45 protein-coding genes and 1 pseudogene (2 of these 46 cut by a window edge) are annotated in these 57,671 nt (G+C 62.3%); 33 read left to right on the top strand and 13 right to left on the bottom strand.

Annotation, left to right across the window (positions count from 1 at the left end; all coding sequences use genetic code 11):
* The 3 genes in view from KUA23_RS20080 to KUA23_RS20070 are tightly spaced (at most 2 nt apart) and all read right to left on the bottom strand, a layout consistent with a single transcriptional unit that may run on beyond the window.
* Positions 1–751 carry the 5' portion of a sulfonate ABC transporter substrate-binding protein gene (locus tag KUA23_RS20080; protein ID WP_100490203.1) on the bottom strand. It extends 170 nt beyond the left edge of the window, so only the first 751 of its 921 coding nucleotides appear in the window; it begins with the start codon at positions 749–751; its stop codon lies off the left edge, out of view.
* The gene (locus KUA23_RS20075; protein WP_252992727.1) at positions 748–2,079 is read right to left on the bottom strand and encodes an LLM class flavin-dependent oxidoreductase; all 1,332 of its coding nucleotides are present in this window, start codon (positions 2,077–2,079) and stop codon (positions 748–750) included. The genes KUA23_RS20080 and KUA23_RS20075 overlap by 4 nt, the downstream gene beginning before the upstream one ends.
* Positions 2,080–2,081: 2 nt before the next feature.
* Positions 2,082–4,265, bottom strand: a complete 2,184-nt coding sequence (locus KUA23_RS20070; protein ID WP_252992726.1) for a TonB-dependent receptor — start codon at positions 4,263–4,265, stop codon at positions 2,082–2,084.
* Positions 4,266–4,473: 208 nt separating this feature from the next.
* Between KUA23_RS20070 and KUA23_RS20065 the strand changes: the two genes are divergently transcribed.
* The 18 genes from KUA23_RS20065 to KUA23_RS19980 all read left to right on the top strand — a co-directional run bounded on the left by KUA23_RS20065 (position 4,474) and on the right by KUA23_RS19980 (position 23,496).
* Complete coding sequence (locus KUA23_RS20065) at positions 4,474–5,514, top strand: LacI family DNA-binding transcriptional regulator (RefSeq protein ID WP_099491128.1); 1,041 nt, start codon at positions 4,474–4,476, stop codon at positions 5,512–5,514.
* 222 nt (positions 5,515–5,736) lie between these two features.
* Positions 5,737–7,428 (top strand): type II secretion system ATPase GspE, encoded by a 1,692-nt coding sequence (gspE, locus tag KUA23_RS20060; protein WP_487250803.1) that lies wholly within the window; start codon positions 5,737–5,739, stop codon positions 7,426–7,428.
* Positions 7,425–8,621 carry a type II secretion system inner membrane protein GspF gene (gene gspF / locus KUA23_RS20055; RefSeq protein ID WP_100490208.1) on the top strand — a complete coding sequence of 399 codons (1,197 nt, stop codon included), beginning with the start codon at positions 7,425–7,427 and terminating at the stop codon, positions 8,619–8,621. The genes gspE and gspF overlap by 4 nt, the downstream gene beginning before the upstream one ends.
* A gap of 13 nt (positions 8,622–8,634) precedes the next feature.
* Positions 8,635–9,024: a type II secretion system protein GspG gene (locus KUA23_RS20050; RefSeq protein ID WP_078049377.1), complete on the top strand. Its 390-nt coding sequence runs from the start codon at positions 8,635–8,637 to the stop codon at positions 9,022–9,024.
* A 7-nt stretch (positions 9,025–9,031) separates the two neighbouring features.
* Entirely contained in the window at positions 9,032–9,457 is a 426-nt protein-coding gene (locus KUA23_RS20045; protein WP_214497862.1) for a GspH/FimT family pseudopilin, read from the top strand.
* Positions 9,454–9,786, top strand: a complete 333-nt coding sequence (locus KUA23_RS20040) for a type II secretion system protein (RefSeq protein WP_078049375.1) — start codon at positions 9,454–9,456, stop codon at positions 9,784–9,786. Before KUA23_RS20045 ends, KUA23_RS20040 begins: the two co-directional genes overlap by 4 nt.
* Positions 9,783–10,352 (top strand): type II secretion system protein GspJ, encoded by a 570-nt coding sequence (locus tag KUA23_RS20035; RefSeq protein ID WP_099491124.1) that lies wholly within the window; start codon positions 9,783–9,785, stop codon positions 10,350–10,352. The genes KUA23_RS20040 and KUA23_RS20035 overlap by 4 nt, the downstream gene beginning before the upstream one ends.
* The gene (locus KUA23_RS20030; protein ID WP_252992725.1) at positions 10,349–11,050 is read left to right on the top strand and encodes a general secretion pathway protein GspK; all 702 of its coding nucleotides are present in this window, start codon (positions 10,349–10,351) and stop codon (positions 11,048–11,050) included. Before KUA23_RS20035 ends, KUA23_RS20030 begins: the two co-directional genes overlap by 4 nt.
* Entirely contained in the window at positions 11,047–12,039 is a 993-nt protein-coding gene (locus KUA23_RS20025; RefSeq protein ID WP_100490212.1) for a PilN domain-containing protein, read from the top strand. Before KUA23_RS20030 ends, KUA23_RS20025 begins: the two co-directional genes overlap by 4 nt.
* Positions 12,014–12,616 carry a type II secretion system protein GspM gene (gspM, locus tag KUA23_RS20020; RefSeq protein WP_252992724.1) on the top strand — a complete coding sequence of 201 codons (603 nt, stop codon included), beginning with the start codon at positions 12,014–12,016 and terminating at the stop codon, positions 12,614–12,616. Before KUA23_RS20025 ends, gspM begins: the two co-directional genes overlap by 26 nt.
* Positions 12,613–13,131, top strand: coding sequence for a hypothetical protein (locus KUA23_RS20015; RefSeq protein ID WP_346356351.1), 519 nt, complete (start codon positions 12,613–12,615; stop codon positions 13,129–13,131). Before gspM ends, KUA23_RS20015 begins: the two co-directional genes overlap by 4 nt.
* Before the next feature lie 5 nt (positions 13,132–13,136).
* On the top strand, positions 13,137–15,251 hold the full coding sequence (gspD, locus tag KUA23_RS20010) for a type II secretion system secretin GspD (protein ID WP_306428740.1): 2,115 nt from the start codon (positions 13,137–13,139) through the stop codon (positions 15,249–15,251).
* Between the two features lie 1,119 nt (positions 15,252–16,370).
* Positions 16,371–18,764: a TonB-dependent receptor plug domain-containing protein gene (locus tag KUA23_RS20005; protein WP_252992722.1), complete on the top strand. Its 2,394-nt coding sequence runs from the start codon at positions 16,371–16,373 to the stop codon at positions 18,762–18,764.
* A 16-nt stretch (positions 18,765–18,780) separates the two neighbouring features.
* On the top strand, positions 18,781–19,746 hold the full coding sequence (locus tag KUA23_RS20000) for an amino acid ABC transporter permease (RefSeq protein WP_252992721.1): 966 nt from the start codon (positions 18,781–18,783) through the stop codon (positions 19,744–19,746).
* Positions 19,739–20,512, top strand: a complete 774-nt coding sequence (locus KUA23_RS19995) for an amino acid ABC transporter ATP-binding protein (RefSeq protein ID WP_078049366.1) — start codon at positions 19,739–19,741, stop codon at positions 20,510–20,512. The genes KUA23_RS20000 and KUA23_RS19995 overlap by 8 nt, the downstream gene beginning before the upstream one ends.
* Before the next feature lie 18 nt (positions 20,513–20,530).
* On the top strand, positions 20,531–21,454 hold the full coding sequence (locus tag KUA23_RS19990) for an ABC transporter substrate-binding protein (protein WP_078049365.1): 924 nt from the start codon (positions 20,531–20,533) through the stop codon (positions 21,452–21,454).
* A 12-nt stretch (positions 21,455–21,466) separates the two neighbouring features.
* Positions 21,467–23,050: a flavin monoamine oxidase family protein gene (locus KUA23_RS19985; protein ID WP_252992720.1), complete on the top strand. Its 1,584-nt coding sequence runs from the start codon at positions 21,467–21,469 to the stop codon at positions 23,048–23,050.
* Positions 23,051–23,061: 11 nt separating this feature from the next.
* Entirely contained in the window at positions 23,062–23,496 is a 435-nt protein-coding gene (locus KUA23_RS19980) for a RidA family protein (protein ID WP_100490217.1), read from the top strand.
* A gap of 3 nt (positions 23,497–23,499) precedes the next feature.
* Here the strand turns inward: KUA23_RS19980 and KUA23_RS19975 are convergent, their stop codons facing one another.
* Positions 23,500–23,877, bottom strand: coding sequence for a c-type cytochrome (locus tag KUA23_RS19975; protein WP_252994298.1), 378 nt, complete (start codon positions 23,875–23,877; stop codon positions 23,500–23,502).
* Between the two features lie 287 nt (positions 23,878–24,164).
* Between KUA23_RS19975 and KUA23_RS19970 the strand changes: the two genes are divergently transcribed.
* Positions 24,165–25,538 (top strand): LLM class flavin-dependent oxidoreductase, encoded by a 1,374-nt coding sequence (locus tag KUA23_RS19970; RefSeq protein WP_214497854.1) that lies wholly within the window; start codon positions 24,165–24,167, stop codon positions 25,536–25,538.
* On the opposite strand, the gene KUA23_RS19965 is transcribed toward KUA23_RS19970, so the two are convergent.
* Both KUA23_RS19965 and KUA23_RS19960 read right to left on the bottom strand, forming a co-directional pair.
* The gene (locus KUA23_RS19965; RefSeq protein ID WP_252992719.1) at positions 25,507–26,331 is read right to left on the bottom strand and encodes a 5'-nucleotidase, lipoprotein e(P4) family; all 825 of its coding nucleotides are present in this window, start codon (positions 26,329–26,331) and stop codon (positions 25,507–25,509) included. The genes KUA23_RS19970 and KUA23_RS19965 overlap by 32 nt on opposite strands.
* Before the next feature lie 46 nt (positions 26,332–26,377).
* On the bottom strand, positions 26,378–28,306 hold the full coding sequence (locus KUA23_RS19960) for a hypothetical protein (protein ID WP_252992718.1): 1,929 nt from the start codon (positions 28,304–28,306) through the stop codon (positions 26,378–26,380).
* Positions 28,307–28,403: 97 nt separating this feature from the next.
* Between KUA23_RS19960 and KUA23_RS19955 the strand changes: the two genes are divergently transcribed.
* Positions 28,404–28,976, top strand: coding sequence for a hypothetical protein (locus KUA23_RS19955; RefSeq protein WP_252992717.1), 573 nt, complete (start codon positions 28,404–28,406; stop codon positions 28,974–28,976).
* Here the strand turns inward: KUA23_RS19955 and KUA23_RS19950 are convergent.
* Entirely contained in the window at positions 28,955–30,163 is a 1,209-nt protein-coding gene (locus tag KUA23_RS19950; protein WP_252992716.1) for a DUF1835 domain-containing protein, read from the bottom strand. The two genes, KUA23_RS19955 and KUA23_RS19950, sit on opposite strands and share 22 nt — an antisense overlap.
* A gap of 173 nt (positions 30,164–30,336) precedes the next feature.
* On the opposite strand from KUA23_RS19950, the gene KUA23_RS19945 reads away from it, so the two are divergent.
* The 7 genes from KUA23_RS19945 to KUA23_RS19915 all read left to right on the top strand — a co-directional run bounded on the left by KUA23_RS19945 (position 30,337) and on the right by KUA23_RS19915 (position 38,074).
* Positions 30,337–31,020 (top strand): ABC transporter ATP-binding protein, encoded by a 684-nt coding sequence (locus KUA23_RS19945; RefSeq protein ID WP_252992715.1) that lies wholly within the window; start codon positions 30,337–30,339, stop codon positions 31,018–31,020.
* On the top strand, positions 31,017–31,808 hold the full coding sequence (locus KUA23_RS19940; protein ID WP_252992714.1) for an ABC transporter permease: 792 nt from the start codon (positions 31,017–31,019) through the stop codon (positions 31,806–31,808). Before KUA23_RS19945 ends, KUA23_RS19940 begins: the two co-directional genes overlap by 4 nt.
* Before the next feature lie 1,727 nt (positions 31,809–33,535).
* A complete protein-coding gene (locus tag KUA23_RS19935; protein WP_078049357.1) occupies positions 33,536–34,156 on the top strand; it encodes a glutathione S-transferase family protein in 621 nt (206 codons plus the stop codon).
* Positions 34,157–34,174: 18 nt separating this feature from the next.
* Complete coding sequence (locus tag KUA23_RS19930) at positions 34,175–35,095, top strand: LysR family transcriptional regulator (RefSeq protein WP_252992713.1); 921 nt, start codon at positions 34,175–34,177, stop codon at positions 35,093–35,095.
* A complete protein-coding gene (locus tag KUA23_RS19925; protein WP_252992712.1) occupies positions 35,095–35,979 on the top strand; it encodes a LysR family transcriptional regulator in 885 nt (294 codons plus the stop codon). The genes KUA23_RS19930 and KUA23_RS19925 overlap by 1 nt, the downstream gene beginning before the upstream one ends.
* Positions 35,980–36,058: 79 nt before the next feature.
* Positions 36,059–36,991, top strand: a complete 933-nt coding sequence (locus tag KUA23_RS19920; RefSeq protein WP_252992711.1) for a pyridoxamine 5'-phosphate oxidase family protein — start codon at positions 36,059–36,061, stop codon at positions 36,989–36,991.
* Between the two features lie 678 nt (positions 36,992–37,669).
* A complete protein-coding gene (locus KUA23_RS19915; protein WP_099492991.1) occupies positions 37,670–38,074 on the top strand; it encodes a RidA family protein in 405 nt (134 codons plus the stop codon).
* Here the strand turns inward: KUA23_RS19915 and KUA23_RS19910 are convergent.
* Both KUA23_RS19910 and KUA23_RS19905 read right to left on the bottom strand, forming a co-directional pair.
* The gene (locus KUA23_RS19910) at positions 38,007–39,485 is read right to left on the bottom strand and encodes an efflux transporter outer membrane subunit (RefSeq protein WP_252994297.1); all 1,479 of its coding nucleotides are present in this window, start codon (positions 39,483–39,485) and stop codon (positions 38,007–38,009) included. The two genes, KUA23_RS19915 and KUA23_RS19910, sit on opposite strands and share 68 nt — an antisense overlap.
* Positions 39,485–40,279 (bottom strand): helix-turn-helix transcriptional regulator, encoded by a 795-nt coding sequence (locus tag KUA23_RS19905; protein WP_078050964.1) that lies wholly within the window; start codon positions 40,277–40,279, stop codon positions 39,485–39,487. Before KUA23_RS19905 ends, KUA23_RS19910 begins: the two co-directional genes overlap by 1 nt.
* 490 nt (positions 40,280–40,769) lie before the next feature.
* Between KUA23_RS19905 and KUA23_RS19900 the strand changes: the two genes are divergently transcribed.
* Complete coding sequence (locus KUA23_RS19900; protein ID WP_252992710.1) at positions 40,770–46,979, top strand: non-ribosomal peptide synthetase; 6,210 nt, start codon at positions 40,770–40,772, stop codon at positions 46,977–46,979.
* 40 nt (positions 46,980–47,019) lie between these two features.
* Here the strand turns inward: KUA23_RS19900 and KUA23_RS19895 are convergent, their stop codons facing one another.
* Positions 47,020–47,508, bottom strand: coding sequence for a hypothetical protein (locus KUA23_RS19895; protein ID WP_252992709.1), 489 nt, complete (start codon positions 47,506–47,508; stop codon positions 47,020–47,022).
* A 1,026-nt stretch (positions 47,509–48,534) separates the two neighbouring features.
* Here KUA23_RS19895 and KUA23_RS19890 point away from each other — a divergent pair.
* The 3 genes from KUA23_RS19890 (at position 48,535) to KUA23_RS19880 (ending at position 50,381) form a co-directional block, all read left to right on the top strand.
* Positions 48,535–48,756 (top strand): hypothetical protein, encoded by a 222-nt coding sequence (locus KUA23_RS19890; RefSeq protein ID WP_252992708.1) that lies wholly within the window; start codon positions 48,535–48,537, stop codon positions 48,754–48,756.
* A gap of 258 nt (positions 48,757–49,014) precedes the next feature.
* Entirely contained in the window at positions 49,015–49,668 is a 654-nt protein-coding gene (locus KUA23_RS19885; protein WP_252992707.1) for an ABC transporter permease, read from the top strand.
* The gene (locus KUA23_RS19880; protein WP_078049345.1) at positions 49,668–50,381 is read left to right on the top strand and encodes an AAA family ATPase; all 714 of its coding nucleotides are present in this window, start codon (positions 49,668–49,670) and stop codon (positions 50,379–50,381) included. Before KUA23_RS19885 ends, KUA23_RS19880 begins: the two co-directional genes overlap by 1 nt.
* An 8-nt stretch (positions 50,382–50,389) precedes the next feature.
* On the opposite strand, the pseudogene KUA23_RS19875 reads toward KUA23_RS19880, so the two are convergent.
* The 3 genes and pseudogenes from KUA23_RS19875 to pmrG all read right to left on the bottom strand — a co-directional run bounded on the left by KUA23_RS19875 (position 50,390) and on the right by pmrG (position 54,417).
* Positions 50,390–51,910 (bottom strand): annotated as a pseudogene (locus KUA23_RS19875) (ArnT family glycosyltransferase).
* Positions 51,910–53,565 carry a lipid IV(A) 4-amino-4-deoxy-L-arabinosyltransferase gene (gene arnT, locus KUA23_RS19870; protein WP_078049344.1) on the bottom strand — a complete coding sequence of 552 codons (1,656 nt, stop codon included), beginning with the start codon at positions 53,563–53,565 and terminating at the stop codon, positions 51,910–51,912. The pseudogene KUA23_RS19875 and the gene arnT overlap by 1 nt, the downstream one beginning before the upstream one ends.
* Before the next feature lie 177 nt (positions 53,566–53,742).
* Positions 53,743–54,417 (bottom strand): lipopolysaccharide core heptose(II)-phosphate phosphatase PmrG, encoded by a 675-nt coding sequence (pmrG, locus tag KUA23_RS19865; protein WP_078049343.1) that lies wholly within the window; start codon positions 54,415–54,417, stop codon positions 53,743–53,745.
* Positions 54,418–54,691: 274 nt separating this feature from the next.
* Here pmrG and KUA23_RS19860 point away from each other — a divergent pair, with 274 nt between their 5' ends.
* Together KUA23_RS19860 and KUA23_RS19855 are read left to right on the top strand one after the other, a co-directional pair.
* Entirely contained in the window at positions 54,692–55,360 is a 669-nt protein-coding gene (locus KUA23_RS19860; protein ID WP_099492986.1) for an ABC transporter ATP-binding protein, read from the top strand.
* A gap of 1 nt (position 55,361) precedes the next feature.
* Positions 55,362–57,671: the 5' portion of an ABC transporter permease gene (locus tag KUA23_RS19855; protein ID WP_252992706.1), read on the top strand. Its footprint extends 153 nt past the window's final position; 2,310 of the gene's 2,463 nt are visible here — the first part of the coding sequence; the start codon lies at positions 55,362–55,364; the stop codon falls past the right edge of the window.

The raw sequence follows: 57,671 nt of genomic DNA, 5'->3' as shown, positions 1-57,671 counted from the left end.
TGAATTCGGTCAGCACCTTGAGGCTGTCCTCACGCTGGCTGCGGGTGAGGGCTTCGGCCGCGCTGAGTTCATCGAGCACGTCGTGCACAAATGCTCCGTTAGTCTTCGCGTACTCACGCCGGGCGGTATACACCGGTCCTGATAAACCGAGGCCTTCGCCATTGGCCAGCACATGGCTGGGGCTTTGGCTCAGGGCCAGGGACGAGTAAGGCTCCCAGATGGCCCAGGCGTCCACGCTGCCTTGCTCGAATGCTGCGCGTGCGTCTGCGGGCGGCAGGTACACCGGTTGGATATCCTTGTAGCTCAGCCCGGCTTTGTTCAGGGCGCGCAGGATCAGGTTATGGGAACTGGAGCCCTTCTGGAACGCAACCTTCTTGCCCTTCAAATCCGCGACTGAGTGCAGCGGGCTGTCGTTGCGCACCAGGATGGTTTCTGCGCTGGGCTTGGGCGGTTCGGCGCCGATGTAGAGCAGGTCGGCCCCGGCAGCCTGGGCGAACAGGGGCGGGATGTCGCCGGTGGAGCCCACATCCAGTGCGCCCACGTTGAGCGCTTCCAGCATCTGCGGGCCGGCGGGGAATTCGATCCACTTCACGGCGGTCTGTGGGAAGCGCTTTTCCAGCAGGCCATGCTCCTTGGCGAGCACCAGGGCGATGGAGCCTTTCTGGTAGCCGATGCGCAGCGTAGCGGGGTCGGCCGCCAGAGCGGTGTGGGTGACGGCCAGCAGGGTCAGTAACAGTGCCGGAATCTTCATGCCTCCTCCTTTTTGAAGCGATGGTCGGGGCGCGCCAAACCGAGGTTCTCACGCAAGGTCGAGCCGGTGTATTCGGTTCGGAATAGGCCGCGCCGCTGCAGCTCGGGCACCACCCATCGGGCGAAATCCTCCAGCCCGCCCGGCAGGTGCGGCACTAAAATGTTGAAACCATCGGCGGCGCCACCTTCGAACCAGCGCTGCAGCTCATCGGCAATCTGTGCGGGCGTGCCGATCAGGCTGTAATGCCCGCGTCCACCGGCAATCCGCCGGCCCAGTTGGGCGAGTGTCAGTTGCTCGCGGTGGGCCAGGTCACTGAGCAATTGCTGGCGGCTGCGTTGCCCGCTGTCAGTCAACGGCAACGCCGGCAGCGGCCCGTCCAACGGGTAACCAGACAAGTCGAAGTTGCCCAGCATGCGCCCCAGCAAGGCCACGCCGACTTCCGGCTCGACCAGGTCCTGGAACTCGTCGAATTTCGCCTGGGCCTCGGCTTCGGTCTGGCCCACCACCACAAACACCCCCGGCATGATTTTCAGCGAATCCGGCTCACGTCCATGCCGCCCCAGGCGCGCCTTGAGGTCGGCATAAAACCCCTGGGCATTTTCCAGCGATGTCTGCGCGGTAAACACCACCTCGGCGGTTTGCGCCGCCAGTTCACGGCCGGTTTCCGAGGAGCCGGCCTGCACGATCACCGGGTGGCCCTGGGGCGAGCGCGCCACGTTCAGCGGGCCTTTGACGCGAAAATGCTCGCCGACATGCTCCAGCGCGTGCAGCTTTGCCGGGTCGTAGTAATTGCCGCTGGCCTTGTCACGCACGAAGGCATCGTCCTCCCAACTGTCCCACAACCCCGTCACCACCTGATGAAACTCCCTGGCTCGGCTGTAGCGCTCGGCGTGGCCGAGGTGTTCATCACGGCCAAAGTTCTGCGCTTCGGCTGCGGCATCCGAGGTCACCAGATTCCAGCCCGCGCGGCCTCCAGACAGGTGATCCAGCGAGGCGAATTTGCGCGCCACGTGGTAGGGCTCGTTGTAGGTGGTGGTCGCCGTGGCGATCAGGCCGATGTGCTCGGTCACGGCGCTGAGCGCCGACAGCAGGGTCAGCGGTTCGAAATGATCCGAGCGCGCCATGTGACGGGCGATCTCACCCGTAGGCGCGGCGATGCTGTCGGCCACGAACAGCGCATCGAACTTCGCTGCTTCGGCTATGCGTGCCAGGTGTTTGTATTGGGCGAAGTCCAGCCCGGCATGTGCCGGCACGTCCGGGTGGCGCCAGGCGGCGACGTGGTGCCCGGTGGCCATCAGAAAGGCGCCGAGCTTCAATTGACGGCTCATGCTTAGAAATCCTTGCGCAGTTGCACGCCGAAGTAACGTTCATCGTCACGGGGCACGGCGCGGTAGATGTAGTTGCCGCCACTGGCCAGCAATGGCGAGTAAGACTTGTCGGCGAGGTTCTTGGCCAGCAACGCGACGCGCCAGCCATCGCTGTAGTCGGCCAGCGCCACACTGGCGTTCCAGATGCCATAGGCGCCTTGCTGGGTGTCGACGTTCTGGCTGATGTCGTACTGCACTTCGCTCTGCCAGCTGTAGTCGGTACCCAGTTCGATGTCCAGGCCGTTATCCAGCGGGATGCTGTAGTCGGCGCGCACATAGCTTTTCCAGTCCGGGCTGAAGGGCAGCGGCTTGCCGTTCACGTTGCACGTGGCGGCCGCACCCGCCGGGCAGGCGAATTCGTCGATGCGCGCACGGGTGTAGGCCAGGGCGCCGGAGAGCTTGAGTTGCTGGGTGGCCTGCAAGGCATAATCCAGCTCGACGCCTTCGGTGCTGACGCTGCCGGCATTGATCAGGCGGGTGACCACCTGCCCGGCGACGGTGTCGAAAAAGTTGGCCTGGTAGTTGTCGTAGTCGCTGTGGAAGACCGCCAGGTTGGTGGTCAGGCGGTTGTTCCACGCCGTGGCCTTGATCCCGGCTTCCCAGGTATTGGAGGTTTCCGGCTTGAGCGCGTCGGTGTCGCGCGGCTGCATATTGAAGAACACGTTGTACGCCGGGCCTTTGTAGCCACGGGAGTAGGTGAGGTAAGTGGTGATGCTGTCGGTCAGGTCGTATTGCACACCCAGGCGACCGGACCAACCGTCTTCGTCCACCGAGCCCGAACTGGAGGTGGCCGGCTGGATCCCGCTGACTGTAGTGGCTGAGGTAGAGACGCGGCGGTGATCGTATTTCAGGTCATCGTGGGTGTAGCGCAGCCCGGCGATGCCACGAAAGCGTGAGGTGAAGTTCAGCGTGGTTTCGCCGAATACCGCGTAGCTGTCGTTGGTGGTGCTGTAGTCGGCGATGCCACGGTCGGTGCGTGTGGTGGTCGTGAGAGTGCGTTGATAGGTCTCTTCGTCCTTGCCATGCATGTAGAACAGGCCGCCAACGTATTCCACAAATTCACCCTTGGGCGAAGCCAGGCGCAGTTCCTGGGAGTACTGGTTGAAGTCCAGCTCGCCCTTGTCGGCGGTACCGGGGAAGGCCGCCGTAACGGTGCCGAGACGGTCGCCGTCCTGGTATTGGGTGTTGTCCCAGCCGCGCCAGGCGGTGATCGACGTCAGGGTGTAGTCACCGAGGTGCCAGTCCAATTGCGCCGACAAACCCTTGTTGGTGTCTTCCACATGGCTGCGGGTATCGGTGTTGATGTCGCGGTTGTCGCTGGACGCCCGCACCGGGCTCAGCGCGTTGGCGAACGCCGGGGTCAGGGACTTGCTGACCACGCCGTTCGGCGCGTCGTCGTGGGACTGCATGTAGTCGGCGATCAGGGTCAGCTTCACATCGTCATTGGGCGTGAATTCCAGCTTGCCGCGAATGCCTTTGTGGTTGTAACCGTTGACCTCTTGGCCATTGTGCTTGTTGTCCACGTTGCCGTCATAGCTGCCAAACAGCGTGCTGATCGACCCCTTGAGCACCTCCGGCACCAGGCTGCCGCCGATGCCGAAGCGCGTGCGGCTTTCGTTGCCGCTGTAGACGGACTGGTCGACATAGCCGTGGGTCTCGGCGGTGGGCGCCTTGCTGGTGATATTCAGCACGCCGGCCGACGCGTTTTTGCCGAACAAAGTGCCCTGCGGGCCGCGCAGTACTTCGATGCGTTCAAGGTCCAGCAGGTCGAGGGTTGCCTGCCCGGGGCGGGCGTAGACCACGCCGTCGATCACCGTGGCAACCGTGGGCTCGACGCCGGGGGAGGTGGAAATGGTGCCCACGCCGCGCACGAACAACGAGGTGTCTTTGTTGGAGGCCCCGGTGCGGAAGTTCAGCGACGGCACTTGTTGAGCGATACTCGCCACGCCGTTGCGGTTGTCGCGTTCCAACTGCTCGCCATCCAGCACGGAAACCGCCACCGGCACTTTTTGCAGCGATTCTTCGCGGCGGGTCGCGGTAACGGTCACCGCTTTGAGGGTGGCTTGCGGCTCGTCGGCAGCAAAGGTCGTGGCCACGGGAAGGGCGGTCAAACCGGCAAGGAGTAATAAGTGCGCGTGTGTGTGCATGCTGTGTCCGCTCAAAAGAATGCCCTGAACCGCTGCGGTTCTTGCGACCGCCAGCGCCTGTGAAAATGTCTTGGGCATTCGCTCGAGCGAGTAGCAGACAGCGCGCTTTGTTAGCGCTAACATCGGCATTATTGGTAGGTCTGGTTTAGAACGTCAAATACTGAAAAATTAGTCCTATATTCTTTTTGGTTTTTAACAGGATCATCCCGTGAGTGAAGACAAACCGCGCAAGCGCCGTGGCGCCGGGCGCGTCACCCTGGACACCGTGGCCCGCCAGGCCGGGGTGTCGGCCATTACCGTGTCGCGCTACTTCAACCAGCCGGAGCAGGTATCGCCGGAGCGGCGTGAACGGATTGCCGAGGTGGTGGCCGAGCTGGGTTACGTGCCCAACCTGGTGGCTGGCGGGCTGGCCTCGGCGCGCGGGCGCATCGTGGCGATGGTGATCCCGAACATCTCGGGGCCGATCTTTGCCAACACCATCCAGGGCTTCAGCGACACCCTCAGTCGGCACGGGTACCAGCTGTTGTTGGCGTCGAGTTATTTCAGCGCCGAGCAAGAAGAAAGCGCGGTGCGCGCATTCCTCGGTTGGTCGCCGGCGGCGCTGGTGCTGACCAGTCGTTTCCACAGCGTCGGCACCGAGAAGATGATCGCCGACGCGGATATACCGGTGGTGGAAACCTGGGACTACGTGCCCGAGCGTGCGCCGTTGCAGATCGGTTTTTCCCACTACGACGTGGGCGTCACCGCCGCGCGTTACCTGCATGGCCAGGGCTATCGGCGTATCGCTTTCGTGCAGAACAGTGCGACAGGGGACTTCAGCGCGAGGGAGCGGGGCGAAGGGTTCGCCGCCACCCTGGCCGAGTTGGGCGTGCAGCCCTGGGTCTTTGCCCCCGACGCCGACCGCGCGCCTTTCGAAGCGGGCAAACAGGCAATGCAAGTGCTGATGAGCCATGCCACGCCGCCGGATGCGATCTTCTTTGCCAACGACAACCTGGCGGCCGGTGGTCTGTTGGCCGGGCAACGTGCCGGGCTGAAGATCCCGCAGGACTGCGCGGTGCTGGGTTTTGGTGATTATCCGTTTGCCGAAATGCTGTTGCCGAGCCTCAGCACCATCAAACCGCCAGCGTTGGAAATTGGTGTATTGGCCGCGACGCGCGTACTTGAAAGTCTGGGCGTGCTACCCGTTGAACATGAAGTAAGCCGGTTGAATTTATTGGAGTGCCGTTTAATTGCGCGTGAAAGCGCGTAAGTGGCTAATTGCAACTAGTGAAGTGATGGCTATTAGCTGCTAAGGCTCTGTCCCGGCCTTGTTGGTCATTGTGTTTATTTTATTCCCCTATCTCAGGAACTAGCGCTATAACTTCCAGTCGATAACCCCGGCTTACTCTCGCTTGGGTTGTGGCTAACTAATGGCATCTTTCGGTAGTTCCAAATAGCCATACTTTCCCGCAACACTAGATACCTCAAAATTATGTCGTCAGCGCCTATCGATGCCTGCCAGATGCAGATCCCGCACACCGAACAGGTGTGCGCGTGGCTGATGCAGCATGCCGGGTTGAAAACCGTCGACCTGGAGCGCGCCCGCCGCCTGTCCACGGACGACCTGCTGAGCCTGCTGACGCGCCTGGGCCTGGTCTCTGAAGTCGAACTGGCCCGCGCCTGGGCAGCGTTGCTCGGGGCGCCGCTGTTGCTGGCCGACGCTGCGCCGCCGTTGCTTGATCCCTTGCCCGTCTTGACCGAACGCTTCATGCGTCACTACCAAGTAGTGCCCATGGGCTGGACCCAGGGCGGCCTGCGGGTGCTCGCCGCCAACCCGGCGCAGCTCTATCCGTTCCAGGCCCTGGCCTATGCGTGCCAAGTGCCGGTGTGGCTGGCGATCGGCCCGCGCAATGAAGTCGATACGTTGATCGAGCGCTACTACGGGCAGGGCCGCTCGGCCATGGGCACGCTGATCGAAAACCTCGATGAGCAGGGCGGCGCCCAGGAAGATATCGAACACCTCAAGGACATGGCCTCCGAGGCGCCGGTGATCCGGTTGGTCAACCTGATCCTGCAGCGCGCGGTGGAACAGCGTGCCTCGGACATCCATATCGAACCCTTCGAAAACCAGCTCAAGGTGCGCTACCGCATCGACGGTGTGCTGCATGACGCCGAAGCACCGCCCGCCAGCTCTTCGGCGGCGGTGATCTCGCGGGTGAAGATCATGGCGCGGCTGGACATCGCCGAGCGTCGGCTGCCCCAGGATGGGCGCATCATGCTGCGTATCCAGGGCAAGGAGCTCGACCTGCGGGTGTCCACGGTGCCGACCAGTTTCGGCGAGTCGGTGGTGATGCGCCTGCTCGACCGGCAAACCGTGCAGTTCGACTTTCCCAGCCTGGGCTTCGATGGCCAGCGCCTGGCCGCCTTTCTCGATTTACTGGAGCGGCCCCACGGCATCCTGCTGGTCACCGGCCCCACCGGTTCCGGCAAGACCACCACGCTCTACACCGCGCTGTCGCGGCTCAACACTGCCGAGCGCAAGATCATCACCGTGGAAGACCCGGTGGAGTACCAGCTCGAAGGCATCAACCAGATCCAGGTCAAGCCCACCATCGGCCTGGACTTCGCCGGGGCGCTGCGCTCCATCGTGCGCCAGGACCCGGACGTGATCATGATCGGCGAGATCCGCGACCTGGAAACCTGCCGCATTGCCATCCAATCGTCCCTCACCGGCCACCTCGTGCTCTCCACCCTGCACACCAACAGCGCCGCTGCCAGTATCACGCGGCTGCTGGACATGGGCGTGGAAAGCTACCTGATCGCCTCGACCGTCAGTGGCATCCTCGCCCAGCGCCTGGTACGGCGCCTGGACCCGGCCACCCGCGTGGCTTTTGAAGCACCGCCCGAACTGATCGCCGAACATGGCCTGGATCGCCTGACCGAACAACGCCCGATCCTGCTCTACCGCGGGGACTACCAGGGCCGCAGCGCCATCACTGAACTGCTGGTAATGAACGACGAACTGCGCGGCCTGCTGATGCGCCACGCCGACGCCGCCACCCTTGAGCAGGCCGCCCGCCGTGCCGGTTTGCGCACCCTGCATGAAGAAGGGTTGCGCCAGGCGCTGGCGGGGGTGACTTCGCTGGAAGAAGTGCTGCGCGTGACCCGTGGAGAGGGCGCGTGAGTCTCTTCAAGTTCCGCGCCCTGGACAGCCAGGGGGGGCCGCAGAACGGTACCCTGGAAGCTCCGGATCAAGCCGCTGCGGTGGCGATCCTGCACAAACGCGGCCTGTTGCTGTTGCAGATTGAAGCGGCCGGCAGCCCTCTGCTGCGCACTGCACGTGGGCAAATGAAGGGCCAGGCCTTGGTGAGTTTTACCCAGCAATTGGCAACGTTGCTGGGGGCTGGCCAGCCCCTTGAACGCGCGTTGAACCTGTTGCTCAAGCAACCCGGCCCAGCTCCGGTGCGCGCGTTGATCGAACGCATCCGCGATCACGTCAAGGCGGGCAAGCCCTTATCGACAGCGCTGGAACAAGAGGGCGGCAGTTTCTCGCCGTTGTACCTGAGCATGGTGCGCGCCGGGGAGGCCGGTGGCGCGTTGGAAAACACCCTGCGCCAACTCAGCGACTACTTGGAGCGCAGTCAGCGGCTGCGCGGCGAAGTGGTCAACGCGCTGATCTACCCGGCCTTCCTGGTGGTGGGCGTGCTCGGTTCCCTGGCGCTGTTGCTGGCCTATGTAGTGCCGCAGTTCGTGCCGATCTTCCAGGACCTGGGCGTGCCGATTCCGTTGATCACCGAGGTGATCCTCGCCCTCGGAGCGTTCCTCGGCACCTATGGCTTGGCGCTGTTGGCCGGGTTGATCCTGATCGGTTGGCTATGGGCCGCCCGCCTGCGCGACCCAGCGTTTCGGGAGCAATACGACCGGCGCCTGCTGGGCATCCGGGTGATTGGCCCGTTGTTGCAACGCGTCGAAGCGGCGCGCCTGACCCGCACCCTTGGCACGCTGCTGAGCAATGGCGTGGCCTTGCTGCAGGCCTTAGTGATTGCGCGGCAAGTCTGCACCAACCGCGCGCTGCAGGCCCAAGTGGGGCATGCGGCGGAATCGGTAAAGGGCGGTGGCACCCTCGCCAGCGCATTTGGCAGCCAGCCGCTGCTGCCCGAACTGGCCCTGCAAATGATTGAAGTCGGCGAACAGGCCGGCGAACTCGACAGCATGCTGCTCAAGGTCGCCGACGTTTTCGACGTCGACGCCAAGCGCGGCATCGACCGCCTGCTCGCTGCACTGGTGCCGTCCCTGACCGTGGTCATGGCGGTGCTGGTGGCGGTGATCATGTTGGCGATCATGCTGCCGCTGATGAGCCTGACCAGCAATATATGAAGGAGCTGAACCCATGAGAACACCACGCCGCCAAAGCGGTTTCACCCTGTTGGAAATGCTTGCGGTGATCGTACTGCTGGGCATCGTTGCCACCATCGTCGTGCGCCAGGTCGGCGGCAATGTGGACAAGGGCAAGTACGGTGCGGGCAAGGCCCAACTGGCCAGCCTGAGCATGAAGATCGACAGCTACGCCCTCGACGTCGGCGCACCGCCCACCAGCCTGCAACAGCTGGTAGACAGGCCCGGCGGCTATGCCAAGCCTTCGGACCTCAAGGATCCGTTCGGGCATGCCTTTGGCTATCGCTTCCCTGGCGAACACGGTGCGTTCGACCTGATTTTTTACGGCCAGGATGGCCAGCCGGGCGGCGAAGGCTACAGCGCTGACCTGGGCAATTGGGAGTAACGCTGCCATGTTCCAGCGCGGCTTTACCCTGCTGGAAATGCTGGTGGTGATCCTGTTGATCAGCCTGGCTGCCAGCGTGCTGGGGCTGGGTGTGCGCCAGGGTCTGCAGGCGGCGAAAGAGCGGCGGGCGGTGGGGCAGATGGTGGAGGCGCTGCGCACTACGCGGGCGGGCGCGATTGTGAGCGGGCAGGCCGCGCGTACCACGTTTGATTTGCGCGAGCGCACCTTCCAGGCGCCGGGGAGGGCACTGCAACGGTGGCCGGCGCAGCTGCGCGTCACGCTGCACACCGCCGAACAGGTCGGCCCTGCCGTCGAGTTTTACCCTGACGGCAGCTCCACCGGCGGCAACCTTCTCGTGGCCAACGGTACCCGACGTTGGCGTATCGACATCGGCTGGCTCACCGGCAGCGTGCAGTCCAAGGCGCTGCCATGAAGCGCCAGGCCGGGTTCACGTTGCTGGAGATGCTCGCCGCCCTGACGCTGATGGCGGTGTGCAGCACGGTGCTATTGGTTGCGTTTGGCCAGAGCGCGCGCTCGTTGTCCCAGGTTGCCCACAGTGACCGACTCACCCACGCGGCGCTGACGATTTTCGACCAGGAGGCCGCAGGGCGGTTGGGCATTGGCGTCAGCCAGGGCGAACTGGACGGCATCCACTGGCAACTGACCACCACCCGGCCGCAACCGCGTCTTTTTCGTCTCGACCTGGTCCTCAGCGAGGGCCCGCACCAGGCCCGTTTCAGCACCTTGAAGGCACGCCTGTGAAGCGCCGCGAGCAGGGCTTCACCTTGCTGGAAATCCTCGTGGTGCTCAGCTTGCTTGGCGTTTTGCTGGTGCTGGTGGGTGGGGCATTACTGGGGGCCAATCGGGCTGTGTCCAAGGCGCAGTCCTATACGGTGAGCCTGGACGAAGTACGCGCCGCGCAACAGTTTTTGCGCACGGCAATCAGCGAGGCGTTGCCGCTGGCGGTGGGCGAGGGTGATGGTTTTTTTGTCGGCACGGCGCAGCGTCTGGAGTTTGTCTCGACCTTGCCCGGTGTGCTCGGCGGGGGGATCCACCGGTTCAGCCTGCAACGGGTCGAGCAGGATCTGCAGGTCGGGTTTTCTCAGCGTGAACCCCAGGTGCTGCTGAACAACATCGAGGCTGTGCAATTCAGTTATCGCGGCGTGTCACCGCTGGGTCAACCCACTGGGTGGGTCAGTGAATGGCCATGGCCCAGGCGCCTGCCTTCTGCGGTGCGCATCGCAGCCAGCGTCGAGGGGCCGGTGCCCTGGGTCACCCAGGTGATTGCGCTGCGGCTCAACCTGGCCGGCGGGAGTGTCGAAGAATGAAGCGCCAGCGCGGTGCGGCCTTGCTGCTGGTGTTGTGGGTGCTGGCGTTGCTCAGCGTGTTGCTCGGCGGCCTGGCGGGGTGGGTGCAACTGGAAAGCCGCCAAGCCCTGTGGCTGCGCCAGCATACCCAGACCGTCCTGGCTGCCGAAGCGGGTATCGCGCAGGTCATGGCCGATCGACGCTGGGTTGCCGATGGTCGCGATATACCCCTGGCCTTTGACGATGCTCAACTGCACGTGAGCCTGCGCAGCGAGCGCGGCAAGCTCTACCTGATCAACGCCGAGCTGCAGGACTTTACCCGTCTTGCCCTGGCCTGCGGCGCCACTGCAGCCCAGGCGACGCAACTGGCCAAGGCCCTCGAAGCCCGCCGTCACCAGGGCCTGGCACCGTTTCGGGTATTGGAAGAAGTGCGCCAACTGCCCGGCATGACCCAAACCCTCTACAGCCAATTGCTCCCCGAGATCACCCTGTGGAGCGACCTGGATCGCCCCGATCCCGCCTTTGCCAGCCCACTGATGCGCAAGGCGCTGAACCTGCCGCGCCAGAACGCCGAAGGGGGCGACCCTGGCGAAGTGCTGGTGGTCGACAGCCGCGCCGAACGTCCCGGCGGTTATCAGGCGCGGCTGCAAGTCACCGTTTTATTGAGCCCATCGGAGGACAGCGCACAACCCTACCGGGTGTTGCGTTGGCAAGAATGAATCGACTGGAACCCATCGCCCGCTATTGGCGTGGCAGCCTGCTGCAGCAGGGCTGGCGTGTGTGGCTGAGCGAGTTGCGCGCCTGCGTGCCGAGTTGGCTGGCACGGCAAGAGCCGCCCGAGCAGGTCCACCACTGGCCGCTGGCGGCGCCGGTCGCGGCGAGCAGCACGCGCCAGGTGCTGATGCTCGCCGCTGACGCTGTGCTGGTGCAACGCGTGCAACTGCCGCTGGCCGCCGGGCGCAATCTGAGTGCCGTGGTCGGGTATGAACTGGACCGTTACACCCCGTACGAGGCCGACCAGCTTTACTTTGTCGCGCGTCAGGAACGCCGCACGCCCACCCATCTTGAGGTGACGCTGGTGGCGATCCTGCGCGAGCGCCTGGACCAGATCCTCGTCGACTGCGCCGGCCTTGGCCTGCATCCCCATCGCGTGGACGCGGCCCACCTGGGTATCGACCTATTGCCTGCTCCGTTGCGCCCACGTCAGCGCCCGGCCGGCATGGGCCTGCAACGCAGCCTGCCGTGGCTGTGCGGTGCCTTGCTGATCGCGGCAATGCTGCTGTGGCTCAACGACCGCCAGCGTGTCATCGACGCCATGCACGCCAGTGTCCAGCAGCAAAAAGCCCAGGTCGCCGAGGTGCACGCCCTGCGCCAGCAACTGCTCAACACCCGGGGCGCGGCGCAGTACCTCACCCGGCGCAAACTGGCGCAACCGCCATTGGCGGCGCTGCTCAACGACCTGACGACTTGCCTGCCCGCCGACACCTGGCTGGATCAATTGGATGTGAAGGACGGCGAGATTTCCCTCTCCGGCCAGAGTGCCAAGGCCAGTGCGTTGATCACCCGTATCAAAGGCTGCCGCAGCCTGGAAAACGCCCAGTTCGAAGGGGTGATCCAGCCCGATGCGCGCACCGGCAAGGACCAGTTTGCCTTGCGCGCCCACCTACGCCAGGAGGCCGCCGATGCGCCGACCCCTCACACCCCGTGAACGCCGCGGCGCCGCCTTGCTGGTGCTGGCCGTGGTGGTCGGCACGGCCTACTGGCTGCTGGTCGACAGCTGGTTCGCCGGCCCGTTGCGCGACATGGGCGAGCAGGCCGAGCAACTGCGCGAACAGCAGCAACGGTACGCCGGTGTACTGCGCCAACGCGACGCGCTGCGCCAACAGCTTGAGCAGGCGCAGCAGGACCCGGCCAGCAGCACCAGCCTGCTACCGGGGGATGACCCCGATGTGGTGGCCGCCGACCTGATGCAACGCCTCGCCGACCTGGTCAACAGCCACGCCAACCTGGGGGGCGGTTGCAGCCTGACCCAGCGCAAGCCCATCACCCCGGAGCAGGACGACGGTGAACCCTATCGTCAGGTCAAGGTCAGCCTGACCCTCAACTGCGCCATCGAACCCCTGGAAGCGCTGCTGCATGAGCTGGAGTACCAGCCGCCGTTCCTGTTTGTGGATGAACTGCGCATCCGCCGCAGCCAACAGGCGCCGGCCAGTGGCGGTGCGGGCAAGCTGGTGGTGCACCTGCTGGTGCGCGGTTACCTGCAACCGGCGCGGGTGACGCCATGATCGGCAGATTGCGCCCCGTGGAGTGGGGCTTGCTCTGCTTGGCCGGGCTGCTGGGCCTGTTGATGGCGGTGATCCTCAGCAGCATCGGTGATGAGCCGCAGTGGTTGCCCGAACCGCCTACTCGCGCCCACCCTTCGACCAGGGTGCAAGTAGCGCCCACGGTGGCCCTCGAGAACCTTGCGGCCACTTGGCAAGCCCCGTTGTTCAGTCCGGATCGCAGCCCGGATCGCGTTGTGGGCAAGGCACAGGTCACCAGCCTGGCCAATCTCACCCTCAGCGGCATCATGATCACCGGCAACCTGCAGATGGCCATGCTCAAACAGGTCGATGGCCCACTGCTGACCGTTCGCCTGGGCCAGGCCCTGCCCAATGGCTGGCGCCTGGACCACCTCACCCCGCAATACGCCCGATTCAGCCTGGATGGCCGCACCCAGACCTTGAGCCTCTACGCCAAGCGCCTGCCGCCACCGTCCAACCGGCCCCCCCTTACTTTGCCCCGCGAGCCCCTCCCTTGATCGACATGCGCACCTCAACGTTTTGCCTGGCCACTGCTCTCGCCTTGGGCGGCTGTGGCACCTTCCCCGACCGTCTCGAACCCGACGACGACCTGCTGCACGAAGCCATGCAGGGCACCGGCGTGCAACGCCCACCGGCTGAGCAGCCCGTGCCTGAAACAGCGGCGCAGCCCTTGGCGAAATCCCCGCCGCAGCGCCAGCTGATTCGCGGCAACCAGCAGTTCGTGCGTGCGCCCGCAACGCAGCCGGTGGCGAAGGAGGAGGGCGGCGATATTGTGTTCAACTTTGCCGACCAGCCCATCGAAGCCGTGATCAACAGCGTGATGGGCGACCTGCTGCACGAAAACTACAGCATCGCCCAAGGCGTGAAGGGCAACGTGAGTTTTTCCACCTCCAAACCGGTGGACAAGCAACAGGCGCTGTCGATCCTCGAAACCTTGCTGTCCTGGACCGATAACGCGATGATCAAGCAGGGCAATCGCTACGTGATCCTGCCCGCCAACCAGGCGGTGGCGGGCAAACTGGTGCCGCAGATGAGCGTGGCCGCACCGTCCAGTGGCCTGTCGGCGCGGCTGTTTGCGCTGCGCTATATCTCCGCCACCGAGATGCAGAAACTGCTCAAGCCGTTCGCCCGCGAGAATGCATTCTTGCTGGTCGACCCGACGCGCAACGTGCTGAGCCTGGCCGGTACGCCCGATGAACTGGCCAACTACCAAGACACCATCGACACCTTCGACGTGGACTGGCTCAAAGGCATGTCGGTGGGCGTTTTCGGTCTGCAACGGGCTTCAGTGGCGGAGTTGATGCCCCAGTTGCAAAGCATGTTCGGCCCTGACAGCGGCATGCCCCTGGCCGGCATGCTGCGCTTTTTGCCGATCGAACGGACCAACTCGGTGGTGGCGATTTCTTCCCAGCCGCAGTACCTCAGTGAAGTGGGCGACTGGATCCGCACCATCGACGAGGGCGGTGGCAACGAGCCGCAGATGTACGTCTACGACGTGCGCAACATGAAGGCTGCCGACTTGGCCAAGTACCTGCGTCAGATCTACGGCACCGGCGCGATCAAGGACGATACGCCGGCCAAGGTTGCGCCAGGGTTGCGCACCACCACCTTATCCTCACCCACCAACGGCGGCTTGCAGAACACCCCGCCGGCGGCTGAAGAGCCGGAGCCGGAAGAGAAAGAAGTCGCGCCTGCCAGCGGCCTCGAAGCCGGCACCCGCATCACCGCGCAAAAGAGCAGCAACCAACTGTTGGTGCGCACCCGGCCCGCGCAGTGGAAAGAGATCGAAGCGGCGATCAAGCGCCTCGACAACCCGCCCCTGCAAGTGCAGATCGAGACCCGCATCCTTGAAGTCAAATTGACCGGTGAACTGGACCTCGGGGTGCAGTGGTACCTGGGGCGCCTGGCGGGTAATTCCTCCAGCAACACCGTCGCCAATGCCTCCGGCAGCCAGGGCGCACTGGGGGGTGGTGGGGCAGGGCTGGGGGCGACGGACTCGTTGTTCTATTCGTTCGTCAGCTCGAATTTGCAGGTGGCGTTGCACGCCCTGGAAACCAACGGCCGTACCCAGGTGCTGTCGGCGCCTTCGCTGGTGGTGATGAACAACCAGCCGGCGCAGATTCAGGTAGGGGACAACATTCCCATCAGCCAGACCACCGTCAACACCGGGGATGCGGATACCACCTTGAGCAGCGTCGAGTATGTGCAGACCGGGGTGATCCTCGACGTGGTGCCGCGGATCAATCCGGGGGGCTTGGTGTATATGGATATCCAGCAGCAGGTCAGTGATGCCGAGAACCAGAGTGGTGACAGCGACACGCCGGTGAACCCGCGTATCTCGACGCGTTCGGTGTCGACGCAGGTGGCGGTGCAGAGTGGGCAGACGGTGTTGCTGGGGGGGTTGATCAAGCAGGACAACGGGGAGAGCGTGAGTGCTGTGCCGTATCTTGGGAAGATTCCGGGGTTGCGGTGGTTGTTTGGGAGTACGAGTAAGTCGAAGGATCGGACGGAGTTGATTGTGTTGATTACGCCTAAGGTGATTACCAGCAGTGGGCAGGCGCGGCAGGTGACGGATGATTATCGGCAGCAGATGCAGTTGTTGCGGCCTGGTCAGTAGGTGTACATATCCGTTTCTTAGGTAACGGCTACTTAAGGTTCCGCTCTTACAGCGGGTCACTTTTGGAAGGACCCAAAAGTAACCAAAAGGTCCTCGCCCCAACACTCGGCACCTCGCCTAGGCTCGGTGTGCCCTCACTCCGGCTTGAATCCGTGGGCCGCCGCGATGGGCCATCCGTGGCCCAGCGCGGCTAACCCGGCGTCCTGCCGGGTTACCCACGGATTCAAGCCTGCGTTCGGCCAGCGTGTTTGACGGGGCGCCGAAGATCAAAAGCCAAAGCGCGGCGGCCTGGTAGCCGACCGGCTTCTGGAAGCTGGTCTCGGTCCAAATGTGGGAGCGGGCTTGCTCGCGAAAGCGGTGCGTCAGCAATTACATCTCTAACTGATCCACCGCTTTCGCGAGCAAGCCCGCTCCCACAATTTAGATCTCCTACATCAGGCAGATATCAAACGGCTCTGGCTCTGGCTCTGGCTTTGGCTTTGGCTTTGGCTCTGTTTTTGATTTTGATCTTAGGCGCCCCGTCAAACACGCTGGCCGGAATTCGACAGGGATTTGGGGGGTAAACCGGCAGGGATGCCGGTTTAGCCGCCCCGCGCCATGGATGGCGCGGGGCGGCGGCCCCCCAAATACCTGTCGGATTACGGGCACACCGAGCCTAGGCGAGGTGCCGAGTGTTGGGGCAAGAGCCTTTTGCTTACTTTTGGGCTTTTCAAAAGTGAGCCGCTGTAAGAGCGGAACCCTAAGTGGCCGTTACCGCAGCAACGGATATGTACTCATGACCAATTGCAAAAAAACATTACCAATAAGAATAAAGCATCAATCAAATAATGAAATCCAAGAATATTAGCTTATACCCAAATAGCATTATATTTTTAAAATCCATTCCGTTATGTTTGAACTCAACAGCCTACCCCTGACCTCGGATGGTACCAATCTAGATTCGGATTCTGCGCTGCCACCCCGCAGCAGAATCGTTGGAAGGGAGTTCAACGTATGTTGCCAATTCAAACCTCGCTCCACACCTAGCCCCAAATCGCCCTGACACCCCAGAAAAAAACCGAGCACCGCGCCCACCCGCGTGACTGCCCGACTTCGCGATTTGGAAACGCAGGAATGCATATGAAGCGAGCCTTACACCCAACCGCCACTCTGGCACTGGCCATCCTGGCCAACACCGCCCAAGCCCAGGACGACAGCACCCTGTCCACCGTAGTGGTCACCGGCAACCGCGGCGCCGAGCAGCGCACGGTCACCAGCAGCCCGGTGCCGATCGACGTGGTCAGCGCCAAGCAATTACAGAACACCGGCAAGCCCGGCCTCATGGAAGCCCTGAGCGCCGTTATCCCGTCCCTGACCCTGCCGGAAAAAACCGGTTGGGACGCCAGCGGCATCGCCCGGGCCCCCAACCTGCGCGGCCTGAGCGCCGCCGAAGTGCTGGTGCTGGTCAACGGCAAGCGCCGTCATACCGCTGCCACCCTGAACATCAACGGCATCAACACCGGCGCAGCCCCGGCCGACCTTGACCTGATCCCCATCAGTGCCATCGACCACGTGGAAGTCCTGCGCGACGGCGCCGCCGCCCAATACGGTTCCGACGCCATCGCCGGGGTGATTAACGTGATCCTCAAGGCCGACACCAGCGGCACCTCGGTGACCAATGTCGGCCAGGGTTACGACGGCAAGAAACAGACCGTGCAGCAAAGCCTCAACAAGGGTTTCGAGATCGGCAACGGCGGCATTGTCCAACTGGCCCTGGACGCCCGCAGCCAGAATGACGACAACAAGGCCAGCGCCAACGGCTACACCTACGCGCAAGCCTACGAGCAAGCCGGGCGGTCGACTTATGGTGGCTACGGCACACCCAAGACCAACCTGCTGACCCTGGGCTACAACGCCGAGCTGCCGATCGATGACAGCTTCAGCCTGTACTCCTTCACCACCTATTCACGTCGTAAGGCCGAGCAGGGGCAGAACTTCCGCCTGCCGACCATCACCAACACCATCACCACCGGCCCGAACGGTTACCCAGGCGGCTACACGCCTACGTGGTTTATCGACGAGGACGATTTCCAGGCCGCATTCGGTGGCAAGGGCACCGTTGGCGAGTGGGATTGGGACTTCTCCACCACCTACGGGCGCAACGACGCGGAGCAGGGCACCACCCATAACCAGAACCCGTCGTTGGGCGAGGCCACGCCGAATCACTTTACTTCCGGTACGTGGATTTCCACCGAACTGACCACCAACCTCGATTTCAAGCGCGGCTTCGATATCGGTCTGCAAAAACCCTTGGACCTGAGCGTCGGCTTCGAGCATCGGCGCGACACTTATGAGGTGCAGGCCGGTGACTATGAGTCCTATGCCAACGGCGGCTACTGCGTGGCACCGGGGAATTGCGCGTCGTCGGGCGCGCAGGTCACCAACGGCATTTCGCCGGATGAAGAAAGCAGCGCCTCGCGCAACAGCCTGGCCAGTTACGTCGACGTGGGCTTCAACCCGGTGCCCGACTGGTACGTCGGCACTGCGTTTCGCTACGAGCACTACAACCAGGGCGTCGGCGCCACGCGCAGCGGCAAGCTGACCACCCGCTATGACTTCACCCCGCAGTTCGCCGTGCGCGCCACTGTCAGCAACGGTTTCCGCGCGCCGTCCCTGGCCAATAGCCTGTTCAGCGCACGCTCCACCACCTATGGCGTGGTGGACGGCGTGTACCAGTCGATCAACTACGGCGTGTTGCCCGTGGGGTCCGCCGCGGCCCAAGCCCTGGGTGCCCAGCAGTTGAAGCCGGAGCGCTCGACCAACTTCAGCCTCGGTTTCACCCTCACGCCCACCGACCGCCTGAGCTTCACCGCCGACGCCTACGTGATCAACCTGCGCGACCGCATCACCCTCACGGGCACTTTGCTCGGTCCCGAGATCACCCAGGTATTGCAGAACAACGGCATCAACTCCACCTCCGGCGGCCAGTACTTCATCAACGGCGCCGACACCCGCACCAAGGGCCTCGACCTGGTCAGCAACTACAACCAGGACCTCGGCCAGTACGGCTCGCTGAAGTGGACCGCCGCGTTCAACTGGAACCAGACCAAAATCCTCAATTACAAGGAGTCGACCAACATCCTCGGCACCTCCTACGAGCTGATGAACCGCGAGGCGCGCAACCTGATCACCGGCGTGCAGCCCAACACCAAGCTGATCCTGGGCGGCGACTGGAGCATCGATCGCTTCAACCTCAACCTGGCCCTGACGCGCTACGGCTCCTACAAGGAGGTGAACTCATCGGCCAATCGCGACCTGGACCGCATCTACAGCGCCAAGTGGATCACCGATCTCGACCTTGGCTACAACCTCACCAAAGACCTGAACATCGCCGTCGGCGCCAAGAACCTGTTCGACATCTACCCCAAGAAACAAGGGGTGCCGAGCAGCACCATGGTCAGCAGCTACGGCGTCTATTCGCCCTACGGTTTTACCGGCGGGTACTACTACACCCGCTTGACCTATGCCTTCTGAGGCCGAGGAATACACCATGCCCATTGTCGCCAAATCCTATGACCTGATTGAACAGCCCGCCCCGGTGCGCCAGGCCCGTGTCTCCACGCCGATCAAGGCCCTGCAGGTGGTGCCCGCGCGGCATCCCTGGCGCTGGGCCGGGTCGATTTTCGCCGCGCTGGTGCTGCTTGGCATCGTGCATTCCCTGGCCACCAACCCGCGCTGGGAGTGGGGGGTATTCGGCCAGTGGTTCTTCTCGCCGTCGGTGTTGCGCGGCCTGGGGCAGACACTGTTGCTGACCCTGCTGAGCACGGTGTTCAGCATCATCCTTGGCACCGCGCTGGCGTTGGCGCGACTGTCAGGCTCGCCGCTGCTGGCGGCGTTGGCCTGGGGCTATATCTGGTTTTTCCGCTCGATGCCGGCGTTGCTGGTATTGATCATCCTCTACAACTTTGCCTACCTGTATGACCACATTGTGCTCGGCGTGCCGTTCACCTCAGTGGTGTTTGCCGAGTGGTCCACCGTGGATGTGCTCAGCCAGTTCACCGTGGCCGTGCTGGGCTTGAGCCTGATGCAGGCGGCGTACGCGGCGGAGATCATTCGCGGCGGCCTGATCGGTGTCGACGCCGGCCAGCATGAAGCGGCGGCGGCCCTCGGTCTGCCGGCCTCGCGACGCATCTTTCGGATCATCCTGCCGCAAGCGCTGCGTTCGATCCTGCCATCGGGGTTCAACGAAATCATCGGCCTGGTCAAGGGTACGTCCATCGTCTACGTGCTGGCCCTGCCCGAGCTGTTCTACACCGTGCAGGTCATCTACAACCGCACCCAGGCGGTGATCCCGCTGCTGATCGTCGCCACGGTCTGGTACCTGATCATCACCACTGTGCTCACCAGCGCGCAGTATTACGTCGAACGCCACTTTGCGCGTGGCGCCGCGCGGGTGCTGCCGCCCACGCCGTTGCAACGCCTACGCGGTTGGTTGAAGGAGAAAACCCATGGCTGAAGCACGCGCCGGGCGCATTCAGATCCAGGGCGTGGGCAAGCGCTTTGGCAACCAGCAGGTGCTCAAGGACATTGATCTGACGATCGATCCGGGCAAGGTCACGGTGATCCTCGGGCCTTCCGGCTCGGGCAAGTCCACCTTGCTGCGCACCATCAATCACCTGGAGAAAATCGACAGCGGGCATATCACCATCGACGGTGAATACGTCGGCTACCGCCGCAAGGGCGACCTGCTCTACGAACTGAAAGAGCGCGAGATTCTCAAGCGCCGTATCGACGTGGGCTTTGTGTTCCAGAACTTCAACCTGTTCCCGCACCTGACTGCCTGGGAAAACGTCGCCGAAGCACCCCTGGCCCATAAACGCTGGAGCAAGGCTGACGCCCAAGCCAAGGCGGCCGAGCTGCTGGACAAGGTCGGCCTGGCGGACAAGGTCGATGCCTACCCGCGCCAGCTCTCCGGCGGCCAGCAACAGCGCGTCGCCATTGCCCGCGCCCTGGCGCTGGACCCCAAAGTGCTGCTCTTCGATGAGCCCACCTCGGCCCTAGACCCGGAGCTGGTGGGTGAAGTGCTCGACGTGATCAAGGGCCTGACCCAACTGGGCGTGACCCTGGTGATCGTCACCCATGAGATCGGCTTTGCCCGTGAGGTGGCCGACCACGTGGTGTTCCTCTGCGACGGTCAGTTGATCGAAGAAGGCCCGCCCGAACAGATTTTCCGCCAACCCCGACATCCCCGCGCCAAAGCCTTTCTCGGCAAGGTGCTTTAGTTCAAGGAGTGACTGCCCATGTTTATCGCGACTACCCGCGCGGCCTTGCTGGCGCTTGCCGTCAGCACCGCGCAAACCGCGTTTGCCGTGCAACAGGTCGATCTCAGCCCCGACCGCGTGCGCATCCATGTACCGCGCAACGAGGCGGCCATCGCGCAGATCCCGCCAGGCTTCAAGTTCGCCCAGCCGGGGAAATTCACCGTGGCCGTGTCCGGCGTGGCCGGGCCACCCTTGGCGCTGCTGGCCAACGACGACAAGACCACCATCGGCAGCGAGGCCGACACGGCGCAGCTTGTTGCTGATAGTTTGGGCCTGCAACTCAACGTGGTGCAGACCAGCTGGGAAGACTGGCCCCTGGGCGTCAGTTCGGGCAAGTACGACGCGGTGATCAGTAACGTCACCGTGACCGAGGCGCGCAAGAAGCGTTTCGACTTCGCGACTTATCGCCAGGACGTGCTCGGGTTCTATGTGAAGAGCACCAGCAAGATCAGCGCGATCAAGGAGGCGGCGGACATCGCCGGGCTGAAGATCATCGTCGGTTCCGGCACCAACCAGGAAAAAGTCCTGCTGGCCTGGAATGACGCCAACGAAAAAGCCGGCCTCAAGCCCGCGCTGTTGCAGTACTTCGACGACCAGGCGGCCGCCCAGTTGGCCGTGCAATCCGGGCGCAGCGACGCCCTGTTCGGGCCCAACTCGGTGTACGCCTATTCGGCGGCAATCACCGGCGGTATCAAGCGCGTCGGCACGGTGAATGGGGGCTGGCCTTTAAAAGCCGACATCGCGGTGACCACGCGCAAGGACAATGGCCTGGTCAAGCCGATCCACACCGCCCTGGAAGGCGCGATTGCCGGCGGCCAATACGAACAGGTGCTGCAACGCTGGGGCCTGGATATCGAGCGCGTCGACCAGTCGTTGATCAACCCACCGGGCCTACCGGATTAAGGAGCATCGAACATGGGACTGACACGACGTGAAGCGCTGTCGAGCATCGCTGCGGTGGGCGGTGAGCAGGCAGTCAAGGATGCGCTGGCGGCATTGGGCCTGGGGCCGTCGTCCCACCGGCGCCCGCAACCGCTGAAACTCAAGAGCGGCCTGGGGCAGGGCACTCGCGTGCTGGTCCTGGGGGCTGGGATCGCGGGGTTGGTCACTGCGCTGGAGCTGACCCGCGCCGGGTTCGACGTGCAAGTGCTGGAAGCCCGTGAACGGGCGGGCGGTCGTACCTGGACAATCCGCAACGGCGACCGCGTGGACTACAAGGATGGCCGCACACAAACCGCCGCGTTCGACCCCGGGCATTACTTCAATGCCGGGCCGGCGCGGATTCCCAGCCAGCATCGCACCATTCTCGACTATTGCAGCGAGTTGGGCGTGCCACTGGAGGTGCTGGTCAACAGCAGCCATGGCGCCCAGGTGCGGCCGGATGTGAGCAAGCCGGCGTTCACCGTCGGCCAGGCGATCAACGATGCGCGTGGACACCTCTCCGGCTTGCTGGCCAAAGCCGTGCAGCGCGATGCCCTCGATGATGTGTTGAGCGCTGAAGAACGCACACGGCTGCTGGCGTTCCTGCAGGTGTATGGCGATTTGTCCCAAGCATTGGCCTTCGAGGGCACGCTGCGTTCGGGGCACCTGGAGTCGCCTGCCCATCCCGGCGCATTGCCCGCCAGCCGCCGTCCGTTGGCGCTGGACCAATTGCTGCACCCGGAACTGTGGGGCGCGCTGCTGCACACCGAATTCCCCGAGTTCTCCGCGACCATGTTCCAGCCGGTCGGCGGCATGGACCGCATCACCGATGCTTTCTACCAGCGCGTCAGGGGCCATGTGCAACTGGGTGCCCAGGTGCGGCAGATCCGCCAGTTGGAAGACGGCGTGGCGGTGACCTATCACGACACACTCAGCGGCCGCGAGCAGGTGGTACGCGCCGATTATCTGATCTCGACATTGCCGCTACCGCTGCTGGCCCAACTCGACACCGATTTCAGCGACCCGATCAAAGCCGCCCTGCTCAGCACCCGCAGCGACCAGGCCACCAAAGTCGCGTGGCAGTCGCCGCGGTTCTGGGAAACCGACTACCGCACCTACGGCGGCCTGTCGTGGATCGAGCACCCGGCGCGCCTGCTGTGGTACCCGAGCAACGACCTCAACACCCGCGAAGGCTTGCTGGTGGCGGGTTACGTGACGGGGGAGGGCGCTGACGTCTTTGGCGCGCAACCGTTCGACAAGCAGTACGCCACCTCCAAGGAGGCGGTTGAGCTGTTGCATCCGGGCTATTCCAAACACCTGCGCAACCCGCTGGCGGTGTCCTGGGAACAGATCCCCTACAGCGAAGGCCCGTGGCTGCAACGTGAACACTTCCCGGCCGACGCCAGCGCCTTGCTCGAAGCCGGGCATGGCCGGGTGTACTTCGCCGGCGACGGCCTGGTGCAAAGCGGCGTGGGCATCTGGCAGGAATCGGCGGCCAACTCGGCGCGCCATGTGGTCGGGCAACTGGCCGAACGGGTAACCCAACAACGACACAGCGCGGCACTGGCCGCCTCCTAAGGAGCATCATCATGAGCGACAGCATTCAACGCACCAGCGTCGGCGATTTCCCGATTTCGCAGACCGTGACCGTGCCGGCGTCTGCCAGCCTGATCTTCGTCAGCGGCACCTTGCCCGACCTGCACGATGCCAATGCCCCGGCGGGGACGCCGGCGGCCTATGGCAATACGGAAATCCAGACGGTGTCGGTGTTCAACAAGATCCGCAAGATCCTGCGCCAGCAGGACCTGGACCTTGGGGATATCGTGCAGTTGCGCGTATTCCTGGTGGGCGCCGAAGAGACCGCTGGCAAGCTGGATTTCGCCGGCTTGCAGGCGGGCTACACGCAGTTTTTTGGCACGCCGGAGCAGCCGAACAAACCGGCACGTACCGCGCTGCAGGTGGTGGCGTTGCCATTGCCCGGCGCGTTGGTTGAAGTGGAGGCGATCGCTGCAAGAGCAGTGTGAGGCTCATCGGCTCTTTGCAATCACACCGCTCATGTATTGGTTCAAATCGCGGAAGTCGTTAACCCTCCAAGCGAACGGCGCCAGCTTTACGCCGTTCTCTCGCAAGGTCCTCGGGATCAAGTCGCCATTGGGGCGAAGGATGATCGACGAAACAATAACGCCTGGATAATCACTCAGGCGTTTTTTGAACGCAGCGGTGGTCAGGTCGGGGGTGGGGGGATTGCTCTTGTTGGCCAAGGGGCCTGTGCCTTTGATATCGGCGCCGTGGCACATCGCACACCGTTGGTTAAAGAGGGTTTTCCCGTTGAGGTTATCCGCAACGGACAGTGAGGGCTGGGCCAGCGATAACAGGCCGAGCCCAGCGATAAGTACCCGTTTCATATCCATATGACCTTGTGGCTTGAATCAGATTGGGATCGAGGGAAGAACCTGATGTCAGCGCGTTGAGTTTGAAAGGCCGCCATTCTCCTTTTTTTGCCGTGACCGTGTCCAAGGCTGCTTCGACGGCCTGTGCGCGGTTATGTCAGTTACGGATGTTTTATCCTTATGTAAATCAGTATTTTTAATAATTAGCATAGATCTACAAAGCCTTTCACAAGCCCCGCTCGCGGGCATTAAGGTCGATCTCCACAGGCCAGCACCGCTGCCATCCACGGAGGAATACCTTGATGCCCGCCTCATCCCGACAACTCAAGTTCGGCGCCATTCTTACCGGTGTCGGCACCGCACAAAACGAATGGCTGCACCCGCAGATCCCCGGCGATGCGAGTGTGGATATCGACTGGTACCGCGCCCAGGCCCGGCAGGCGGAAGCGGCCAAGTTCGACCTGGTGTTCATCGTCGACAGCCCCTACATCACACCGGACTCCGCGCCCCACTTCCTTAACCGCCTAGAGCCGTTGACGCTGCTCTCGGCCATCGCCGGCGCCACCTCGAAAATCGGCCTGGTGGCAACGCTGACCACGTCCTACACCGAACCCTTCAACGTCGCGCGGCAGTTTGCGTCCCTGGACCACATCAGCGGCGGCCGCGCCGGGTGGAACGTGGTGACCACCGGCCTGGAAGGCGCTGCCGGCAATTTTGGCCGTGAACAGCACATCGACCACACCGAGCGCTATCGCCGGGCGGCCGAGCACCTGGAAGTGGTGCAGGGGCTGTGGGATTCCTATGAGGACGATGCCTTTGTGCGCGACAAGCAAAACAAGGTGTTCCTCGACCCGCAGCGCCAACACCGTCTCGACCATCACGGCGAGTTTTTCTCCGTCACCGGGCCGCTGAATATTTCACGTTCGGCCCAGGGCCAACCGGTGATTTTCCAGGCGGGGATTTCCGAGTCCGGGCGCAACCTGGCGGCGAACTATGCCGAGGGGATTTTTGCCGGCGTGGGTAATTTCGAAGACGCCCAGGCGTACTACCGCGACATCAAGCAACGCACGGCCGCCGCCGGGCGCAACCCCGATCACGTGACCATCCTGCCCGGCATCTCGCCGATCATTGCCGACACCGACGAGCAGGCCCAGGCCATCGACCGCGAGCGCAATGGCGAGCTGGACCTGGACAAGGCGCTGGTGCAATTGGGGCGGCCGTTCAACTACCACGACTTCAGCCAGTACGCGCTGGATGAGCCATTTCCTGAGTTGGGCGACCTGGGTAGCAATGGCTATCGCGGGCATGCGGAGAACATCAAGCACGTCGCCCGTGAGCAGGGGTTGACCTTGCGTCAGGCGGCGTTGCGCTTTGCCAAGCCGTTTTCCAGCTTTGTCGGCTCGCCCAAGACCGTGGCGGATGAGATTGAGCGCTGGTTTGTGGAGGGCGCGGTGGATGGGTTCAACATCCATGTGGGCGCGCCGGAGGATTTTGCGCGGTTTACTGACCAGGTGTTGCCGCTATTGCGGGCGCGGGGCTTGTTTCGCAGTGAGTACAGCCACAGTACGTTGCGCGGGCACCTGGGGCTGCCGGTGCCGGTGAATCGGTATACGGCGGCATCCCAGGCCCGTTCAGCCGCGCGGGCTACTCTTGCAACTGCAACGCCTGCTGCTTGAGCTGACGCTTTTGCTCAAACGGCAACGTCTCATCATCCCCATACGGCGCGCTGTACCAGTTTCCGTACGTCGGGTTGGGCAGCAAGAACCAGCGCTGCCCGAGCCAATTCATATAAGGCTGCACCGCCTTGCGTTGATCCGCGAGGGTGTTGTGTTCGGCCTGCACGAAGTCCCCCAGGGAGTCCCCGGCCATCAGCAATACACGGGCATGGCTGGCGACCCATTGGCGGCGGCAGTTCTTGCCGTAGCCGGTACTTTCGCAGTGGCCGGTGGGGGTACTGGCGGCGAGCACTTGTTCTGCGCTTTCAACCGGGAAACCCCGCAGGCGCAAGTTCTTCACGGTGGCCGCGACCTGGTTGTGTTCGCGGTTGGTGAGGTAGTAAACCTTGATACCTTTTTGCTGCGCCGCTTGCAGGAAGGCAACCGCACCGGGCAAAGCCTCGGCCCTGGCCTGGTCGACCCAGGTGTTCCAGCGATCGTAGGAATAGACCTGGTTGTTGACCACATCGCGGGCGTTGAGCGGCACGTTGTCCAGCAGGGTTTCGTCGATATCGACCACGACCGCCGGTGGCAAGCCGTTCAGGTTGCGTGGCGCAAAGGGCAGGGCGTCCCAGGTGGGATCGGCCAATGCCACGTCCAGTTGACGGGTGGCATTGGCGAAGAGCTGACGGTAGATCAACTCATGCTCGATGGAGGTTTGGGTCCAGAGCACGGCGTCGAGTTGGTCGTTGGCCGGCGGCGTATGTTGGCAGCCCGCCAGCAGAAGCAGGCTGGCGAAGATCAGGTTGCGCATTGAACAATGAGCCTCGAAAAGCAGACGTAGGTGGTGCGACGAGCGGTCAATAGGGCTCGCCGACATGAGTGCAAGCGATCAGCCTCGGTATCGCTCGTCGGAGAAGACTTTCGTAGAGCGTATTGAACCGTAGCTCCAGGGAGCCGTCCGGTTGCAGGATGATGACACCCGCCAGTTTGTCATGATAGTTGCGCTCTTCATGAAAACCACTGTTGTCGGTAAACAGCATCAACAGGCCGCGCTCTGTTCGGGTGATGTCGTAGATTCCCTTGGTTCCATTGACGGTTTTTTCGAACAGCGCCAGCATGGCATCGTGTGTAGGCTGGCCGGGGCTCACGGATGTGGGGTAGTGCTGGTTCAGTATCAACCCCATGCCTGAGTTCGCGATGTGCCCGGCAAGTATCGGCCAGTTGCCTTGCGCATTAGCATTCAGCACATGCCCCATGGAGCTAGACATGTCGATAATCAGGCGGGGCAGTGGTAACGCGTATTCAGTGACTGCACGGCGAAAATGCAGGCGCAACTGATGCGTCGAGATTGCATTAGTGGGTGTGACCCCGGCGAATGCTTCGCAGCGCTCACTGACGTTTTTATCGCCGTTGCGTGTGCACAGTTCGGCGAGTTTCTTCGGCTGGCAGGCGGGCACTGGCCCGTAGTTGGCGAGGGCCACGAGTGCCTGGGTGTTGACTCTGGCGTAGTCGTACAGTGCTTCATTGAAGTTTCGGGTATTGGCGCGGGCGTACTGCTTGGCTTCCAGTACATACACAATCCGTTGTGTCCCATCGGCCAGGTGCTGAACGAGCGAATAGTCAGGTTGAATGTTCTGGCTGCGACCGTCGCCGGCCAGTTTGACACCGGGGTTGGCGACGCGAAGCTCCGCCATCAGGTCGAGCACATTGTTGCTCACATGCAGCTTGGCAATGAGCGTGGGTCTGAAGGCAAATGTGAGGCCGTTGTCCTGGGCCATCAGTTGAAAACGTTCGTCCGATTGCTTGAGCTCACGTCGCAACAGCGTGATGAGCCACACAGAGTAGAGCTGTGAGCGTTGTTTCCAGATGGGCAGGTCGAGCAGGTCTTCCAGTTCACGTGACACAGGTCGGGGTGGGACGATCTGTGAGTGGGTGTTGATGATGGCCTCGATTCTTCTCGCCAGTCCGTCTCTCTGTGACAGAGGCACACGCTGTTGGCAATACCAGAGCAGCGGCAAGAGGTGAAACCGCGCAATGTGATCGTCCTGCGCGTGCGCTAGTCGGGATTCACTCCATTGATTGATCGGGGCTCTTTCTGGCCTGGAGGGGTCATCGTTGCGTCGAGCGCTGCGCAGATCATCCTGGCTGGTGTAGCGGCCGGTGCGTTGGCACAACTGTTCAATCAGGCTGGCCAGTGGCGCAAGTACCTGGGTAAGTGAGTCGGATAGCCTAGGCTCGGGCAGCGGCACAGGTCTTGTATAGGGCCATTGCGGGTCATCCATCCAGCTTTTCGCGGGTGTATCTATCCGGGGCGCGAACCCCGTATTGTCCATTCCAGGCGTTTCCCTTAGCGCTTGGAACACACCATTACTGATGAGCCTCAAGTCGTCAAAGTCATAGGCCCGTTGCGGGATCATGTTGTCGAGGTTCTTCAATATCTCCCGTGCCCGACGAAACGCATCGACGTTGAAGGGTACTTTGCCAGCCTGACCAAAATCGAACTCGATCAGCAGTCGCTCATTGCTGTGGGAGACGCCGCCTTCAGCGAACAGTTCATAGATGTCATTGAGCATCATGCCGAAAGGCTGTAAGGCGTTCAGAACTGCGACCAGGAAAGACGTGGTATCGACTGCGTGCTGTTTCAGATAGTCGCCAATGCCTTCGGACGGTGGAATATGCAACGCCGCGCGCAGGTCTGCGACGAATTGTTTGTCGTGGCTCTTGGGTGCCAGGCGTCCTGCTGAGTTCAGGCTGTCCCACAGGTCAGCAGCTGTTTTAATCGTCACGGATCTTCCTTGATTGGGGTTGCTGGCTATTAGCCATAATTCGACAAATGTGGGATGGTACCCCACTCAAGGAAATCATGCGCCTGACAGGATCATCATGAACGCACAACAAGGTCTTTACGAAAACATCACGCTTATTGACGTCCAGCTGGCGTCTGTCTATTACCCGATTCTGGTTGATCTGGCCCAACACAAGCACTGCTTGACGTATTCCGAACTGGTCGATCGCGCCAAGAGCGAGAACCCGGATCATCCTGTGGTTAAAAATGCTATTCCCGTCTCTACCGGACGGCGACTCGATGTGGTCAGGCTGTTCACCAATGAGCGGGAACTGCCAGACCTGACATCGTTGGTAATCAGCAAAGGTTCGGGAGAGTGTGGCAGCTTTTTTACTCGACACTTCGATCCGGTGGCTGCGCGTAAGCAGGTCTTTGAATTTGACTGGAGCACCGCGACAGCCGATTTCGATGGTTTCGTCAGTGTGACCGAACAAACGGTGAAACCTCGCAAAAAGGTCAAGAAGCCCCAAGCCCTGCAGCGGATGGCGGCTTATTATCAAGCGAACAAAGCCACCCTGCCGGTGAAGGTCAGTGAGTATAGAGAGGCCATTATCGACCTCATCATGGAGGGCTTCTCGGATGAAGAAGCCTACGCGATGGCTCTTCGCTGAAAAACAGGTTGGTTAGCCTCATCAATTGTCCAGTGAGGCCGGCCGGGTCGAATGCGTGTCCCTCCGACCCAGCGTTCATGTGTGCAGTGGTCGAGCCAATAGGCTTGGCCTTCAAGCACTTCAACCCCCAATGCCGTCAGCGTCAACACGCGTTGCGGCCACACGTTTTGTGCTTCTGCCTCCATGAGCAAAGGGCTGTCACCGTCAATTAACGGCCGCAACAGTGCATGAAACATCATGTCTCCCAGGAACGGCAGCGGTTCGCGCTTGCCCATTAACTCAGCAAACACCCGGCCAAACGGCACCGGTCCTGCTTCGGCGATGTAGCTCAGTGACAGGCGCTCGGTGAGCGACAAGCCATCGCGCACGCCCGGTAATTCCTGCAATTGGCGCAACAGCGCAGGTGCCAGCAAGGGCAATACCGAATGGGTGCCGTGGGCCAGTTCCGCCAGGCGTTCGGGAGAGGGGGAGCAGTACGCGGCCCAGGCGCGTTTGGCCAAATGCACCGCGTCGTCACCGAGCCGTCGTCGCTGCGGCCAGAGCCAGGCCAGTACATCGGGTGCCAATTGGCCGATCCCGATAAAGCGCTCGACACCGGGTACGCGGTCCACCTCGATCAGCTCCAGTTTGCGCGGCGCCTGCTCAAGACTGGCGAGTGCACGAATCAGGAACAGTTGGTCGTAGGCATCCGCTTCGCACCACAGCACGCTATGATCGGCGTTGGCCAAGGCGTCGAGCTGGTCATATTCATCAGCGACGCGGCGCGCTGCTTGGGTTTTGTCCAGGGCGAAAGCCTGGCTGATAAACGTACTGCGCATGGCGCGGAATGCTTCGCTGGGCACATCACGAACCGGCCCCATGCACAGTGGGTCGGTGAGCATCTTGAAGTCGCCCTTGAACCCGGCGATCTGCAGGCTGTGGGCAATGTCATTGCCGCAACGCCAATGGGTGGTGCGGGGTTCGTCGCTGGCGGCGAAGTCGGGGTGGTGGGCGGCGAAGTCGATGGCATCGACATGGGCCTTGAGCCTCGGCCAACTGCGGAAACCCAACTGCTTGGCGATCGCCCATTGCGCCTGGGACAGGGTCGCATTCGGGTCTTGGCTTTTCAGGTGTGGCAGCAATTCCTTGGCGCGCTTGCGCTGCTGCGTGAGGTTGAGGCGGCCATCGGTGTTGACGTGTCGGGACATACGATCTCCTTGCACAAACCTTTTCCGCTTTAAGGTTGGGAGTCGTAGAGAATGAGGGTGTTGCAGTGTCTTGGGCGCAGCCCTTTCCGCGGAAGGTGGCGTAGAGAGCGCCAGGCAAGGAATATAGGCAGTGAAGTTTTTGATTGCAAGCCGTTCAAGCGAGTAATGAGTTCATGACCGACACCGCATTAATCGAAGCCCGCGCCCTCACGCGCATGGACGAGCGCCGCCACGTGGCCTTACTCCAGCCCACCGATTTCACTTTGCAACCAGGCGACCGCGTTTCGATCACCGGTGCGTCCGGCTCCGGCAAAAGTGTGTTCCTGCGCGCGCTGGCGCTGCTGGATGCACCCACGTCCGGGCAGATCCTGTGGAACAACCAGCCGATCGGCAACGCACAGATTCCCCACTACCGCTGCCACATCAGCTACCTGTCGCAACGCCCGGCGCTGCTCGAAGGCTCGGTGGAAGACAACCTGCGCTTTCCCTTCAGCCTCAAGACCTCACGCAAGCGCCGCTTCGACCTGGTGACCGTCACCACATTGCTGGGGCACGCCGGCAAGGCACCGGACTTTCTGGCCAAGCGCGCCGCCGACCTGTCGGGCGGCGAATCCCAGGTGGTCTCGTTGATCCGCACCCTGCAACTCAACTCCGAAGTGCTGCTGCTGGACGAGCCCACCGCCGCCCTCGACCCCACCTCATCCCGCGAAGTGGAAGCGCTGATCGACGCCTGGTTTGCCGGGGATCCGTCCCGCGCCTGTATCTGGGTCTCCCATGACCTGGACCAGGCGCGACGCATGAGTGACATCCATTTGCAGATGAGTGCCGGTGTGTTGAGCGGAGTGCCCCAGCCATGAATTATCAGAACCTCACCGCGCTCGACATGGGCATCGCCGCGTCGCTGATCCTTATCAATGGTGCACTCTCGCTGCTGCTGCGCCTGGGTTTGGGCCGCCAGTTGCTGTGGGCGGCGGTGCGCACCGTGGTGCAACTGTTGGCCATCGGTTACCTGCTGGGCTGGGTGTTCGAGTTCGCCTACTGGTACGTGGTGCTGCCGCTGATGTGTGCGATGACCCTGATCGCCGGCCTGTCGGCAGCGGGGCGTGGGCGACGGACTTATCGCGGGCAGCGCGCTGACAGCGTCCTGTCGGTGTGGGGCAGTTCATGGCTGGTCACGGCTGTGGGTTTGTTTGCGGTGATCCGAATCCACCCGTGGTACGAGCCGCAGTACGCGATTCCGATCCTGGGGATGATCCTCGGCAACACCCTGACCGGCGTGTCCCTGGGGATCGAGCGCATGACCCAGGAACTGACCTCGGGGCGCAACACCATCGAGATGATCCTGGCCCTCGGCGGCTCCCGTTGGGAAGCGGCGCAGGAAGCCATCCGCCAGGCAGTGCGCGCGGGCATGATCCCGACGCTGAACCAAATGACTGTGGTGGGCATCGTCAGCCTGCCCGGCATGATGACCGGGCAAGTGCTGGCGGGGGAAAGCCCGGAGGATGCGGTGCGGTATCAGATCGTGATCATGTTTCTGATTGCCGCGTCGTCGGCGCTGGGCACGGTAGGGGCGGTGTTGCTGACCTATCGGCGGTTGTTTTCCAGTAGCCATCGATTCCTGCGGGATCGCCTCGTAGAGCGTTGAGGCGCCACGACGACGATCAACTGTGGGAGCTGTCGAGCCCTGGCGAGGCTGCGAAGGCGGCGGCATTGGTGGCATTTTTTTCGCCTGAGATACCGCTATCGCAGGCAAGCCAGCTCCCACAGGTGATCGGCTGTGTGGGCGGGATTTGAGCCATGACGACGATCAACTGTGGGAGCTGTCGAGCCCTGGCGAGGCTGCGAAGGCGGCGGGACTGCTGGCATTTTTTTCGCCTGAGATACCGCTATCGCAGGCAAGCCAGCTCCCACAGGTGATCGGCTGTGTGGGCGGGATTTGAGCCACGACGACGATCAACTGTGGGAGCTGTCGAGCCCAGGCGAGGCTGCGAAGGCGGCGGGACTGCTGGCATTTTTTTCGCCTGAGATACCGCTATCGCAGGCAAGCCAGCTCCCACAGGGGATCGGCTGTGTGGGCGGGATTTGAGCCGTGACGAGGGTCAACTGTGGGAGCTGTCGAGCCCTGGCGAGGCTGCGAAGGCGGCGGGACTGCAGGCATTTTTTTCGCCTGAGATACCGCTATCACAGGCAAGCCAGCTCCCACAGGGGATCGGCTGTGTGGGCGGGATTTGAGCCGTGACGAGGGTCAACTGTGGGAGCTGTCGAGCCCTGGCGAGGCTGCGAAGGCGGCGGCATTGGTGGCATTTTTTCCGCCTGAGATACCGTTATCGCCGGCAAGCCAGCTCCCACAGGGGATCGGCTGTGGGGGCGGGATTTGAGCCGTGACGAGGGTCAACTGTGGGAGCTGTCGAGCCCAGGCGAGGCTGCGAAGGCGGCGGGACTGCTGGCATTTTTTTCGCCTGAGATACCGCTATCGCAGGCAAGCCAGCTCCCACAGGGGATCGGCTGTGTGGGCGGGATTTTGCCATGACGACGGTCAACTGTGGGAGCTGTCGAGCCCCGGCGAGGCTGCGAAGGCGGTGTGGCTGCTGGCATTTTTTTCGCCTGAGATACCGCTCTCGCAGGCAAGCCAGCTCCCACAGGGGGGCGGCTGTGTGGGCGGGATTTGAGCCATGACGACGGTCAACTGTGGGAGCTGTCGAGCCCTGGCGAGGCTGCGAAGGCGGCGGGACTGCTGGCATTTTTTTCGCCTGAGATACCGCTATCGCAGGCAAGCCAGCTCCCACAGGGGATCGGCTGGGCGGGATTTGAGCCATGACGACGATCAACTGTGGGAGCTGTCGAGCCCTGGCGAGGCTGCGAAGGCGGCGGGACTGCTGGCATTTTTTTCGCCTGAGATACCGCTATCGCAGGCAAGCCAGCTCCCACAGGTGATCGGCTGTGTGGGCGGGATTTGAGCCACGACGAAGATTAACTGTGGGAGCTGTCGAGCCCCGGCGAGGCTGCGAAGGCGGCGGGACTGCAGGCATTTTTTTCGCCTGAGATACCGCTATCGCAGGCAAGCCAGCTCCTACAGGGGATCGGCTGTGGGGGCGGGATTTGAGCCACGACGAGGATCAACTGTGGGAGCTGTCGAGCCCCGGCGAGGCTGCGAAGGCGGCGGGACTGCTGGCATTTTTTTCGCCTGAGACCGCTATCACAGGCAAGCCAGCTCCCACAGGGAACAAGCTCAGATGGCGAGATTTTTGATTGTGTCCCAGTGAGTGATTGTTTCGCCAGATGAAATGCTGGATTGTAAATCCTGGTGATTCCAACGGTCGCGGCAGCGGTGGAACATGCGGGGGGTCGATAACCCCTTTTTTGGAGCCTTTCATGATCAAACTCTATGGTTTCCCGTTGTCCGGCCACTCCCATCGGGTCGAGCTGATGCTGTCCCTGCTGGGCCTGCCTACGGACGTTGTGCTGGTGGACCTCAAGCAAGGCGCGCACAAGGCCCCTGAATTTATTGCCACGGTCAACCCTTTCGGCCAGGTGCCAGCCATTGATGACAACGGTGTGGTACTGGCGGACTCCAATGCGATCCTGGTCTACCTGGCGAACACCTACGGCAAAGGCCAGTGGCTGCCGAGCGACCCGGTGGGCCAGGCCCGTGTGCAGCGTTGGCTCTCGGCCGCCGCCGGGCAACTCCACGCAGGGCCCGCGACTGCACGCCTTGCCCTGGTGTTTGGTGCCCAGGTGGACACCGCCGCCGCAATCAGCCGGTCCCACGCGTTGCTGAAATTGATGGAAACGCAGCTGGGCCAAAGCCGCTTCCTGGCCAGTGAGCAGCCGACCATCGCCGACGTGGCCTTCTACACCTACATCGCCCATGCGCCAGAAGGCAATGTGTCGCTGGCCGACTACCCTCAGGTGCGCGCCTGGCTCGCCAGCATCGAGGCGTTGCCGGGGTTCGTGGGCATGCCGCGCACGGCGGTGGGCTTGCAGTCGCAATAACTTTCTAGAGGCGTGCCGATGGACCGATTTCATGAAATGCAGGTGTTCCTGGCGGTGGCCGAGGAGGAGGGCTTCGCCGCCGCCGCGCGTCGCCTGAAAACCTCGCCACCCAGTGTGACGCGGGCCATCGCCGCCATGGAGGAACGCATCGGCACTCAGCTGCTGGCGCGCACCACCCGCAGCCTGCACTTGACCGAAGCCGGCCAGCGTTACCTGGAAGATTGTCGGCGCATCCTGGCCGAGCTCGATGAGGCCGAGGAAGCGGCGGCAGGCAGTTATTCCATTCCTTGTGGTCACCTGACCGTGACTGCGCCGGTACTGTTCGGCGAGCTGTATGTGGCGCCGGTGCTGGGGGAATACCTGGACCGGTTCCCGTTGGTGAACATCAACGCCTTGCTGGTCGACCGCGTGGTCAACATGACCGACGAGGGGGTGGATGTGGCGGTGCGAATCGGCCATCTGCACGAGCCGGGGCAGCAGGCGATCAAGGTCGGTGAGGTGCGCCGGGTGGTGTGTGCGTCGCCGGCCTATCTCGACCAACATGGCCGGCCTGGGCATCCGTCGCAATTGCGCGAGGCCAAGATTGCCACGTCGTCGTCCAGCCAGTTGGTGAGTGGCTGGGAGTTCGTCGACGGCGGCCAAACGTTGACCGTGTCCATCGAGCCGCGCCTGGTCGTCACGGCAAACAACGCCGCCATCAACCTGGCGCGCTTGGGCTGGGGCATGACGCGGGTGTTGTCCTATCAGGTCGCCACAGCGGTGGCGGCGGGGGAGCTGGAGATTGTCCTTGAAGACTATGAGGCGGCGCCGCTGCCGATCCAGGTGGTGTTTCAGAAAAGCAGCCGGGTGCCGGCCAAGATCAACACCTTTGTCGACTTCCTTACCCATCGCCTGGGCCAGGACGCTGCCCTGAACCCGGCGATGAAACGGCGCAGCTGATGGAGCGTTATCGCGATATGCAGTTGTTCGCCGCGCTGGCCGGGCAGCCGAGCCTGGCGTCGGCGGCGCGTGACGCACAGGTCTCCGGCCCGACCCTGGTACGCGCGATCGCCCGCCTGGAGGCGCGTTTGCGCGTGCCGTTGCTGGCGCGCAGCACGCGTGGCGTGAGCCTTACCGACGCCGGCAGCGCCTACCTGGCGGACTGCGTGCGCCTGCTCGCTGCGGTGGACGCCGCTGAAGCCTCGGCCAAGGGGCTGCATGTGCAGGCCCAGGGCAATCTGCGGGTGTTTTTGCCGTTCCTGTTCTGCCGTTATGTGATGGCGCCGGTCCTGGCCGACTACTTGGACCGCTATCCCGAGGTGAACCTGGTCGTCAGCTACCACGACTATTACCCAAACCTGCACGAAGAAGGGCTCGACGTCGCTATCCTCGTCGGTGAACTGCCCGACTCGTCATTGATCGCCCGGCCGCTGGGGCAGGTGCGGCATATCGTCTGTGCCAGCCCTGCCTATCTGGCTGTTCACGGCGAGCCCCAACACCCGAACGATCTCAAGCAGCACCGGCTGATCGCCAGCGCCGATCAGGTGCATTGGGATTTCCAGGGCTATCAACTCAAGGCCCGTGCCCGTCTGGGCTGCGCCACGGTACAGGGTGCGATCAATGCGGCGGTGCAGGGCGCGGGGTTGATTCGCTGCTTGAGTTATCCGGTGCACGAACACCTGCTGAGCGGGCAACTGCATCGCGTATTGCCCGATTTTGAGCTGCCGCCACTGCCAGTGCAGGTGGTGTACCGCGAAGGTCGCAACGCACCGATGCGCGTGCGCAGCTTTGTCGACCACTGCGTAGTGGCGCTGCGCGAACACCCGGCATTTCAGCTGGCGTAATAGTGGATTGCCTGGCGTGGTGATTCTCACGCCGACTGGCAGGGCGCAGCATCGACACATCCAACCTGAGGTGCTTGCCATGAACCTGAACGAACAATCTCCCTGGCATGCCGGCGAACGGCACATACAAGAGGCGGTGGGCGTGGCCGACCGCATGGCCGTGGTCGGGCCGAAGGTAATACGCGATCACCTGCCGGAACAGCACCGGGATTTCTACCCCTTGTTGCCTTACCTGATACTGGGTGCGGTGGACGAGCGTGGCATCCCTTGGGCGACTATGATCGAAGGCGCCCCCGGTTTCGCCCACTCGCCGGACCCACAGACCCTGCAGATCGACAGCCTGCCGTCCGCGACCGACCCGGCCCGCAACGCCTTGCAAGAGGGGGCAGCTGTCGGCCTGTTGGGCATCGACCTCAACACCCGGCGTCGCAATCGCATGAACGGCCGTGTGGGTGCACTCGATCACGATGGCTTTTCGGTCGACGTGGTACACACCTTCGGCAATTGCCCCAAGTACATCCAACTGCGCCCGGTCGATGGCATTGCTCGTAAACCTGGCACGGCGGTCGAGCGCTTCAACGACCTGGACGCTGCCGCCCAGACCCTGATCCGCAACGCCGATACGCTGTTCGTCGCCAGCTACGTCGAGGTGGACGCTCAACGCTCGGTGGACGTTTCTCATAGAGGTGGCAACACGGGTTTTGTGCGGGTCGAGGGCAACGTACTGACCATCCCCGACTTTGCCGGTAACCTGTTTTTTGCCACCCTGGGCAACCTGCAAGCCAACCCGGTGGCCGGGCTGTTGTTCATCGACTTTGAATCGGGGGATGTGCTGCAAGTGGCCGGGCGTACCACGTTGATCCTCGACGGCCCGGAGGTGGCGCTGTTCGAGGGGGCGCAACGGCTGTGGACGGTGACGGTGGAACAGGTGGTGCGCCGCCCGGCGGCGTTGGCGTTGCGGTGGCAGTTCGCGGAGTTTTCGCCGTTTAGTCTGGCGATGGGGAGTTGGTAAGCGACGACGCCCAAGTGTGGGAGCTGGCTTGCCTGCGATAGCGGAGTGTCAGGTGGCGTTGCTGTGACTGATACGTTGGCGTTGCGGTGGCAGTTCGCGGAGTTTTCGCCGTTTAGTCTGGCGATGGGGAGTTGGTAAGCGATGACGCCCAAGTGTGGGAGCTGGCTTGCCTGCGATAGCATAGTGTCAGGTGGCGTTGCTGTGACTGATACACCGCTATCGCGGGCAAGCCCGGCTCCCACAGGGGAATGCGTTGTCTGATGGAGTTACGTGTTTGATCAGGCCACCGGGCATTCCCGGTTCAGCGCCTCATCGACCAACAACTTCGCTACCACACGAAGTAAGGAGGCGACTGTACACGGGGTGGTAGACCGCTCATAGAAGCCCGGCAGGCCGAAGCCTCCCATGCACAGCCGCCACAAAGCAGCCCGCACAAAAAAACGCCCTTGAGCGTTTTGGGGTCTATGAAAGAACTGGGCTACCACACCCATTCGCTGAATTTGCAGCGACCCGCGAAGGTTAGGGGCGAGGTTCATCGGACGCAACCCGAAAGTTATGTAAGAACAGTCCGGTGATTGCTGAGCATGCATGGGTTGAAATGTTGCCAGATATTGAATCACCGGATTGCCCCCACCCAATGGGTTAGCCTTGTTTTCCTACAGACAACAAGGAAGCGTCATGCAGCGAAAAGTCATCAATCCCGCAACGGTATTCAACTCCCTGCAATACGGCTTCAGCCAGGCCCTTGAAGTCCCGCAAGGCCGGCGCATCCTGCTCTCCGGCCAGGTGGGCGTGGATGCAGACGAGCGCACCGTCGGCCCTGGCATTGCCGAGCAAACCGCCACTGCGTTGGACAATATCGAAAAGGTCCTGGCCGAGGTCGAGGGCGATCTCTCCCATGTGATCATGCTGCGGCTGTATATCGTCGAGTCCGCCCGTGACCAGCAGGAGCCGATCGCGCAGGCGCTGCGCGAGCGCTTCCCGCACAACCCGCCGCCGTCTTCGTGGATTATCGTCAGCGGGTTGTCGTTGCCGCAGTGGTTGATCGAGATCGAGGCGGAGGCGGTGATTCCTCAGGGTTAAACGCGACAACCCCGCCCGCGTCCGCAAGGGCTTCTCTCCACGCGCCGCCCAGCGCGGTATACAACTTCACCTCGGCCACCAACTGCGCCAGGCGGTCGACGATCAGCGCCTGCTGCGAGCTGAACAGTGCACGCTGGGCATCCAGGAACGTGAGGTTGCTGTCGACGCCGCTGCGGTAGCGGTGTTCGGCCAGGTTGTAGTACTGCTGGTTGGCCGCGACAAAATCCCGTTGCGCTTGCAGCTGGTCGACAAAGGTCTGCCGTGCCGCCAGGCCGTCGGCGACTTCCTGGAAGGCGGTCTGGATGGATTTTTCGTACTGCGCCACGCTGATGTCTTTTTGCAGCTTGGCGTAGTCGAGGCTCGCGCGCAGGCTGCCGGCATTGAAGATCGGCAGGTTGATCTGCGGCTGGAAGGTCCAACTGCCCGAACCGCCCTTGAACAGCCCCGACAGTTCGGTGCTGGCGCTGCCGGCGTTGGCGGTGAGGCTCACGGACGGGAAAAACGCCGCACGCGCTGCGCCGATGTTGGCGTTGGCGGCGCGCAGTTGGTATTCGGCCTGGAGGATGTCCGGGCGCCGTTGCAGCAAGTCCGAGGGCAGGCCGGCGGGCACGCGTGCCACCAGGTCGTCAGCCAGTGGCCGCGACGGCAAGTGTTCATCCACCGCGCCGCCCACCAGCAGGGCGAGGTTGTTGAGGTCCTGGGCCACTTGGCGCTCATAGCGGGCCACGCTGGCGCGGGTGCTTTCGACGCTCGTACGGGCTTGCACCACATCCAGCGCCGAGGCTTTGCCAGCGGTTTTGCTGCGACTGGTAAGGCGCAGGCTATGCTCGTTGGCGTCCAGGGTCTGGTGGGCCAGGGCCAGCAGTTCCTGGTCGGCGCGCCAGGTCAGGTAGGCATTGGCAACGTTCGCCACCAGGCTCAGCTGTGCGCTGCGCCGCGCCTCTTCGGTGCCCAGGTAGGTGAGCATGGCCTGTTCGCTGAGGCTGCGGATGCGGCCGAACAAATCCAGTTCGTAGGCACTGAGCCCCAGGGTCGCCGAGTAGCTGGAGGTAATCGCCGGCTTGCCCGTGCCGGTCACATCCCCCGGCAAACGCCGACGTTGGCCGGCCCCGGTGGCGGACACCGCCGGGAACAGGTCCGCCCGCTGGATACGGTACTGCGCCTGGAACGCCTCGACGTTCAGCGCCGCCACCCGTAGGTCTCGGTTATTGACCAGGGCATCGCCAATCAAGCGTTGCAGCGCCGGGTCACGGAACAGGTGTTGCCAGTCCGACGTACCGGACTGCGCCAATGCGTACACACCTGCCTGGGGATACTGCGTCGGCACGGGGGCCGGGGGTCTTTGATAGTCCGGGATCAGCGAGCAACCGCCGAGCATCCATGCCATCGCGAATGTGCTCAATTTATGCATCAGGCGCCAATCATCCATTTGGCCAAGCCATGCCGACCACTGACGCCTAACTTGGCGGCGGCGCGCTTGAGGTAGGTTTCGATGGAGCTGTTTTTCACGCTGAGCTTTTCGGCCATTTGCGGCACGGTGCCGCCGGTCAGCAGGCCAAGGCACACCTCTTGCTCGCGTGCCGACAGGGTGATGTCGCCCAGGGACAGGCGCTTGTAGAACTCACGCTGCAATTGGGATTGCTCCAGCAAGGTGTGGGCCGGTTCGACCTCGGTGTGCGGCGCCTGGCGCAGGCCCTGGGCGTGGCACTCGATCAGCGGCAGCAGGGTGTCCGACAGGCACTTGAGAAACGACAGCTCGGCCAGTGAAAACCCGCGATGGTTGGGCGGCCGATAAAACGAAATCACGCACCGCCGGTTGCCCTGGCGCGACACCAGGTTGCACTGGTGCGAGGTGCCGCGCGGGTACAGGCTCTTGGCCTTGGCCTTGAGCTGGATCAGCAGCGGGTCCTGCATGCCGAGCATGTCCCGCAGCAGCGGATGGTCTTCCATGGAGTTCAGGGGCAGGGGCGGCGGCAGGTCCTGCTTCTCGCCGGCACTGCCCAACAGCTTGATATCGAGCACGCGGTTGCGCAGCTCGTCGAGGGTCCATTCGCTCAGGTCCACCAGGTGGATCGGCACCCACTTGTCCACCAGGTGCAGCATGTGGGCGGCGAAGTCCGATTGGCCACTGCTGGCAATCAACTCGCCCATTTCGGCATAGAAATTCGGGCTTTGCGGGTCGGCATTATTGCGGGTCACACTCATAGCCATCTCATCCTTGATGTCGAACACCGTCAACAGTCTCTCTGGGCTCTCTGCGGGGGGCGATCCGTGCTCACGCACCCGAGGCGGTAGTCGAGCGTTTATTTAGCCAGCGGATTCGTCCTACGTATGTAGCGGAAACGAGGGACACAACGTGCCATAAAAACCACGTCATTAATTCGACGTTTCTGAAAGACATTTCCGACCAATTAAATCCTTGAGAAGTTTCCGTATTTGCTTAACCTGATGATAAATAACGAAAAAATTTTATCTAAAGAGAAGGCAATGCACCTTGGCATCGGCAAGATATAGCCAATGTCCTACACCGCTTTAATCGTTTCAGCAATGAACCCTCAGCCAAGCCTGATCCTACCCTTTGGATGTCCGGGTTTCGGGTGACAGACAGCCCCCCACCCCCATGCTCCAATCCGGCACATTCGTCGTAATGGGCGCCCCTGCGCGGCCAGTGCCTGACCTCCATGAGAAGGATCTTATGAAGCATTCCTCCAGCTTCCCCCTCACCGCCGCCCAACAGGACATCTGGCTCGACCAACTGCGTGTGGGCGACTCGCCGCTGTACAACATCGGCGGCTATGTGGATTTCGCCGGCGCCATCGATGCCGACCTGATGCAGCGCGCCCTTGAAGGACTGGTGGCCAAGCACGACGCCTTGCGCACGCAACTGCACAGCGATGCCGACGGTTTGCCCCGGCAGACCTTTGCCGCCACGTTGGCCGTGGAGCTGGCGCTGCATGATGTGTCCGCAGCACCCGACCCTCAGGCCGCGAGCCAGGCGCTGATGCAAACGCAAATGGCCTTGCCCTTTGTGATGAGGGGCGCGCCGCTGTTCCGCTTCTTCCTGGTCAAGCTCGGTGCCCATCACTACCGCCTCGGCACCCAGGCCCACCACTTGATTCTCGATGGCTGGGGCTTCGGCCAGATGCTGCAGTCGCTGGCCCGGCTGTACACCGACCTGGGACACGGCCGCCAATCGGAGCCATTGGCGCCGTCCTACATCGACTTCATCGACGCGGATGCTCACTACCACGCCTCGGCCCGCTATGCCCGCGACCGCGCCTATTGGCTGGACAAATACCAGCAACTGCCGGAACCACTGCTGACGCCACGGCACGCCGCCAAGGCCTCGAGCAATACCCTGCTACAAGCGTTCCCGGTCGCGCTGCTCAATCGCATGGAACACGTGGCCAACCGTTACCAGGCATCGGCGTTTCATGTGCTGCTGGCGGCGATGCATGTGTATTTCACCCGCACCGCCCAGCGCCAGGAATGGGTCGTGGGGCTGCCGATTCTCAACCGTTCCAACGCGCGCTTTCGTTCCACCGTCGGGCTGTTTACCCAGGTCAGCGCGGTGCGCCTGCAGTTCGATGAGCAGTTGCCGTTCAGCGCCTTGGTGCGCGGGGTGCGCGACCAGCTCAAGCAGGATTTCCGCCACCAGCGGTTCCCCCTGAGTGAGATGAACCGGGCGCTGGGCCTGCGCCGCAGCGATCGCGGCCAGCTGTTCGACCTGTCGGTGTCCTACGAGCAGGACTACCATGAACTGCGCTACGGCACGACCGAGGCCCGTGCGATCAAGGTGTCCAACCACCATGAGCCGTTGCCGCTGGCCATCCACCTGCGCAGCAACCGCTATCAGGACACCGCGTACCTGCATTGCGTCTACAACGAAGCCTACTTCCAGCACGACGAAGTGCTTGCGCTGACGCAGCGCTTCACCTGGCTGCTGGAGCAGGGGCTGGAAGACACCACGCTGAAAATCCGCGACTTTTCGTTGGTAACGCCCGCCGAACAAGCCCAGTTGCACCAATGGAATGCCACCGCCCAACCCAACGCGCACCCGCAAACCCTGCACGCGCGCATCGAAGCCCAGGCCGAGCGCACGCCAGACGCGGTGGCGGCGGTGTACCAGGGCCGGCAATTGACTTACGCGCAACTCAACCAGCAAGCCAACGCCCTGGCGCATCAACTGCTGGAGCGTGGTGTACAGCCGGACGACCGCGTGGTGATCCTGGCGCGGCGCGGGCTGGACACGCTGGTGGGCTTGCTGGCGATTCTCAAGTCCGGCGCCTGCTACGTGCCCGTGGACCCGGCCCATCCCGCCGAACGCCTCAACTACTTGCTGCAGGACAGCGAGCCGGTGGTGTTGCTGACCCAGCACGACCTGTTGCAGCGCCTGCCGCCGCTGAATGTGCCGGTGATCCAGCTCGACCGTCCGACCTTCCACCTGGGCACCAACCCCCGTGTCGCGGTGAGCCCCTCCAACCTCGCCTACGTGATCTACACCTCCGGCTCCACCGGCTTGCCCAAGGGGGTGATGGTCGAGCATCACAGCGTGTCGAACCTGGTGGACTGGCATTGCCAGGCCTTCGACCTGCGCGCCGGCAGCCACACGGCCAGTGTCGCCGGTTTTGGGTTTGACGCGATGGCCTGGGAAGTCTGGCCGGCGCTGTGCGTGGGCGCCACGCTGCACCTGCCGCCCGCCCATGACGGCGCTGAAGACATCGACGCGCTGCTCGGTTGGTGGCAGGCGCAGCCGTTGGACCTGTGCTTCCTGCCCACGCCGGTGGCCGAATACGCGTTTAGCCAGGGCCTGCAACACCCGACCCTGCGCACGCTGCTGATCGGCGGCGACCGCCTGCGTTCGTTCCCCCAGGCGCAGTCCTTTGCGGTGATCAATAACTATGGCCCCACCGAAGCCACGGTGGTCGCCACCTCTGGCCGCATGCACGTGGGCGAGCCGCTGCATATCGGCGCGCCCATCGCCAATGCCTGTGTGCACGTCCTGGACGCGCAGCAACGGCCGGTGCCCATCGGGGTGGCGGGGGAGTTGTACGTGGGTGGCCAAGGCGTGGCGCGCGGCTATCTGAATCGCCCCGACCTCAGTGCCGAGCGTTTTCTGGACGACCCCTTCAGCGATGGCCGTCTGTACCGCACCGGCGACCTGGTGCGCTGGCTGCCGCAAGGTCACCTTGAATACCTGGGCCGCAATGACGACCAGGTCAAAATCCGTGGCGTGCGCATCGAGCTCGGTGAAATCGAATCCGCCCTGGCCACCCACCCGCAGATCCAGGAAGCCGTGGTGCAGGCACGCGAGGGGCAATTGCTGGCCTGGTTTGTCCCGCGCGAAGCCGTGCAGATCGAGACCCTGCGCAGCCACCTGCAAGCCTCGTTGCCCGACTACATGCTGCCGGCCGCCTACATGCAACTCGACGCCTTGCCCCTGACCGCCAACGGCAAACTCGACCGCAGGGCGCTGCCGGCACCGACCCAGGACGCCTTCGTCACTCGCGTTTTTGAAGCGCCGCACGCCGGGGTGGAAACCTTATTGGCATCGATATGGACCGAGCTGTTGCACGTGCAGCAGGTGGGGCGACACGACCACTTCTTCGAACTCGGCGGGCATTCGCTCCTGGCGGTGCAACTGGTGCAGCGCATGCGCCAGGTCGGGCTGCGCGCCGATGTGCAGGTACTGTTTGGCCAGCCGACCCTGGCGGCCTTGGCGGCGGCGAGTGAATACACTGAGGCCGACGAGACGAACCTGGCCGAACCGGACCCCGCCATCCGTGACCTCATCGCTACCAGCATCCCGGGTGGCGCGGCCAATGTGCAGGACATCTACCCGCTGGCGCCGTTGCAGGAAGGCTTGCTCTACCACCACCTCACCGACGAGCACGATCCCTACCAGCAACAGGCGCAGTTCAGTTTTGCCCGGCGCGAGCAGTTGGACGCGTTTGCCCAGGCCCTGCAACAGGTGATCGATCGCCACGACATCCTGCGCACCAGCCTGGTGTGGGAGGGCTTGGAGCAACCGATGCAGGTGGTGTGGCGCCAGGCGCCGTTGCGCGTCGAACCGCTGCGCGAAGGCCCTGCGCCGCTGGATTTGCGCCGGGCGCCGCTGATGGCCCTGGACTATGCCGAAGAGCCTTCACACCCGCGCTGGGTCGCCCGGTTGCGCTTTCATCACTTGGTCAACGACGCCACGTCGACCACGATCCTGATGCAGGAAATCCGCGCCCACCTGCTCGGCCAACAGGCGCAACTGCCTGCGCCGGTGCCGTATCGCAATGTGGTGGTGCAAGCCCGTTCGCCAGCGCGACAGGCCGGGCATGAGGCGTTTTTCCGTGAGCAGTTGGGGGATGTGGATGAGCCGACCCTGGCGTTCGGCCTGCAGGAGCGCCAGGCGGATCGCGCCCACACCGACGAAGCCGAACGTGTATTGAGCGACAGCCTCAACCAGCGTCTGCGTGCGCAGGCTCGTGGGGCCGGCGTGAGCGCCGCCAGCCTGTTCCACCTGGCCTGGGCCCATGTGCTTGGCCGTGTCGCGGGGCGCGATGATGTGGTGTTCGGCACCGTGCTGCTCGGCCGTTTGCAAGCGGGCGAGGGCGCCGACCGGGCCTTGGGCATGTTCATCAACACCCTGCCGCTGCGGGTGCGGCTGGCGGGGCGAACGGTGGCCGATGCGCTCGTTGACACCCACACCCGGCTCAGCGCCTTGCTCGCCCATGAACAAGCTTCCCTTGCGCTGGCCCAACGCTGCAGCAGCGCGTCGCCTTTGTTCAACAGCCTGCTCAACTACCGGCACACCGACGCCGAGCGCGACCTGACCCTGGTACCGGGCATTGCCTTGCTCAGCAGCGAAGACATCCTCAGCTACCCGCTGATGCTGACCGTGGACGACATCGCCAGCGGTTTTCGCCTCAAGGCCAAGGCCCCGCGCCAGGTCGGCGCCGAGCGTCTGCTGGACTACCTCGAAACCGCGTTGGTGAACTTGGCGGACGCGCTGGAACACAGGCCGCAAAGCCCCTTGCGTGACGTGCAGGTACTGCCCGCCAGCGAACTGAACACCCTGCTGGTGGACTATAACGCCACGGCCACGGACTACCCCGAGCACCTCACCGTGCAGGCGTTGTTCGAAGCCCACGCGCGGCAAATCCCGCATGCCGTGGCCGTGCAGGCCGGCGAGCGGCAACTGACTTACCGCGAACTCAACGAACGCGCCAACCAACTGGCCTTCCACCTGCGTGAACGCGGTGTGCAACCGGACACCCGCGTCGCGCTGTGCGTCGAACGCGGGCTGGACCTGGTGGTGGGCCTGCTGGCCATCCTCAAGGCGGGCGGCGCCTATGTGCCGCTCGACCCTGGCTACCCGCGCGAGCGCCTGGCCTACATGCTTCAGGACAGCCAACCGGTCGCGTTGCTGGTGCACGCCGCCACCCGCGACGTGCCGGGTGAGGTGTCGATCCCGGTGATCGACTTCGACCACTGCGCCTGGAGCCAGGCACCCAGCGGCAACCCGCTTGTGCCCGGTTTGAGCGTCGCCAACCTGGCCTACGTTATGTACACCTCGGGCTCCACCGGTACGCCCAAAGGCGTGATGATCGAGCATCGCGGGCTCGGCAACCTGATGCACTGGGGTTCCCGGCTTTGCCCCAATGCCGAAGGCGGCGCGCTGTTGCAGCGGGCGCCGTTCAGCTTCGATGGGTCGGTGTGGGAGCTGTTCTGGCCGCTCACCCATGGCATGCGCTTGGTCCTGGCGCGGCCCGATGGTCATCGCGAGCCTGCCTACCTGGCGCAGGTGATTCGCGAGCAGCAGATCACGGTGATCAAGTTTGTGCCGGCGATGTTGCAGCAATTCCTTGAGCTGGAGGCGTCGGCGCTGTGCACCAGCCTCACCGATGTGTTGTGTGGCGGCGGCGAACTCACCGAAGCCCTGGCCCGTGGCGTGCAAGCGCGCTTGCCCAAGGTGCGCTTGCATAATGTCTATGGCCCCACCGAAGCCACGGTGGACAGCAGCGCCTGGACCCTGGAGCCTGGCGCGCCGGTGCCGGCCCTGCAATTGCCGATTGGCCGGGCGATCAACAACACGCGCTTGTATGTGTTGGATGAACAGGATGCGCCGGTGCCGATGGGCGTGAGCGGTCAGTTGCACATCGGTGGGGTCGGCGTGGCGCGGGGTTACCTGGGGCTGCAGCAGATGACCGCCGAGCGTTTTATCGACAGCCCGTTCGTGGCCGGAGATCGCCTGTATCGCACTGGCGACCTGGTGCGTTACCTGCCTGACGGCAATCTGGAGTTCCTCGGGCGTAACGACTTCCAGGTCAAACTGCGCGGTGTGCGCCTGGAACTGGGGGAGATCGAGTCAAGGCTGCTGATGCATCCGGCGTTGCGTGAAGTGGCGGTGTTGATTCGCGATGAACGCCTGGTGGCGTACTTCACCGCGCGTGCCGAGGCGCCGAGCCCGGATGCGTTGCGCGCCCATGTGCTGGAGCAATTGCCGGAATACATGGTGCCGGCGGCGTTTGTGCAACTCGACGAATTACCGCTCAACCCAGCGGGCAAACTCGACCGCAAGGCCTTGCCGGAGCCGGGGTTGGGGGCGGTGGTGAGCCGAGCCTATGCCGCGCCGGTCGGAGCCGTGGAGAGCTTGATGGCCGGGATCTGGGCTGAGGTGCTGAAGTTGGAGCGGGTGGGGCGACACGATCATTTCTTTGAGCTGGGGGGGCATTCGTTGTTGGCGGTGAACCTGGTGGCGCGGATGCGCAAGGCGGGGGTGGAGGTGGATGCGCGGGCGTTGTTCAGTCATCCGACGGTGGCGCAACTGGCTGGGTGTGTGTTGACGCAGGTGCAGCGGGTGGAGGTGCCTCAGGCGGCTATTCCGCAGTTGGGGCGGCGGCGGCGGATTTGAAGTGAGAGGGGCGGCTGCAATTGGCACCGCCCCCCTTTTTTCAAGGGATGATGTGAACATCCTTCAGGTCATAAGTGCCCGACATCCGGAACTCATTTTGCGGCGCCCCATCCTGAACCATTCGGCAATTGGTGAAAGTGCCATAAATATGCTCCTGCCCAGATGTGCGATCAGAGGTGAGGGTGAGTTCTCCTTCCCTTGCATAATAACTGACGATGAGACCGTTTTTAACAAGAGCGTAAGTCACCGTTACGTCTCCAAAGTATGTAACTTGATGAGTGCCATCGGGGACCGAATCTGAAATGGCCAATACAACGGCTTGATAGTTGGCGTCAGGCTGCTCACCTACTCTCCTGCCAATCCATCTGGTTTCGAAAAGCTCGTCGCCGAGATGTTTCTCGAAATCCAAGCGTTTTTCTGGTGGCAGTGGGAATGGAGCACCATCCAGACTTACGGTGAATGTACCCGTTGCTTTGCTGTTGCCGGGCTCGTTGTGATGAATGAGGTCGTTCAAGTGTGCCTGAGACATGATGAGCGCTTCCTTTGGGTGGGTGTGCTCCAATTATTTCAAGTTTCAGACGTGTGTAAACTGTGAATGTTGACAGGTATAAAAAACAAGTATCCATGTGTTTGGGTTATATGGAGCTGTTGGTTTTGATGAGCCCAACTATCTTGCAGGTGATTAAGACGATTGTTCTTCCCTGCGGCGCATGACTGTTTGTTCGACTCGTTTTCGGGCTATTGCCGCTCGCGCCACGCAGTCCAAGGCTACCTATACGCTCACCAAACACACTGCCAACACGCCCGCTGCATAGTCATCCTTTGCATTTCTCAGCGCTTGTCCGACCTGCAACGGGTGACCAACCGCGCCATCGTCCTGTACACGGGCAGACGGAACAGCGACCTCAACAGCCGGAACTTGGCGAGTGCGCAGCGCAAAAGCCGGATCAATCCGGATACTTGATTGCGGGCGTATGGCGCAGCGAGCGATGCCCACTGCGAAGAGCCCCAAGGGCACATCGCATTCATTCGCGAGGCAGAAAAACTCAAGGAGGTACTCTGCACCATACACACCACCTGCGGGTGTGCTGAAAGCACTACGCGAGTTTGGCCGTCTCTGTACACACATCCTCGGTGATGTAGTCATTACACGGGTGAGCGACGCCGGTATTAGCGTAGCGCGGACGACAAACATTAAGAACTAACCAGTGCCGTTTGTCGTTTTTTTTTTTTTTGTTCGCGTCTGTAGGGCTAAGTTCTGTTTTGCAAAAGACACCTGCGTGGGTATTAGTTGATTCTATTAGTTCGATAATTTGTAAGTTATTAAATTCACAGGGTTTGATTTTTTGAAGTGTGATGGGTGATAGCTTTGACGTTTTTGGCAATTGTTGATCTTCTGAATTGTGTGAGTGAACTTTCCTAAAGTTGATAGTTATATTTCCTGTATGAAGATTTTATTGTTGTTGCGATATTCTCCTGCTGGACTAGATTTGGTGTTGTTGCTTGACGGTGAGCAACCTAATTTAATGCGCGCATGAGGCTAATGAATATAACCATGCCTAACTATGAAATCCTGAACTTTGAGGCGGAGAGTCTTTTAATTTCCGACGTCGGGGTTTCGAAAATTCATTCACAGTCGTTGATAAGAGCCCTTCGGCAACTAAAACTGTCGAAGCTGATGAAGAAAGTCGAGCTGGATGAGGTGTTGGCGGAAAACGGATTAAATCATAATGATGCTTTTGCATTTTTAGAAAGAGCAATTCCCCTGAGATCTTGAGCATTTCTCACCTTTCTCCTTAGAGTTTTCAGATGTAGAGAAATTGATGCGCTCATTACTATCAAGGAATCTGGACTCTTGCAAAAGGGGATACCCGAGCGGTGGCGCACTGTACCCGGTTGAAAGCTCTAGGCTAGAAGTTATGGTCCCGTTTCCGTGAGGTGAATGATGGGTTTTTATTTCGTGTCAAGGCCGGCTTTGCTAGCGGCGCTATTTATAAAATAACAACTCAGAGAACCTGTTGCATTATTTTGGACAGTGGTATCTCCAGTGGTTACCTATTATTTGCTTACCTACGCGCGTGCGCCATTGAGTAGTGAGGCCGTGGATTACCTTTCGAAGACTTCATGGTTTTACGCCTTTGTTTCCTCAAATGTTGCACTGTTCGGGTTTGCCTTTTACATAGTTGGTCGAAGGGAAAGTGGTTTTCTTCGGTATTTTGTTTACACGAAACGTACGATGGTTGTTTTTTTGATTGGGCAGTTTTATGCATATTCAGTTGTTTCAATATTGTATTGCTCCGTATTTTATATACTCACTCGAATTTTTTCAGGGGAGTTTGATGTCGCGGAGTATCTTGTGATCGTAGGGCGATTTTATGTTTGCTTTCTTCTTTTTTCTATACCCGCGCTGTTGCTGACGCTTGTCCCATTAGGCTTTCAAAATACGAACACCTTCTTTTCAATTTTGTCCCTTACGATGTTGGCTCTCGAGATCATCAGTAGGGGGCCAGTCAGTCCCGCCTTAGCTATTGTCGGTTTTTTTAACCCGATGTGGTGGGCGAATAAGATTATGTTGGACGGTGTGGTTGAATGCGGTTTGGTTTTCTGGGTTGTTGCCATTTCGCTTGTGTTTTTGTTTTTAGTGATGTGTCGTTATTTATTAATTAATCCTGTTTGGAGTCGTTATTGATGGCAAGGCTTCTCGTAGACTCTCTTGACGTCAGATATGGAACTCATATCGTGTTTCATAAGGCTTCTCTGACAGTCACCGCCGGCTCCATATCAGGCCTTCTTGGCCCAAACGGCTCCGGCAAAACCACCTTTTTTGATGTGCTGTGCGGCCTGAAGAAAAGAGAGGGTGGTGAAATAAACAGCGCCTTTTCCAAGCTGCTGTACCTGTCACAGATCATCAGCACACCCCCTGTATTTCGCATGTTCGACATCTTCAAAATGACCATGCTGTTTTGCTCCGACACCAGGGTCACCCAACAACATGCACTCGACAAAATCGAAAAATGGAGCCCCGGCATCGCAGAGCGTTACTGCGAGATCTGGAACAAAAAATCCGCACTCTGCAGCTATGGGGAAAAGCGTTGGTTTTTTACGTTGTCCCTGCTCTGCGCCAACGCGGACCTGGTGATACTGGATGAACCCACGGCGGGTGTGGATCCAGAGTTTCGTTATCACATCTGGCGTTGTCTGGAGGGGGCGGCGGCAGAGGGTGTCGCGGTGTTGGTTTCATCACACAACGTCGATGAAATCGTCGCGCATTGCGATGACTTTTACATGCTGAGCCAAAGGCGATTCAACCGTTTCACTGATGCGCAAGGCTTCATGGGCGCCTACGACGCCCAAAGCCTGGATGAGGCATTTATCCATGCCGCCAGCCTGCCAAAAGGATAAGACCGCTTCTATTCAGGCAAGGGAACGAACGCCACGTTGCCGTCCTGCCGTTTTTGAAACAAACGCTCGCCATTGTCCGGCTGGGTGGTGATGACCTGGTGATCCGCGCCCAGGTACGCCAACGGCGTCGGATCATCCTTGGAATACTGCGCGACGATGATCGTGCGCTGCGGGTCGAAGGCCTTGACGCTGGTTTTCTGCAGCCAGGCCATGAACGCCGCGCTGTCGCCCTGGCGCGGGAAGTCCTGGGTCTCGGCCACGTAGTAGAAAGGCTTGCCACTGTTTTGCAGGTACATCGGCACCTTGTTGTCCACTTCCACCAGCACCATTTGCCACTCATCCCAAGGCGCGCTTTTGACCGCTTCGGTACGCACATCCTCGGCCAGGCGGGTGACGCCGCCATTGCCGTAGCTCCATGGATAGGCCACGCCAATGACCAGCAGCATCAACACCGCGGCGCAGGCGAACCCTTTGTACCAGCGCGGGCGGCTGGCGGGCCTGGCTTGCAGGCGTTCGCTGAGCCACCAGGCGCCGAGCAACTGGGCGAAGGGCACCAGTGGCAACACGTAGTAGCTGCGCCGGCTGCCACTGGCGGTGAAGAACATAAACAACAGGCCCAGGCCCCACACCAGCCATCGCACGTTGGGCGGGGCCTGGCGCCAGTGCCGCAGCGCCAGCCGCAGGCCGAGCAGCCAGCACGGCAGCCACGGCAGGGTGTAGGCGGGCAGGTAGATCAGGTAGGTGTGGATCGGCCCCATGTGGTCGAAGTGGTCGAAGAATCGCACCACGTTTTCGCGGAATACCAGGGCCAGGCCGCTTTGCCCCTAGGTCGGCGCACCGTAGACATGCGACAGCACGAACGGCACGGCATACACCGCGGCGGCGATCAGCAGGGCGAGCACCAGGCGCAGGTTGAGATGCTGCTTGTAGCGCTGCTCGCCGAGCAGGTGCGGCAGCAGGACCAGGCCTGGCAGCACAAAGCCGATCAAGCCCTTGAACAGCGAGTTCACGGCGAGCAACAGGAAAAACAAGGTATAGCGACCCAGCCGGGTGTCCTTTGGTCCACGCCAGTACCACCAGACCGCGGCCAGCACGCCACACACCGTCAGCACATCCGCCGTGGCCACCCGCGCCCAGAACAGAAAGTAGAAGGTGGTGGCGAGCATCCAGCCGGCGATCAGCCCGGTGCCTTTGCGCATCAGTTGCTCACCGAGCAGGTAGACCAGCCACACGCTCAGCCAGGCGCCGATCACCGAGGGCAAGCGCAGTGACCACGGCCCGAGGCCACCCATCAGGTGGGCCGTGGCGGTGATCAGCCAATAGGAAGGCAGGGGCTTGTCGTAATAGGGCGCGCCCTTGAGGTAGGGGTCGAAGTAATTTCCGCTCTGCAGCATCTGCAAGGCGATGTTCGCCCAGCGGGTCTCCGGGCCCCACAGGTCGCGTGCGCCGAGGCCGGTGAGCAGCAGCAGCGCGGTGACGCCCAGCAATAGCAGCAGGGCGCCGCGTTCGCTCTTCCACAACGTCGTCATCAGGGCAGGCTCGGGTAGATGATCAGTTCGAGATAACCCTTGTAATAACGTTTGCCGCCGGGCGGCAATTGCCCCGCCTCGCGCATTTCACTGGTGCTGTTGACCCGCATCAGCACGCCCACCGAGCCACGCTGGCGGGCGGCCTTGAGCCAGGCCTGGACCGCTTCCAATTCCACTTTGCGATGTGCCGAACCCGCGTATTGCAAGCCATAGCGCAGCTCGCCCTCGGTGTCATACAGCGCCACGTCCGGGCGATTCAGGCGCCAGGCCAGGGCGCTGGCACTCTCCAATTCATTGCTCAGCAGCGCTTGAGTCTGCTGCAGTTCTTCCAAGTGTTCGAGCACAAACTGGTCGGGCATTTCGTTGTCCGCGATCCAGGCGGGCATGCTCGCCGGCAGCAATATCACCAGCAGGCCGATGCCCAGGGCGGGCATGGCCCACAGCGTCAACGGCCGGAACGCTTGCAGCAGGTTGGCGAGGATCCACACCAGCAACACGATAAAGGCCAGGGACAGGCTGAACATCTCGGCGTGGCTGTTGCTGTACAACGGCCGGGCGATTTGCAGGTAGATCAGGCCGATCATGGCGGCCATGCCGATCACGAAGTTGAGCAGGCCATTGAGGCAGATCGTGCGGGCTTTGTGCCGGTTGATCAGGTCCGTCAGGGTGTGCCCCATCAATAGCGCGAGGGGCAGCAGGCACGGCATGATGTAGGTCGGCAACTTGCCGTTGCTCAGGCTGAAGAAGCCCAGCGGCAGCAGCAGCCACAGGGCCAGGAAGGCGATGGCCGGCTGGCGCTTTTGCTGCCAGGTTGTGCGTAGGGTGCTGGGCAACAGCCCTGCCCAGGGCAGGCATGACACAGCAATGATTGGCAGGAAGAACCACCACGGCCGCACATGTTGCGCGTTGTCGGCGCTGAAGCGGCGAATGTGTTCATTCCAGAAAAAGAAGCGCCAGAAGTCTGGTTCTTGGAGGTGGATCGCCAGTGCCCACGGCAGGCACACCAAAACCGCTACCAGTATCGCCAACGGGCCGTAGCGCAGCAGTTCGCCCAGGCGGCGTTGCCAGAGCATGTAGGGCAGGGCAATCAGCACCGGCAGCACCCAGGCCAGGAAACCCTTGGTCAAGAAACCCAACGCACAGGCCAACCCCACCACGGCCCAGGCCCACAAGCGGCCGCGTTGGGTGGTGCTGTCGAGGGCAAACCACAGGGCCACCAGGCTCAGGTTGACCCATAGGGTGAAAAGCGGGTCCAGGTTGGAATAGCCAGCTTGGCCAGCCACCAGGCCGAAGCTCAGGTAGAGCAGGGCGCAGGCGAAGCTTTTGCGCGGGTCATTCCACAGGCGACGGGCGATCAGGTAGGCGAGCAGCACGCTCAGGCCGGTGGTCAGCGCCGAGGCGATGCGTACACCGAACAGGTTCTGGCCAAACACCGCCTGGCCGAGGGCGATCAACCAGTAGCCGCCGGCAGGCTTTTCAAAATAGCGGATCCCCATGAAGTGCGGCGCGATCCAGTTGCCGCTCTGGAGCATTTCCTGGCTGATCTGCGCGTAGCGGGTCTCGTCGGGTATCCACAGGCCGTGCAGGCCCAGGGGCAGCAGGTAGAACGCGACAAAGGCCAGCAGTAAGACCGGCAGCGGTTTTAATCGAGTCATGCAAACGTCGCTCCCTGACGTTTAGTGGAAGAAGTTTGAACTAATAAAGTCGTGGAAGAAAAAGTCACAACGGTCACTGAGTTGCAGGAAATATTCATGACGTCCTTAGTTAAAAGGCGCAACTAAACATGCCAGAGCAGGCCTGTCTTTTTGCTGAACAAACAGACAGGAAAGTGATTAGAGTTGTTTTAACGCGGCGGGCCAATCCGGGTTGTTGACGATGCCCAGGGTCTTGAATTTACCGTGGGGCAATACCTGCACGAACAGCGCGCTGCCGTACTGGGGGAAGGCGGCGTGGGGGAAGCCCAGGCTGTTTTCGAAGTCGGCTATGCAGCCGCTGTGGGTGACGAACACCAGGTTGCGTCCGGGGGTTTTGTGGCTGAGCAATTCCTCACCCATGGCCGCGCCGCAGACGGCTTGCTGGCCGGAGGTCAACTCGTTTTTGCCGAACATGAAGCGCAGGGTCTGGGCGGTGCGGATGGCGGGGCTGGCCAGTACGTCGCTGCCCTCCATGCCCAATGTTTTAAAGGCTTTGCCGAGGATCTCGGCCTGCTGGCTGCCGTGGATCGTCAGGCCTTCCACCGGGCCCAGGCATGGGTTGGTCGAGCGGTCGCAACGCTCTTCGTGGCGCACCAGCACGATCAAATCGCCGTCGCGCCAGAGGGGCAGCACGTGGGAGGTCAGCAGGCGGTTGCCGATGCCCAGGTCCTTGGGTGAAGCGTGCCAGAGCAGGCTGGCGGCGAGCAGCAACGCCACCACCAGCATTCCCAGCCACAGCCGTTGCAGGCGCTTGATAAAGGCCCATCGCGAGCGCGGTTTGGTCAGGGTAAGGTCAACCACTTCATTCACCATGGGCAGTGTTGGCAATCTTGTATTAATTAGGCGCAACGGGTTGGCGAATGCCGCAGTGATGCTGGAGGCTGTCACACGGCGGCTGTCTTTTCGCTGAACATGTTGCGGTTAAAAAGTTGTCAGGCGAGGCAACTAACAAGTTGCCGACGAATGACCCATGGCGGGTAATTTAAAGAGGCGTGGGTGGGCAGCCGGTGAAATCCATGTGAAAAATTTGCGTGGCGTGGAGCGCCAGCCGTTATTCTCGATTGCCGCCCATCAAACGAGTGTTGTCATGTTGCAGGTGCAAGGTGTGTTCAAAAGCTATGCCACCCCCCAGGGGCCATTGGCGGTGTTGGCCGGTGTGGACCTGCACCTGGCCGAGCGCAGCAGCCTGGCGCTGATGGGCGAGTCGGGCAGCGGCAAGAGCACCTTGCTGCACCTGGTGGCCGGACTCGACCGGCTGGATGGCGGCAGCATCCAGGTGGGCGAGCAGCGCCTCGACCACCTCAGCGAAGCGCAACTGGCCCATTGGCGGCGCACCGAAATCGGCCTGGTGTTCCAGCAGTTCAACCTCATTGGCAGTCTGCGGGTCGAGGACAACCTGGCGTTCCAGGCACGCCTGGCCGGGCGGTTTGACCCGCAGTGGCAGGCGCAACTGGTTGAACGCCTGGGGCTGGGGGATTTGCTCAAGCGTTACCCGGAACAGCTCTCCGGCGGCCAGCAGCAACGGGTGGCGGTGGGGCGCGCATTGGCGTCACGGCCAGGCCTTTTGTTGGCTGATGAACCCACCGGCAACCTTGACGAAGCCACCAGCGACGAGGTGCTGCAACTGCTGCTGGACTTGCTGCGTGACAGCCCCACCAGTCTGCTGATGGTCACTCACAGCCCGCGCATCGCTGCCCGCCTGGACCAGCAGGTGGTGCTGCATCGCGGCCGTGTTGTGCCTGCGGGCGCGGCCTGACATGGCGGTGTTTCATTGGACCCTGCGCGCGTTGCTGAGCCACTGGCGGCGGCATCCCGTGCAATTTTTCAGCGTGCTCACCGGCCTGTGGCTGGCCACTGCGCTGCTGGTCGGCGTGCAAGCCCTCAACAGCCAGGCGCGTGACAGCTATGCCCGCGCCAGCCAACTGATCGGCGGCGAACCCCAAGCCAGCCTCAGTACGCCGGACGGGGCCAGTGTCGACCAAGCCGTCTTTGCCCAATTGCGGCGTGCCGGGTGGCCGGTGTCGCCGGTGGTGCAGGGCCGCGTACAGCTCACGGGGCAGGCAGACGTGCGCCTGCAACTGATGGGCATCGACCCGGTGTCGTTGCCCGGCAGCGGTGCGGTGGCGGGGCAGCGTTTGAGCCAGGCGCAGATGCTGGCGTTTTTCGAGCCGCCGGGGCGTACCTGGATCGCGCCGCAAACCCTGCAGGCTTTGGGCCTGCACGAAGGTCAGCAACCGACCACCCTGAGTGGTCACACACTGCCGCCGCTGCAAGCCCAAGCAGATATGGCCCCCGGCCTGTTGCTCACCGATATCGGTTTTGCCCAGCCGCTGCTGGAGATGTCGGGGCGCCTGTCGCACCTGCTGGTGGACAAGGCGTTCGCCGCCGCCCAGCCCATACCGCCCACCGGGCTGCAACTCAAGCAGGGCGAGGACAATAACCTCGCGCGCCTCACCGAGAGCTTTCACCTGAACCTTGATGCGCTGGGTTTCCTGTCCTTTGTGGTCGGGCTGTTTATCGTGCACGCCGCCATCGGCCTGGCCCTGGAGCAACGGCGTGGACTGCTGCGTACCCTGCGGGCGTGTGGCGTCAGTGTGCGGATGTTGATCGCCAGCCTCAGCGTGGAACTGGGCGTGCTCTCATTGCTGGGCGGCGTGTTGGGTGTGGCCAGCGGTTACCTGTTGGCCAGCCTGTTGCTGCCGGATGTGGCCGCCAGCCTGCGCGGGTTATATGGCGCCGAGGTGCCGGGGCAGTTGAGCCTCAGCCCCTGGTGGTGGGGCGCGGGGTTGGGCTTGAGCCTGCTCGGCGCTTTGCTGGCCGGCGCCAGCAGCCTGTGGCGGGCGGCGCGCTTGCCTTTGCTGGCGCTGGCCAACGCCCAGGCGTGGCATGAAGCCCATGGACGCTGGTTGCGTCGCCAGGGTTGGGTGACCAGTGCGGCGCTGCTGACCGCGCTGCTGGCACTGTGGTTGGGCAACAGCCTGGCTGCCGGCTTTGTGCTGATGGCGGCGTTGCTGCTCGGCGCCGCCCTGGGGTTGCCGGTGGTGCTCAATGGCCTGCTCAAGGCGGTGTTGGGGCGCAGCCATTCGGTGCTCGGCCAATGGTTCCTGGCAGATTGCCGCCAGCAATTGCCAGCCTTGAGCCTGGCCCTGATGGCGCTGTTGTTGGCCCTGGCGGCGAACATCGGTGCGGGGTCGATGACCTCGGGGTTTCGTCACACCTTCAACAACTGGCTGGAGCAACGCCTCACCGCCGAGTTGTATCTCAGCCCACAAACCCCGGCCCAGGCGCAGCAACTCGGCACCTGGCTGGCGCGGCAACCGTTGGTGCAAACCGTGCTGCCCACCTGGCAGGTCGCCGTGCAGGTGCAAGGCTGGCCGGCGGACCTGTTTGGCGTGGTCGACGACCCGACCTATCGTCAGCACTGGCCGCTGCTGGAGGCGTCCCCTGAACCGTGGGACCAGTTGCAGCAAGGCGACACCCTGATGCTCAGCGAACAACTGGCGCGCCGGCTCGACGTGAGGCTGGGCGATAGCGTGAGCATTCCCACGCCCCAAGGTGTGTGGGCGCCGAAAGTGGTGGGGGTCTACGCCGACTACGGCAACCCCAAGGGCCATGTGCTGGTCAATGCCCAACACCTGCTGGCGCACTGGCCGACGCTGTCACCGGCGCGTTTCAACCTGCGGGTCGCGCCGGCGGATGTGGCCCCGCTGGTGCGCGAGGTGCAACGCGCCTTTGCCCTGGACGACAGCCGTATCGTCGATCAGCAACAACTCAAGGGCTGGTCGAGCCAGGTGTTCGAGCGCACCTTCGCCGCCACCGCCGCCTTGAACAGTCTGACCCTGGGCGTAGCCGGTGTGGCGCTGTTTATCAGCCTGTTGACCCAGAGCCAAAGCCGGCTCGGCCAACTCGCGCCACTGTGGGCATTGGGTGTCACGCGTCGACAGTTGATGCTGCTCAACCTCGGCCAGACCTGGCTGCTGGCGGTGCTCACACTGATCCTGGCGTTGCCCCTCGGCCTGCTGCTGGCCTGGTGCCTGGATGCGGTGATCAATGTGCAGGCGTTTGGC

The sequence above is a fragment of the Pseudomonas pergaminensis genome (assembly GCF_024112395.2).
In the GTDB taxonomy this organism is placed as follows: Bacteria; Pseudomonadota; Gammaproteobacteria; order Pseudomonadales; family Pseudomonadaceae; genus Aquipseudomonas; species Aquipseudomonas pergaminensis.
Note: the sequence above shows the minus strand (reverse complement) of the source record. Positions and strands in the feature narration are given on the sequence as shown.

Bases quoted from the DNA above. Each gene is read 5' to 3' on its own strand.
- KUA23_RS20075 (WP_252992727.1), bottom strand. From the start codon at position 2,079: ATGAGCCGTCAATTGAAGCTCGGCGCCTTTCTGATGGCCACCGGGCAC.
- KUA23_RS20070 (WP_252992726.1), bottom strand. From the start codon at position 4,265: ATGCACACACACGCGCACTTATTACTCCTTGCCGGTTTGACCGCCCTT.
- gspE (WP_487250803.1), top strand. From the start codon at position 5,737: ATGTCGTCAGCGCCTATCGATGCCTGCCAGATGCAGATCCCGCACACC.
- KUA23_RS20050 (WP_078049377.1), top strand. From the start codon at position 8,635: ATGAGAACACCACGCCGCCAAAGCGGTTTCACCCTGTTGGAAATGCTT.
- KUA23_RS20045 (WP_214497862.1), top strand. From the start codon at position 9,032: ATGTTCCAGCGCGGCTTTACCCTGCTGGAAATGCTGGTGGTGATCCTG.
- KUA23_RS20040 (WP_078049375.1), top strand. From the start codon at position 9,454: ATGAAGCGCCAGGCCGGGTTCACGTTGCTGGAGATGCTCGCCGCCCTG.
- KUA23_RS20030 (WP_252992725.1), top strand. From the start codon at position 10,349: ATGAAGCGCCAGCGCGGTGCGGCCTTGCTGCTGGTGTTGTGGGTGCTG.
- KUA23_RS20025 (WP_100490212.1), top strand. From the start codon at position 11,047: ATGAATCGACTGGAACCCATCGCCCGCTATTGGCGTGGCAGCCTGCTG.
- gspM (WP_252992724.1), top strand. From the start codon at position 12,014: ATGCGCCGACCCCTCACACCCCGTGAACGCCGCGGCGCCGCCTTGCTG.
- KUA23_RS20015 (WP_346356351.1), top strand. From the start codon at position 12,613: ATGATCGGCAGATTGCGCCCCGTGGAGTGGGGCTTGCTCTGCTTGGCC.
- gspD (WP_306428740.1), top strand. From the start codon at position 13,137: ATGCGCACCTCAACGTTTTGCCTGGCCACTGCTCTCGCCTTGGGCGGC.
- KUA23_RS20005 (WP_252992722.1), top strand. From the start codon at position 16,371: ATGAAGCGAGCCTTACACCCAACCGCCACTCTGGCACTGGCCATCCTG.
- KUA23_RS20000 (WP_252992721.1), top strand. From the start codon at position 18,781: ATGCCCATTGTCGCCAAATCCTATGACCTGATTGAACAGCCCGCCCCG.
- KUA23_RS19995 (WP_078049366.1), top strand. From the start codon at position 19,739: ATGGCTGAAGCACGCGCCGGGCGCATTCAGATCCAGGGCGTGGGCAAG.
- KUA23_RS19990 (WP_078049365.1), top strand. From the start codon at position 20,531: ATGTTTATCGCGACTACCCGCGCGGCCTTGCTGGCGCTTGCCGTCAGC.
- KUA23_RS19985 (WP_252992720.1), top strand. From the start codon at position 21,467: ATGGGACTGACACGACGTGAAGCGCTGTCGAGCATCGCTGCGGTGGGC.
- KUA23_RS19980 (WP_100490217.1), top strand. From the start codon at position 23,062: ATGAGCGACAGCATTCAACGCACCAGCGTCGGCGATTTCCCGATTTCG.
- KUA23_RS19975 (WP_252994298.1), bottom strand. From the start codon at position 23,877: ATGAAACGGGTACTTATCGCTGGGCTCGGCCTGTTATCGCTGGCCCAG.
- KUA23_RS19970 (WP_214497854.1), top strand. From the start codon at position 24,165: ATGCCCGCCTCATCCCGACAACTCAAGTTCGGCGCCATTCTTACCGGT.
- KUA23_RS19965 (WP_252992719.1), bottom strand. From the start codon at position 26,331: ATGCGCAACCTGATCTTCGCCAGCCTGCTTCTGCTGGCGGGCTGCCAA.
- KUA23_RS19955 (WP_252992717.1), top strand. From the start codon at position 28,404: ATGAACGCACAACAAGGTCTTTACGAAAACATCACGCTTATTGACGTC.
- KUA23_RS19950 (WP_252992716.1), bottom strand. From the start codon at position 30,163: ATGTCCCGACACGTCAACACCGATGGCCGCCTCAACCTCACGCAGCAG.
- KUA23_RS19945 (WP_252992715.1), top strand. From the start codon at position 30,337: ATGACCGACACCGCATTAATCGAAGCCCGCGCCCTCACGCGCATGGAC.
- KUA23_RS19940 (WP_252992714.1), top strand. From the start codon at position 31,017: ATGAATTATCAGAACCTCACCGCGCTCGACATGGGCATCGCCGCGTCG.
- KUA23_RS19935 (WP_078049357.1), top strand. From the start codon at position 33,536: ATGATCAAACTCTATGGTTTCCCGTTGTCCGGCCACTCCCATCGGGTC.
- KUA23_RS19930 (WP_252992713.1), top strand. From the start codon at position 34,175: ATGGACCGATTTCATGAAATGCAGGTGTTCCTGGCGGTGGCCGAGGAG.
- KUA23_RS19925 (WP_252992712.1), top strand. From the start codon at position 35,095: ATGGAGCGTTATCGCGATATGCAGTTGTTCGCCGCGCTGGCCGGGCAG.
- KUA23_RS19920 (WP_252992711.1), top strand. From the start codon at position 36,059: ATGAACCTGAACGAACAATCTCCCTGGCATGCCGGCGAACGGCACATA.
- KUA23_RS19915 (WP_099492991.1), top strand. From the start codon at position 37,670: ATGCAGCGAAAAGTCATCAATCCCGCAACGGTATTCAACTCCCTGCAA.
- KUA23_RS19910 (WP_252994297.1), bottom strand. From the start codon at position 39,485: ATGCATAAATTGAGCACATTCGCGATGGCATGGATGCTCGGCGGTTGC.
- KUA23_RS19905 (WP_078050964.1), bottom strand. From the start codon at position 40,279: ATGAGTGTGACCCGCAATAATGCCGACCCGCAAAGCCCGAATTTCTAT.
- KUA23_RS19900 (WP_252992710.1), top strand. From the start codon at position 40,770: ATGAAGCATTCCTCCAGCTTCCCCCTCACCGCCGCCCAACAGGACATC.
- KUA23_RS19895 (WP_252992709.1), bottom strand. From the start codon at position 47,508: ATGTCTCAGGCACACTTGAACGACCTCATTCATCACAACGAGCCCGGC.
- KUA23_RS19890 (WP_252992708.1), top strand. From the start codon at position 48,535: ATGCCTAACTATGAAATCCTGAACTTTGAGGCGGAGAGTCTTTTAATT.
- KUA23_RS19880 (WP_078049345.1), top strand. From the start codon at position 49,668: ATGGCAAGGCTTCTCGTAGACTCTCTTGACGTCAGATATGGAACTCAT.
- arnT (WP_078049344.1), bottom strand. From the start codon at position 53,565: ATGACTCGATTAAAACCGCTGCCGGTCTTACTGCTGGCCTTTGTCGCG.
- pmrG (WP_078049343.1), bottom strand. From the start codon at position 54,417: ATGGTGAATGAAGTGGTTGACCTTACCCTGACCAAACCGCGCTCGCGA.
- KUA23_RS19860 (WP_099492986.1), top strand. From the start codon at position 54,692: ATGTTGCAGGTGCAAGGTGTGTTCAAAAGCTATGCCACCCCCCAGGGG.